Source organism: Streptomyces sp. NPDC030820, from assembly GCF_055572075.1.
Genome location: NZ_JBVIEB010000008.1, coordinates 57672 through 113852 on the forward strand (window position 1 = coordinate 57672; position 56181 = coordinate 113852).

Sequence of the window (56181 nt, forward strand, 5' to 3'; positions counted from 1 at the left end):
ATCAAGGCCATCGACTAGCCCCGCGGGGGACTCGGGAGCGGAGGACCACGAGCCCTCCGCTCCCCGGTGTGTCAGGTGTCGCGGCGGGCCGGCTGCGGCGCCCGATAGGCCGGGTCCAGTTCCTCGACGGCGCGCAGGGCTCCGCCGAGCGTCTTCACCAGCAGCTCGCGCATGGTGTCGCGGGACAGCTCGGGGCGGTCGATCCAGTCCAGGGTGGCGCCCTCGACGCTGCACACCCAGGAGAGCAGGCCCATCCGGGCGAGCGGGGCGATGTCGCTGCGGCCGTAGGCCCCTTCGGCGACGGTGGCGATGATCGCCTCGCGGACGCTGTCCCGGATGGCGTGGACCTCGGCATCGAAGCCGACGCCGCCGCTGACGATGGTGCGGTAGGCGGCCTGGTGGTGCTCGGCGTAGCGCAGATAGCCGTCGATGGTGCGGTGGACCCGGTCCACGGCGGGCATCTCCAGGGCGTCCGCGGCGAAGGTGACCAGGTCGGCGACGGAGTCCTGGATGATCGCGAGGTAATAGCCGCGCTTGGACTGGAAGTAGTAGTAGATCAGCCCCTTGGCGACATGCGCCTGGCGGGCGATGTCGTCCATGGACAGCGCGTCGTAGGACGTGTCGGCGAACAACTTCCGCCCGATGGCGATGAGTTCGGCGCGACGGGCCATCGAGCGCTCGGTACCGCGCATCCGGGGACGGACGGCGGCACGCTGATGCGGCATATTCAATTTCGGCCCTGTTCCAGGCGGTCGGCGGGACCACCGCAGTATGTCAGAACATGCCGCACACGTGAGCGGGTCGAGTCAGAGCAGGCCGAGCTGGGTCACGAACATCGCGACGACCGCCACGAGGACCCAGCCCATAACGTGCTCGAGGAACTTCGGGCCGTCCTCCTGGGGGCCGCCGGTGCGGACGCGGGTGGCAGTGGCCGGGTGTGTGGTCATGTCCATTTGTCCACCTTGCCACCCGCGACGGCGTTCGCGGGCGATGAGCTTGCTCACACGGTCGTGCTCACCTGGTCAGCGCACGCCCACCGCCGCGAGCGCCTTGCGCTGACGCGGGCTCGGGTGGGCCGGGAAGTAGAGGTAGCAGACTCCCCCGGTGCCGGAGACGACCTTGCCGGAGGCGTTGTACCGCTTGGTGCGCAGCCAGATGTTCTCGAACTCCCGGCGCAGATAGACCCGTCGTACCGCGTCGTCGCTCGGCGAGGCCGGATCGCCCGCGATCACGTCGCCGTCCGCGGTGAAGCCGATCACTGTCATCAGATGGCCGGAGGTGCCGTAGCCTGCGCCGGTCAGCTCGGTCTTCAGGAACGACTGGGACGTTATGGCCGGGATGCCGGCCGCGATCAGCGTCTCCAGGTCGGTGAGCGAGGCGAGGCGGGTGACCACGCCCTGGAGACCCTCGAAGGTGGCCGCGTAGGCGGCGTTGAACGGCCAGTTCCCGCAGCCCTCGTACTGGTAGTCGTAGGTGAAGCGGGCGGCGTGGTCCACCTGCGGGTCGGCGTACGCCGGGTCGACCCAGGACAACTGCTCGGGGGTGAGCCGGCCGCCCCAGTACTCGATGATCATCTGCGAGGAGGTGGGGCTGCACCAGGCCTCGCCACCGTTGTCGTACTGCGGGTACTGGCCCTTGTGGATCTCCTGCGAGTAGCGCGGGACGGCCAGTTCCTGGGCGAGGCCGGGGGTGGAGGCGGGGACCGTGAAGCGGTCGGGGATGTCGGACCCCATGGCGCCCAGCCGCCACACGGTCGGCGTGAGCCGCGTCCCCGGCCTGCGGTACAGGGTGAGGCGCAGCCGGTACGAGGTCAGGCGCAGGCCGGTGCTCGCGTCGTCGATGGCGAAGGTGTCGGTCCAGATGGTGCTCTTGCCGTCGCTCTGGCCGTCCACCGAGGTCCGCTTGATGTCCTGGTCACCGGCCGCCCAGCGGGCCATCACGTACCACGGGGTCGCGGTGCCGTCGGAGTACGTGCCCTGTAGTTCCACCTGGAGCCAGGTGCCGTCGGGGGTGTGGGCGTTCCAGGAGGAGACGACCTCGGTGGCGGGGACGGTGAGCTTGTGGACCGGGGAGGTCCAGGTGGCGTACTCCCAGGTGGCGGTCGTACCGGTGTGCGGGTCGGTGTAGTCGGTGCGGCCGGCGGGGGCGCCGAGCACGACGGCGGGGCGGGCGCCGGCGACGGCCCGGACACCCTGGGCGGCGCCGAGGCGCCACTCGCTGTACGTGGTCCAGGCGTGGTAGTCGATCGGGCGGGCCGGCGCCTGGCCGGGGTCGTCGGCCTCGGTGGCGGGTCGCTGCGTGGCGGCGGCAGCGGGGGCCGTTCCGCCGGCCACCGCGACGGCGACGGCTGCGGTGAGGACGGTTCTGCGGGACGGCTGTTGGGCTCTGCTCATGGGCGCGATTACCCCCAGGTGTCCGATGATCCGGTGCGGTGTGTGCGCCAACTATGGAGCAGGAGGCAGGGCGCTGCCAGCACTTCTGCGTGAGCGGCGCCATCAATATTGGTCTCGGCCACTGGAACGGCAGAGTGGGACGGCGACCAGTGCCCCGAACGGGCGCGGGGAACTGCGCGACCGGCCCACAGCCGCACAGTTCCCCGCAACCACCCGAGCCGGACGCCTCCTGCTGGGGTGCTCGGCGTCAGACGAGATCCATCGCGGCGACCTCGTCGGGCCGGCCGTAGCTGATCGGCCCCTGGAAGCGGCGGCGGGCCGTGGCGAACCACCACACCGTCGCCACGACCAGTACGGCGGCGAGCGCGATCGGCGCGTAGTTGAAGGAGTCGGACGTGATCGGCGAGGCCTGCGGCAGCATGAACAGAACGCTGCTGAGCACGATCCAGATCACGGCCAGCCAGCCGACCGGACGCCCCCAGCGGCCCAGGTGCCAGGGCCCCGGCTGGAACTCGTCACCGAGCCGGAGGCGAAGGAAGATCGGCACGGCGTAGGCGAGGAAGAGACCGACCACGTTGACGCTGACGATCGCGGTGAACGCGGTGTGCGACCACCAGCCGGGCACGACCAGGGCCACCGAGCAGGCGACCGCGAGCCACACCGCCTTCACGGGCGTACGGGTGCGCGGCGAGACCGAGTGCCACCAGCGGGAGCCGGGCATGGCGCCGTCGCGGGAGAAGGCGAAGATCTGCCGCGTGTTGCTGGTGAGGTTGGCGAGACCGCAGAAGAGCATCGCTCCGATGACGACGAGGAGCATGACCTTGGCGGTGCCGAGGCCGAGGCCGTCGATGAGAATCTGGACGGGCGGCGCGTCCGAACCGGCCACCTTGGCGTAGTCGCCGATGCTGTAGACCAGGGCCAGCATCAGGATCAGGCCGGTGATCGCCGAATAGCCGATGGAGCGGGTGATCCCCTTGGGCGCGTTGATCGTCGCGTGGACCGTTTCCTCGGACATGTGGAAGCTGCCGTCGAACCCGGTGAACGTCCAGCTGGTGACCAGCAGGCCGAGCATGCCGCCGTAAAGTCCGCTCGTGAAGCCGGTGTTGTTCTCGAAATGCGTCACGAAGGACACCGGCTGATGGTGATCGGGCATCACTATGAGTGCGCCCACGATCACGACGAGTCCGATCAGCAGCCACCACACGGAAATACGGTTCAGTACGGCGACGAGCTGCACGGTGTAGGTGTTGGCCAGGCCCTGCACGACGATGATCAGGGCCGTGATCAGCACCGTCTGGTGCGCCGTGGGCTGGTAGGAGGGCCACTGCAGGTGGATGAAGGCCTGGATGAAGGTGGCGGCCGCATAGCCCGTGGCGGCGGTGCCGCCGATCTGGCCCACGAAGTTCAGCCAGCCGGTGAACCAGGACCAGGCGCCCTTGTGCCGCTTTGCAAGTTTACCGGCGGAGAAATACAGGGCACCGCTCGTCGGATAGGCCGAGGCGACTTCCGCCATGGCCGCGCCGATGAGCAGCACCATGACGCAGACCCCGATCCAGCCGAAGACGAGAATGCGCGGCCCGCCCGCGTTCATACCGAATCCGAAGGACGAGAAAATGCCCGAGAGGATATTGATGATGGTGAAGGAGATCGCGAAATTGTCGAACGCCTGGAAGCGCCGGGTGAGTTTCCGCGGATAACCCATCGCATGCAGGGTCGCGTCGTCGTCGAGCACGACCGCGTCCGCGTCCGCGCGGGCCTTCGCGCGGGACGTCGATGTCCGTTCCGACACAGTTCGGCCTTTCTCTGAGTGAATCCGAGTGAATGGGCAGAGCATGTGCAGATCAGTCGGGCCGCGGGACGGGCAGGCCGCAGGCGCGGCGGGCCCGGGAGAGCTGTTCGGCGGGGTCGCCGAAGGCGCTCCAGGGCATGCGCGAGGCGTACGGACCCATCGCCGTGAACACCGCCCGGGCCTCGAACTCGCACCGGGCCATGACCAGGGCGTGCGCGAGGTAGGCCAGGTCGAGCACCGGCGTGAAGCGGTAACCGGACACCGCCGGCAGCCAGTTCTGGTAGATCGCCAGCGCGGTGGAGCGCCACTGCGGCTCTTCCCAGACGCGGTCGGCGAGCAGCTGGGTCGGGTTGTAGCTCTCCACCAGGGCCACCAGCGGCAGCAGCCGGAGGGCGGAGTCGGCGGGCGCCCGCTGGCTGAGGAAGGCGGCCACGTCCCAGGCCGCGTTCACCGAGCCGCCGTACCGCGTGAAGAAGGACGACAGGAAGCGGTGGTGGCCCTCGCGGTGCCAGGGGTCCAGCGACAGGACGTGCGCGAACAGCCGCCAGGGGCCGGGCGGGGCGGTGAGCAGACCCCGCGGGGCCGGGTCGCGCAGCCGATGCAGCCGGGCCATGGCGAGCTTGGCGACCCACGGCGTGGGGTCCTCGGGAGCCATGGCGGCGGCGCGGTCACAGGCGGTCAGCGCGATCCGCTCCAGCGCCTCGGCACGCTCGTCGCGGGCGTCGGCGGCCCGCAGCGCGCGCTGCACGGCGACCCGGGCCCACATCAGCGCCGCCTCGGGCGTCGGCTCCTCGGCGAGCCAGCGCTCGACCAGGTCGGTGCCGGCCGCCTCGGAGGCGAGGACCAGCGAGCGATGGGCGCGCAGGGCGAAGTCGGTGCGCGTCTCGGCGAGGGCCTCGTACGCGTATCGGTAACGCCCGGCGCGCACATCGACGCATACGCTCGCCAGGACACGGTCGTCGGCCGCCGGGTGCCACACATAGTGCCCTTCGAATAACTCCGTGGCCATGTCCCCCTGCCAGTCCCCGTACGGCGCACAGCGGTTGCGCTGGAGGCACCCTACTCAGCGGCGGGCACCCCCGGAACGCCTAATTCGACATATCGGTCAGGGGATTCGCGAATGTTTATCTGCGCCATTGACTGGCCGCCAGCCGATGGTTCAAAACGCGACCACTACTACACTGTTTCCGGAAAACCGCCCACACCGACCCACCCCGGGGGAACCACCATTCGCGACCTCGCCGCCCGGCTGCGCGGGCTTCCCCCCTCCCTCGGGCCGGTCCGGCTGATCGGCGTCGACGGACACGCCGGCTCGGGAAAGTCCACCTTCGCCGGGCACTTGGCCGCCGCGCTCGGCGGGGCCCCGGTGCTGCACCTCGACGACATCGCCAGCCACGAGCAGCTCTTCGAGTGGACCGACCGGCTCATGGCCCAGGTGATCCACCCGTTCGCCCGCGGCGAGAGCGCGTCCTACACCCCCTACGACTGGCGTGCCCGCACCTTCGGCGCGCCGCGCCCGCTTCCGGCGGCGCCCGTGGTGCTCGTCGAAGGGGTCGGTGCCGGCCGCCGGGCGCTGCGGCCGCATCTGGCGCTGCTGCTGTGGATGGAGCTGCCCCGGGAGGAGTCCTGGACGCGCGGCCGGCGGCGGGACGGGGATGAGCAGCGGGAGTTCTGGAGCGGCTGGGTCGAGGCGGAGCGCGCGCACTTCGCCGAGGACCCCTCGCGCCCCCATGCCGATCTTCTGGTACTGCAGACGCATGAGGGGTATGAGGTGCTGCCGGGGCCTGGGTCAACCCGTGAACCGAACCAAGGCGTCACCCAGAGTAACGGACCGTCCGCGTTGTGGTGAAGCCGTGAAGACCCTTGCGGAGGAACTTCTCGAACTGTCTCAACTCCGCTTGACCCGGGGGCCGTACAGGTCTTACGTTCTCAATGAGCGGTCATACGGACCGCCCCCTGACGCGAAGCCCCCGGTTGTTCCCCCGTGACCGGGGGCTTCGTTCTGCCCACGCACCCCTCTCCGGGCGCCCGGCGCACCGATCCGCTCACCCTCGGTCACCGAGCCGTCTCCGCCCGTCTGCTCCCACCTCGTCAAACGGCCTGTGCGGCACCCTTCGGCACGCGGTCGTCGCGCGGGTACGATGCCCACGGTGCGACCTTCGAGGCTGCCTGGCGCACCGGTAACTCCGGTCCGCGGCACGGCGGTTCGACCGCGGCGGCCGTCGGGCGACTGCCCGGTGGTGATCCACGGGGACACGGTCTGTGGGGGGACGGGATGGACTTCGGCACGCAGGGCCCCGAGGCCCCGGCCGACCTGGCCTGGCTGCGGGGTGTGGACGCCTACACGATGGGCGCCTATCCGCAGGCTGAGGAGGAGTTCCGCACCGCGGTGCGGATGGACCCGGGGATGGCCGACGGCTGGCTCGGGCTGCACGCTCTCCGGGTCGACACGACGACCGCACTGCTCAGGATGTTCCGGCACCGCGACCGCTTCGGCGAACAGCGCGCCCGGCACCGCAGAACGCTCAACTCCTGGTACTGGCTGGGCTGGTGGGTGCAGCCGGTACTGGAGAGCCCGCGCGATCTGCTGCTCGCGCACGCCTCGCACTGGCTGGACGGCCGGCACGTGCCCGAGCTGGACCGGGCCCTCGCCGGGCTGCCCCCGGTCGACACCGACCCGCAGGTCCGCTTCCTGCACGCCTGCCGCGCCTATCTGGTCAAGGACTGGGAACAGCTGGTACGGCACACCGACCCGCTGCTGGACGATCCCATGCTCGGCATCGAGGCGGGCCTGTTCGGCGGCATGGCCAGAGTCCGGCTGGAGACGTACGGGCAGGCCGAGCCCCTCCTTTCGGCGGCGCTGATGCGCTGCCGCAGCGAGCAGCCGCAGCGCAAGGAGCTGCGCTACTGGCTGGCGCGGGCGCACGAGGGCACGGGCCGCTCGGCGGCGGCGCTGCCCCTGTACCGGGCCGTGCACCGCGTCGACCCGGCCTTCATGGACACCTCGGCACGGCTGGCAGCGATCGCCGAGGGCGACGGGTACGACGACACCGCCGACCTGGCCGCGATCACCCTGACCGGTGCCGGGCAGGACAGCGTGGACGGGCCGGACGGATTCGATCCGCTCTTCGGCACCGAGGGCCGCGATCTGCGGCTGCCGGAACCGGATCTGCCGACGGGCCCCCTGCCGTCGGTGAGCGATCCGGCGGTGCGGGTGAAGTCCGGGGTCTCCTCCTCCCCCATTCCGGCCGGGCCGACCGATCCCGCGCTGCTGGAGGAGGCGCTCGCCGAGCTTGAGCGCATGGTGGGGCTGGAGCCGGTGAAACGTCAGGTCAAGGCGTTGTCCGCACAGCTGAACATGGCCCGGTTGCGGGCCGGGCAGGGGCTGCCGGTGCAGCCTCCGAAGCGGCACTTCGTCTTCTCGGGGCCGTCGGGGACCGGGAAGACCACGGTGGCCCGGATCCTGGGGCGGGTCTTCTACGCGCTGGGCCTGCTCGGCGGGGATCACCTGGTGGAGGCCCAGCGGGCGGATCTCGTCGGCGAATACCTCGGGCAGACGGCCGTGAAGGCCAACGAGTTGATCGACTCCGCGATCGGCGGGGTGCTGTTCGTGGACGAGGCGTACTCGCTGTCCAACTCCGGATACGGCAAGGGGGACGCGTACGGCGACGAGGCCTTGCAGGTGCTGCTGAAGCGGGCCGAGGACAACCGGGACCATCTGGTGGTGATCCTCGCCGGCTATCCGGAGGGCATGGACCGGCTGCTGGCCGCGAACCCCGGACTGTCCTCCCGGTTCACGACCCGCGTCGACTTCCCCTCCTACCGGCCGCAGGAACTCACCGAGATCGGGAAGGTGCTGGCCGCGGAGAACGGGGACGTGTGGGACGAGGAGGCGCTGGAGGAACTGCGCTCGATCGCCGGGCACGTGGTCCAGCAGGGGTGGATCGACGAGTTGGGCAACGGCCGCTTCCTGCGGACGCTGTACGAGAAGAGCTGCGCGTACCGGGATCTCCGGCTGTCGACGTACGCGGGGTCGCTGTCGCGGGAGGACCTGGCGACGCTGCGGTTGCCGGATCTGATGCAGGCGTACGGGGAGGTGCTGTCGGGGCGGGGGCCACAGGATCCGCCGGGTATCTGAAGCGCGCCCGAAGGCTTGCGGGACCGTGTTTGGTCCGCGGCTCCGCCGCGCGGGCGCGACCGGCCACGACGCACCCGCGCCCGCGCTGCTCCCCGCCCCCAGCTAGGAGGCGAGCACCTGTTCCGGCTCCCCGCTCACCCGCGGCTCCGGCATCTCCCGGTGCGCCGGATCCCGTACCTCGCCCACCAGCAGTTCCAGGACGTCCTCCAGAGCGACCAGACCCAGCACCTTGCCGGAGGCATCGGCGACCTGGGCCAGGTGCGTGGCCGCCCGCCGCATGACCGTCAGCGCGTCGTCGAGCGGCAGCTCGGCCCGCAGGGTGGTCATGGGGCGCCAGACGTGCTGCGGGACGGCGCGGTCGGAGTTCTCCAGGTCGAGAACATCCTTGACGTGGACATAACCCATGAAGGGCCCCTTGTCGGTCGCCGAGACCGGGAAGCGGGAGTAACCCGTGCGGGCCGTCAGCTCGACGATCTCGCCCGGGGTGACCGACGGGGCCACCGTGACCAGGGACTCCCGGGGCAGCAGGACGTCGGTCACCGGGCGGGAGCCCAGTTCCAGCGCGTCCTCCAGGCGTTCCCGCTCCTCGGGGTCGAGCAGGCCCGCCTGGCCGGAGTCCTCCAGCAGGCGGTTGAGCTGCTCGCTGGTGACGACGGCCTCGACCTCGTCCTTGGGCTCGACGCGGAAGAGCCGCAGGATGCCCTGGGCGCAGGCGCCGAGGGCCACGGTGATGGGCCTGCACAGGCGGGCGAACCAGACCAGGCCGGGGCTCAGCCACAGCGCCGCCTTCTCGGGGGCCGCCATCGCGAGGTTCTTCGGCACCATCTCGCCGATGACCAGGTGGCAGAAGACCACGGCGGCCAACGCGATGACATAGCCAAGCGGGTGGACCATGCCGTCGGGGAGGTGGACCGCCGCGAACACCGGCTCCAGCAGATGCGCCACCGTCGGCTCGGCCACCGCGCCCAGCGTCAGCGAGCAGACCGTGATGCCGAACTGGGCCGCCGCCATCATCTGGGGCAGGCGTTCGAGGCCGTGGAGCACCTGGCGGGCCCGGGCGGTGCCGAGCGGTTCGATCTGGCTGCGGCGCACGGAGACGAGCGCGAACTCGGCACCGACGAAGAAGCCGTTGGCGAGCACCAGCAGCGTGGCGAAGAACAGTTGGAGAACGCTCATCGGGCGGCCTCCATCACGTTCACCGACGGCGTCGTCCTGACCAGGCGGACCCGTTCGGCGCGGTAGTGGCCGACCTGGCGGACCGAGAGCCGCCAGCCGGGCAGTTCGGCCCGGTCACCGGGGGCCGGGATACGGCCGAGCAGGTCGGCGACGAGTCCGGCGACCGTCTCGTACGGCCCCTCGGGCACGTCGAGGCCTATGCGCTGGAGGATGTCGACGCGGCAGCTGCCGTCGGCGTCCCACGCGGGCCGGCCGTCCTCCGGCGGGGCGGGGGCCAGCTCGGGCATGTCCTTGGCGTCGTGCTCGTCACGCACCTCGCCGACGAGTTCCTCGACGATGTCCTCCAGGGTGACCACGCCCGCCGTGCCGCCGTACTCGTCGATGACGACCGCGATGGGCTGCTCGGAGCGCAGCCGGGCGAGCAGGGGCCGGACCGGCAGGGTCTCCGGGACCAGCAGCGCCTTGCGGGCGATGCGGCTCACCGGGGTGCGCAGCCGGTCGTGCACGGGGACCGCGAGGGCGTCCTTCAGATGGGCCATGCCCACGATCTCGTCGATCTTCTCCCGGTAGACGGGGAAGCGGGACAGGCCGGTGGCCCGGGTGAGGTTGACGACGTCCTCGGCGGTGGCCGAGTCCTGGAGGGCACTGACCTTCACGCGCGGGGTCATGACGTGCTGCGCGGTCAGCTCCCCGAGGGACAGGGTGCGGACGAACAGGTCGGCCGTGTCCTGTTCCAGGGCGCCGGCCTGGGCGGAGTGCCGGGCCAGGGAGACGAGTTCGCCCGGGGTACGGGCGGAGGCCAGTTCCTCGGCGGGTTCGACGCCGAGGGCCCGCACCAGCCGGTTGGCGACGGTGTTGAGCGCGGCGATCACCGGGCGGAACAGGCGGGCGAAGCGGTGCTGCGGGCCGGCCACGAACCGGGCGACCTGCAGTGGCTTGGACACCGCCCAGTTCTTGGGCACGAGCTCGCCGATCACCATCTGGATCGCGGAGGCCAGCAGCATGCCGACGACCACGGCGACACCGGAGACGGCGCCGTCCGGGAGGCCGGTCGCGGCGAACGGGCCGCGCAGCAGCTCGGCCAGGGCCGGTTCGGCGAGCATGCCGACGACCAGGGAGGTGATGGTGATGCCGAGCTGGGTGCCGGAGAGCTGGAAGGACAGCTCCTTGAGCGACTCGGCCACCCTACGGGCCCGTCGGTCGCCCTCGGCGGCCGCCTTCTCGGCCTCGGTCGCCTCGACGGTCACCAGGCCGAACTCGGCGGCCACGAAGAAGCCGTTGGCGAGGATCAGCAGGAAAGCCGCTCCGAGGAGCAGCAGGGAGATGGTCACGCTGCCACCGCCTTCCCGGTATGTCGGGTCGGGGCGGCGCAGGTACTACAGGACGATCCGTCCATCGCTGGAGGGAGTCACTCCTCGGGTAGCAGGAACCCCTGTGCACCGGGTGGTGCTCCAGGGGCGGGGCCGCAGCGAAACGGCCTCCGTCACCAGATTAATCAAGACACGGGCCGCTCGGGCAGGGTGGACGCCCCCGAGTCAGCCCCGATCTGCCGCCAGTCAGCCCTGATCTTCCGCCAGGTGGGCCGTGGAGCGGGCTTCGGCGAGGGCCCTGAGGGCCTGCGCGTCGGCGATGGCGCGCTGCTTGGCGAGGCCCGGCTGGATGCCGAGCGCGGGCAGGCTGGTGCCGTCGCTGAGGTTGAGGAACACCCAGGGATCCCCCGGACGGAGGTTCACCTGGACGATCTCCGCCCAGTCCAGGCGCCGTCTGCCGGCGATGTTGACCACGGTGACCCCGGACTCGTCGGCGACGACCTTGACCCGGGACAGCCGGGCCAGCACCCAGAAGATCAGCGCCCCGGTGACGACGAAGCTCGCCCGCTCCCCCGGGCCGAGCTTCAGCAGCATCGCGATCCCGGAGATGGTCAGGAAGATCACCACTCCGGCGGTGAGCAGGATCGCCCGGGTGTGGCCCGGCCGGAAGGTGACGGGAAGGGTGGGGGTGTCGGACATCTCGGTGCGCACCTCTTACAGGCGGCAGGCGTGGATGGCCGTGGTGAGGATGGCGCGGGCGCCGATGGCGTAGAGGTCGTCCATGATCCGCTGCGCCTCCTTGGCGGGGACCATGGCGCGGACCGCGACCCAGCCCTCGTTGTGCAGCGGGGAGACGGTCGGGGACTCCAGGCCGGGGGTGAGCGCGACGGCCTTCTCCAGCTGCTCGACGCGGCAGTCGTAGTCCATCATCACGTACGTCCGTGCGACCAGGACGCCCTGGAGGCGGCGCAGGAACTGCTGGACCTTCGGCTCCTCGCCGTCGGTGCCGGTGCGGCGGATGACGATCGCCTCGGACTTCATGATCGGCTCGCCGAAGACCTCCAGGCCGGCGTTGCGCAGGCTGGTGCCGGTCTCCACGACGTCGGCGATGACCTCGGCGACGCCCAGCTCGATCGCGGTCTCCACGGCGCCGTCGAGGTGGACGACGGAGGCGTCGACGCCGCTGTCCTCGAGGTGCCCCGCGACGATGCCCTCGTAGGAGGTGGCGACCGTCTTGCCCTTGAGGTCCTCGACGCCGTTCGCGGTGCCGGGCTTGGCGGCGAAGCGGAAGGTGGAGCGGGCGAAGCCGAGCGGCAGGATCTCCTCGGCGTCGGCGCCGGAGTCGATCAGCAGGTCGCGGCCGGTGATGCCCACGTCGAGGCGGCCGGAGGCGACGTAGATCGCGATGTCGCGCGGACGGAGGTAGAAGAACTCGACCTCGTTCACCGGGTCGACGATCCGCAGCTCCTTGGACTCGCGGCGCTGCTGGTAGCCGGCCTCATGCAGCATCTCCGCCGCAGGGCCGGACAGTGAACCCTTGTTGGGGACGGCGATGCGCAGCATGAGGTCGGCTTCCTTTGCGTGAAGGGGTTTCTACGGCGGTTACTGCGGGGCGGCTTACAGGTGGGCGTAGACGTCGTCCAGGGAGATCCCGCGGGCGACCATCATCACCTGGATGTGGTACAGCAGCTGGGAGATCTCCTCGGCGGCCGCCTCCCTGCCCTCGTACTCGGCGGCCATCCAGACCTCGGCGGCCTCTTCGACGACCTTCTTGCCGATGGCATGGACGCCCTTGCCGACCAGCTCTGCGGTGCGGGAGGTGGCGGGGTCGCCGTGGGCGGCCTTCTGCTGGAGCTCGGTGAAGAGCTCCTCGAACGTCTTCTTGGACATGGTGGTCCTTACCCTACGCGCTCCGGCCGGTGCCTCAGTGCCAGGGCTCGGATACTGAGCGGAGCGTGGCGGCGGTCGAGACCGCGGCGGTCACCGCCTCGTGGCCCTTGTCCTCGTTCGAGCCCTCCAGGCCGGCCCGGTCCAGGGCCTGCTCCTCGGTGTCGCAGGTGAGCACGCCGAAGCCGACGGGCACACCGGTCTCGACGCTGACCTGGGTGAGGCCCTGGGTGACGCCCTGGCACACGTAGTCGAAGTGCGGGGTGCCGCCGCGGATGACGACGCCGAGGGCGACCACGGCGTCGTAGCCGCGCCCGGCCAGCACCTTGGCGGCGACCGGGAGTTCGAAGCTGCCGGGGACCCGGATCAGGGTCGGCTCGTCGATCCCCAGGTCGTGCAGGGCGCGCAGGGCGCCGTTCACCAGACCGTCCATCACCTTCTCGTGCCACTGCGCCGCGATGACGGCGACCCTGAGGTCGCTCGCGTTGCGTACGGACAGTTCCGGTGCACCCTTGCCGCTCACGTGTCTCCTAAGTGCCTTGCTGTCGTGCTTACTGGTTGGCCGCCACGGCCGGGGTGTCCAGCCAGGGCAGGTCGTGTCCCATACGGTCGCGCTTGGTGCGCAGGTAGTGGAGGTTGTGCTCACCGGCCTGGATCGGCATCGGCTCCCGGCCGGTGACCTTCAGGCCGTGGCGCAACAGCGCGTCGGTCTTGTCGGGGTTGTTGGTCAGCAGCCGGACGCTGCGCACCCCCAGGTCGGCGAGGATCCGGGCACCGGCGCCGTAGTCGCGGGCGTCGGCGGGCAGGCCGAGTTCGAGGTTGGCGTCCAGGGTGTCGCGACCGCGCTCCTGCAGCTCGTACGCCCGGAGCTTGGACAGCAGGCCGATGCCGCGCCCCTCGTGGCCGCGCAGGTAGACGACCACGCCCCGGCCCTCCTCCTGGATGCGCCGCAGGGCGGTGTCCAGCTGGGGGCCGCAGTCGCAGCGCAGGGAGCCGAAGACGTCACCGGTGAGGCATTCGGAGTGGACGCGGACCAGGACGTCCTCGCCGGCGCCGAGGTCGCCGTGGACGAGGGCGACGTGTTCGACGCCGTCGACGGTGGAGCGGTAGCCGTAGGCGGTGAAGGTGCCGTGCTTGGTGGGCAGGCGGGTCTCGGCCTCGCGGCGGACGGTGGGCTCGCTGCTGCGCCGGTAGGCGATCAGGTCCTCGATGGAGATGATCGTCAGGCCGTGCTTGCGGGCGAACGGGATCAGCTCGGGCAGGCGCAGCATCCGGCCGTCCTCGCCGGCGATCTCCACGATGGCGCCGGCCGGACGCAGACCCGCGAGCCGGGCGAGGTCCACGGCGGCCTCGGTGTGGCCGTTGCGGACGAGGACGCCACCGGGCTTGGCGCGCAGCGGGAAGATGTGGCCGGGGCGGACGAAGTCGGTCGGCTCCGCCGTGCCGCTCGCGAGGAGCTGGAGCGTCGTCGCGCGGTCGGAGGCCGAGATGCCGGTGCTCACACCGTGCGCGGCGGAGGCGTCCACGGAGATGGTGAACGCGGTCTTCATCGACTCGGTGTTGTCCTCGACCATCTGCGGCAGCCGCAGCCGGTCCAGTTCCTCGCCCTCCATGGGGGCGCAGATGAGTCCCCGGCACTCGCTCATCATGAAGGCGACGATCTCGGGGGTGGCCTTCTCGGCGGCGATGACGAGGTCGCCCTCGTTCTCCCGGTCCTCGTCGTCGACGACCACGACCGGGCGGCCGGCCGCTATGTCGGCGATGGCCTGCTCGACGGGGTCGAGCCCGAAGTTCTCGATGGTGTCCATGTCGTACAGGGGCGGTGCCGAGGTCATGCCGGGGCTCCTTCCAGGACGGGCTGCGGATTCCTGCGGGAGCGCAGCCACCAGTCGCGCATGCCCCACAGGACGAGTGCGCCGTAGATGACGTAGACGAAACCGGAGAAGGCGTAGCCGTTGGCGAAGTTGAGGGGGACGCCGACGAGGTCGACCAGCAGCCAGGCGATCCAGAACTCGACCATGCCCTTGGCCTGGGCGTACATGGCGACGACGGTGCCGACGAAGATGTAGGCGTCGGGCCAGGGGTCCCAGGACAGCGACGGGTAGGCCGTGAAGAGCAGGGCCACCGCGACCGTGCCGGCGGCGGCCGCGCCGAGCATCGCCGCACGCTCGCGCCAACTGGCGAACCGGGGGGTGATGTGGCCGTCCTCGGCCCGGCCCTGGCTGCGCCGCCACTGCCACCAGCCGTACAGCGCGACGGCCATGACGACGGCCTGCTTGCCGGCGCTGCCGGTCAGATGGCCGTAGAAGGCGGCGAAGAGGACGAGACCGGAGAGGAACTGCACGGGCCAGGTCCACAGGGAGCGGCGCCAGCCGAGGGCGAGGGTGATCAGGCCGAGGATGTTGCCGGTCATGTCCGACCAGATGATGCGCTGGCCGAAGAGGGTGAAGGCCTCGGAGTTCAGCCAGTTCACTTGGTGGCTCCCTGGGCACGGTCGCCGAGGAGCCGCTCGACGTACTTGGCGACGACGTCGACCTCGAGGTTGACCGGGTCACCCGGCTGCTTCAGGCCGAGCGTGGTCAGGGCCAGGGTGGTCGGGATGAGGCTGACGGTGAAGTGGTCGGGGCCTGCGTCCACGACCGTGAGGCTGATGCCGTCGACGGTGATGGAGCCCTTCTCGACGACGTAGCGGGAGAGGTCCGCCGGGAGGGAGATCTTCACGATCTCCCAGTTCTCGGAGGGCTTGCGCTCCAGCACCTCGCCGGTGCCGTCGACGTGTCCCTGCACGATGTGCCCGCCGAGACGCGCGCCCACCGCCATGGGGCGTTCCAGGTTGACGCGGGAGCCGACGCCGAGCGCGCCGAGGCTGGAACGGTTCAGGGTCTCCGCCATCACATCGGCGGTGAACTCGTCGCCCTCGTGCTCCACGACGGTGAGACAGACCCCGTTCACGGCGATGGAGTCGCCGTGCTGCGCGCCCTCGGTCACGATGGGGCCGCGGAGCCGGAAGCGGGAGGCGTCGCCGAGGTTCTCGACGGCGGTGATCTCACCCAGCTCTTCGACGATTCCGGTGAACACTTCCCGGGTCCTCCTGCCTCTTCGGGCACGGACTCCGGGGCCTGTCGATGACGACAGAATGTACGGGTGAACACACCTGCGGCGACACCGAAAGAGGCCCGTCCGCATGCGGACAAGCCCCAGATACGGCGACGCGCACACTTACGCGTGCCCGCCCGCCGCGCACTGCCTCCCATCCGGACTTTAACCGTCGGTCCAGGAATTTCACCTGGTCAACCGGCCGCTGGAAGCGACCGGGTCGCGGACTGTAACCGCCGGTTCGGACTTTCACCGACCCCGGAGTGCGCTGCTTCTGGTACAGGGCCAGTGTGCCACGCCGGACGGCGCTTCAGACAGACGGAGGGTGTGGGCTCCCTCACAGCATGTGTCGCCGACCTTGCGTGATGCGGCCGGGCCGGCACAACTGCCGTACTCTCAGGGCACCTTGACCATTGGTCCGGACCTATTGACCTTACTGGTCTAGTCCTCTTATCGTGCGGGCGGGTCCGGTGGCGGTGACGACGGCCCTTGCCCGCCGCCGGGCCGCCAGAACGCCGGACTCCACCGTCGGGACGTCGGACTCCACCGTCGGGACGCCGATGGGCGTCTGGCACTCTGAGGCGCATGACCCCTTCGCCGGCCTCCGAAGAGTTCGAGTCCCACCGGTCCCGCCTGTTCGGCCTGGCCTACCGCCTGCTGGGCTCCGCCCATGAGGCGGAGGACGCGGTGCAGGACGCGTATCTGCGGTTCAGCGGCGCCGACCGGGCGGCGATCGAGCACCCCGGGGCATGGCTCGCCAAGGCCGTCACCAACCTCTGTCTGACCCGGCTGACCTCGGCCCGGGCGCGGCGCGAGGAGTATCCCGGGACCTGGCTGCCCGAGCCGGTGGCCACCTCCGACGGCACGCTCGGGCCGCTGGAGTCGGCGGAGCGGCGCGATCAGGTCTCCATGGCCCTGCTGGTCCTGCTGGAGCGGCTGACGCCGACCGAGCGGGCCGTGTACGTGCTGCGTGAGGCGTTCGGTTACGCCCACCGGGAGATCGCGGACGTCCTGGACCTGAGCGAGTCCAACTGCCGTCAGCTGTACCGGCGGGCGGTGGCCCGGGTCGCCGTGCCGGAGAGCCGCTTCGAGCCGGCGCCGGAGCGGCAGGAGGAGCTGCTCGTGTCCTTCCTCACGGCGGCCCGGGAGGGCGACCTGGCCGGCCTGGAGAAGCTGCTCGCGGCGGACGTCACCTACTGGGGCGACGGGGGCGGCAAGGTGTCCGCGGCCAGGCGGCCGGTCGAGGGACGCGAGAAGGTCGTGCGCTTCCTGGTGGGCGGGGCCGAGCGGTTCGCGGGCGGCCTGGACATCGTGGTGCTGGAGGTCAACGGCGCGAGCGCGCTGGTCGCGTGGGCGGGCGACGTGCTCGCCGGGGTGGCGTCCTTCGAGCTGCGGGACGGGCTGATCGCCCATGTGCGAACGGTGACGAACCCCGACAAGCTGGCCTTCATGCAACGGCAGCTGACGCGGTCGTAGCGGAGCCGCCCCGGGGCCTGTCACATTTCCGGAGGCTGTGTGGTCTCAGTGGAAGAGGGTGCTCCGACCGGGGGCGACCCCGAGTCCGGAGGGACGGGAACACCATGACCACCATCCTGGTGACCGGCGGGACCGGCACGCTCGGCACGCGGGTGACGCAGCGGCTGCGGGCGGACGGGCACGAGGTGCGGGTGCTCAGCCGGCACACGCCGCCGTACGCCGTCGATCTGCGCGTCGGCGGGAGCGGGCTCGACGCCGCGCTCGCCGGCGTGGAGACCGTGGTGCACTGCGCGACCACCCAGCGGGGCGGGGACGAGACCGCCGCCGATCATCTGATCGCGGCGGCCCGGCGGGCCGGGGTGGGCCATCTGGTCTACATCTCCATCGTCGGCATCGACCAGGTGCCGCTCGGCTACTACAAGACCAAGCTGGCCGTGGAGCGCAAGATCGAGGCGTCGGGCCTCGGCTGGACCGTCCTGCGCACGACCCAGTTCCACGACCTGCTCGTCACGACCCTGGGCGGACTGGCCAAGCTGCCCGTCATGCTGGTCCCGGCCGGGATCCCGGACCAGCCGGTGGAGGTGACCGAAGTCGCGGACCGCCTGGTCGAGTTGGCCCTGGCGGCGCCGGCCGGGCGGGTGGCGGACATGGGCGGCCCCGAAGTGCGGTCCCTGGACTCGCTGGCGCGCGCCTACCTCCGTGCGACCGGGCGGCGCCGGGCGGTGGCACAGGTGCCGCTGTTCGGCCGGACGTATCGCGCCTGCCGCGAGGGCGGGCTGCTGGCGCCGGAACAGGCGGTGGGGAAGACGACGTTCGAGGAGTACCTGGGGCACCGCTTCGGCGGCTGACCCGGCGGCCGGGCGGGAGAGGGGGAGACGGGCCTGCCGTCAGTTCCGGTCCTGTGGTGCGAACAGCTCGTCCTGGGCGCGGTCGCGGGCGGTCAGCAGGGCGCCGCGCAGGACCGCCGTGCCGCCGAGGGTGCTCGGCCGGACCTCCGTGAGCAAGGGTGACATACGGCGCAGCCGCTCCTCCACCAGCCCGGCGAGCACCGTGCCGCCGGCCTGCCCGGCCTCTCCGCCGAGCACCACACAGCCGGGGTCGAGTACGGCCACCACGGACGCGGCGCCGATGGCGATCCGGTCGGCGAGAGCGTGCAGAAACCGGCCGGCGGGGCGTTCGGCGTCCGAACCGACCGAACCGGCAGGGCGTCCGGCGTCCGTATGAGACGCCTCCCCCGCCACCTCCGCCACGGCCTCCCGGATCACCACCGCCGCGCCCGGTCCGTCCATCGTGGCCGGTATGGGCAGGCCGTGCTGCGCCGCCAGGGCGCCGATCGCCGCCGCGCCCGCCAGCGAGTGGAAACCTCCGTCGCAGTCCCGCGCCGAGGGCAGCGAGTCGGTGCCCGGCACCGGCAGGAAGCCGATCTCGCCCGTGCCGCCCGAGGCACCGCGGCGCAGCGTGCCGTCGAGGACGACCGCGGCGCCGACGCCGTGGCCCAGCCAGAGCAGGACGAAGGTGTCCCGGTCCCGGGCGGCGCCCTCGCCCTGCTCGGCCAGGGCTGCGAGGTTGGTCTCGTTCTCCACGGTGACGCGGGCCCCGGGCAGCCGCTCCTGCAGGGCGGCGGCCAGGCAGCGGTGCCAGGCGGGCAGCCTGCCGGAGTCACGCAGGTCGCCGGTGGCCGGGTCGATGAGGCCGGGCGCGCCGATGCCGACGGTGTGCAGTTTCCCCCACGCTCGAACGCCCTCGCGCGGGGGCGCCCCCATCGCCCCGGCCTCCTTGGCGGTCCGCTCCACCGCGGCCACCGCCTGCTCCACGGCGGGACCGGTCCCGGTGTCGCCGCCGATCGGCACGGACGCCTCGGCCAGCACCCGTCCGACCAGGTCGGAGACCAGGACGAAGACGCCGCCGGTGCGGACGTCGAGCGCGGCCAGGTGGGCCCGGTCGGCGACGATGCCGTACAGCCGGGCGTTGGGACCCCGGCGCTGCTCGCCGGACTCGCCGACGACCGTGATCAGCCCGGCGTCGGTGAGCCGTTCCACGAGGTCGGCGACCGTCGGCCGGGACAGACCCGTCAGCTGCTTCAACTGCCCGGCCGTGAGTGGGCCTTCCTGCTGCAGCAGGCGCAGGGCCAGACGGTCGTTGATGGCCCGGGCGGTGCTGGGTGATGCGGGCATGACGGGTGATGCGGGCATGACGGGAATCCTTCCAGATCCACGCACCTGGGGACGCCGACGGCGGCCGTGATGAGGCCGGGGCGATGGGCGCCCCTCGTCTATCTATCAGGCAGGGTCCCTGATAGTTTACGGCGGGTGCCGCGAGACCGACCTATGGGGAGGGATCGGAACATGAGTGACATGGGCTTCACGCGCGACGAAGTGAGGCGCGCCCGGTACGCCGTGGCGGCCGTGTTCGCCGTGCACGGCGCCGTGACCGGCACGTTCGCCACCCGGGTGCCGTGGATCCAGGACCATGCCTCGCTCGGCGCGGGTCAGTTGGGGTTCGCGCTGGCCTTCACGGCGTTCGGCGCCTCCTGTGCGATGCCGCTGGCGGGCCGGATCAGCCACCGCTTCGGCAGTCGTACGGCCTTGCGCGGGCTGCTCGCGCTGTGGACGCTCTCCCTGGTCCTGCCGTCCCTCGCGCCGAACCTGTACACCCTGTGCCTGGCGATGTTCACCTACGGCGCGAGCGCGGGCATGGCCGACGTGGCGATGAACGCGCTCGGCGTCGAGATCGAGCGGCTGCTGAGCAAGTCGGTCATGTCCGGGCTGCACGGCATGTGGAGTGCGGGCGCCCTGATCGGCTCGGCGGCCGGCGCGCTCGCGGCGCACCTCGGCGCGGACGCCCGGCTGCACTTCTCGCTCGCCTCGGCCGTGCTGACCGTGCTCGGACTGGTGGCCTGCACCTGGGTGCTGGATCTGCAGCCCGCCGAGCACGAGGAGCCGCCGCCGCGGTTCGCGCTGCCGCCGCGCTCGGCCCTGCTGATCGGCACGGTCGGCTTCTGCGCGGTGTTCGCGGAGGGCGCGAGCCTGGACTGGTCGGCGGTGTTCCTGCGGGACCGGCTGGACAGCTCGGCCGGTGTGGCGGCGGCCTGTACGACCGGCTTCATGCTGACGATGGCGGTGGCCCGGATCGCCGGGGACGCGGTGGTGAACCGGTTCGGCGCGGTCCGCACCGTCCGGGTCGGGGGCGTCCTGGCCGTGCTGGGCGGACTGCTGATCGTGTTCGCCGGGTATCCGGCGGTGGCGATGGGCGGGTTCGCGCTGATGGGACTGGGTATCGCGGTGGTCGTACCGCTGTGCTTCGCGGCGGCCGGGCACGCCGGGCCCCATCCCAGCCAGGCCATCGCGGGCGTGGCGACGATCACCTACACCTCGGGGCTGATCGCGCCGAGCCTGATCGGCGGGGTGGCCCAGGCGACCAGTCTGGTGGTGTCGTTCTGCGTGGTGACGGCGCTGGCGTGCGGGCTCGCGGTGTTCGCGGGCGTACTGCGCAGCGCCGAGTGCGGCGGCCGGGCCGAGGTCAGCCGGCCGGCCGCAGCAGTTCCCAACCCACGGCCCTGAAGGCGTCGGTCCAGGGCGCCGGTCGCAGGGTCGTGGCGTCGAGCCGGACCAGCACCCGGGTGCCCTGGGCGTAGGTCCGGGCCCCGTCGGCCGAGCAGAAGCGGAAGCCGTAGGTCAGACCGGTGGTGCCGAGCCGGTCCAGCCAGAGGTGAACGGCGTAGGTGCCGGGGCTGGTCACGGGTGCCTCGTAGCTGATGCGCAGTTCTCGGACCGCGTTGCAGGCGTCGCCGGCCGCGTGCCAGTCGCCGTCGAAGCGGACGCCGTGCGCGTTCCACAGCTCGGTCCAGGCGCGCTCGACCAGCAACGGATAGCGGGCGTTGTGCAGGAGCCCGAGCGCGTCGAGGTCGTCGAAGTGCACGGTGACGGGGATCAGCCGGCCGTAGGAGACGACGGGTGCGATCGGGGCTTCGGCGGTCACGGGAGGGGCTCCTGAACTTGGCTGGCGAGACGGCCACATACTAAGCGACCGCTCAGAAGCCCTGGCCGAGTGCCGGTCAGCCCGCGATGGAGTCCAGCTGCTCGGCGGCGGGCCGCAGCGCCCACAGGTCCCCGCCGGGCGGCGCCTCCAGCTGGGCCACGGCCGCCTCGGCCGCCGGATCGCCCGCGTCGGCCGCCGCGTGCACGACGTCCGTGGCCGCGTACCGGTGGAACTCCAGCTCCGGATGCGACCACGCGGCGGCGCCGGTCGCGGCCGGCAGCAGATAGTCGACCGCCTTGAACAGGCTCTGACCGTCCGGGCCCCGGTACGACCACAGGTTCACGCCCACGTGCCGGCCGATGGCCGCGAGCCGGGTGTGGGCGACCAGGTCGAAGGTGGAGTAGTGCCAGCTGCGGGTGCGGGCGAGCTCCTGGGGCTGGCTGCCGTCGGCCGCGATCTGCGGGTCGATGCGCCTGCCGCGCGCGTCGAGCACGGTCCGCCGGGCCAGGGCGGTGTCGCCGGTGGCGTAGGCGAGGGCGGCGAGCTGCATGTCGTAGAAGGTGCCGTGGTTGTTGGCCGCCGCTCCCTCCTGCTTGCCGAAGTCGCTGTTCTTCAGCCAGTTCAGGAAGTCGGCGTTCCACCTGGCCATCGCGGTGCGGTCCTCGGTGCTCCAGCCGGGGGCGCCGGCGGCCAGGATCGCCTGGGCGTCGAGGACGCTGGTGTACGACTGGGAGAAGTCGATGATGCCGATGGCCCGGCCGTCGTACTTGCACGGGATGAACTGGGCGTGGTCCAGGTCCGGATTCATCCGGGTGGCCGGGTCCAGGAACCAGGTGCGCAGGATCTGCCCGGCCTTCTCGGCGTAGGCCCGCTCGCCGGTGTAGTACCAGGCGAGCGCGAGGTCGTACGTCGAGTCGAAGACCTTCTCTGCGTCCTGCCGGTCCGTTCCGCTGTCGACCTCGGGGTTGCGCTGCCCGTCGCGCTGGACGTACGGGCAGCCCCAGGGGTTGTCGGCACTAGGTGTGGTCGTGGGCCACCAGTAGGGGGCCTGGCTCAGGTACTCGTGGGCGTCACCGCCGGGTGCGGGCCTCGGCTTGTCGACGACCGTCCAGGGGCCCTGGTCCAGCCAGGCGTCGGCGCGGGTGGTCAAGTCCCGCAGGGCACGCCGGAGTCGGGGGTCGTGGCCGAGGCGGGCGCGGGTCCGCTGGAGCCGGCCGCCGTCGAGGACGCCGGTCCTCGGGGCCTTCGGCGCGGCGTGCGCGGAGGGGGCGTACGCGGCGTGCGCGGTCGGGACGAGCGCGGCGCCGAACGTCACCACCGCGGCCAGCAGCGCCGCCGCTCGGGATCTTCCACTCATCGAGCACTCCGATCTGTCATCGATCAGCCCCGGTCAGATATATGAACAGAGTTCATGAGCAGGACCGTGCGAGCGTAGAACTGCTTGCTACCCGTGACAATGGTTCGGACCGTCTTCACGTACGTAAGAAAGCGAAACTGCACCATGGACCTCGGCGTGCGCTGGAAGCTGCACGGTGACGGGCACACGCCCGCGCCCGGAGCGGTGGTACGCCCCGACGAACGGCTCTCCTGGCCGCGCACGGTGGGCCTGGGCGCCCAGCACGTGGTCGCGATGTTCGGCGCGTCCTTCGTCGCGCCCGTCCTGATGGGCCTCGACCCGAACCTGGCCATCATGATGTCGGGCGTGGCGACGGCCATCTTCCTGCTCGCCACCCGCGGCCGGGTGCCGAGCTATCTGGGCTGCTCCCTGTCGTTCGTGGGCGTGGCCGCCGTCATCCGCGCACAGGGCGGCACGAGCGCCACGGTGACCGGCGCGGTGTTCGTCGTCGGTATCGCGCTGTTCCTGGTGGGACTCGCGGTGCAGCGCTTCGGGGCGCGGATCATCCACGCGGCCATGCCCCCGATCGTCACCGGCGCGGTCGTCATGCTGATCGGCTTCAACCTGGCCCCGGTGACCGCCGCCACCTACTGGCCGCAGGACCAGTGGACGGCCCTGCTGGTCATGCTGTTCACCGGGCTGGCCGTGGTCTGCCTGCGGGGCTTCTGGTCCCGTATCGCGATCTTCCTCGGTCTCGTCTTCGGCTACGGCATCTCCTGGGCCTTCGACCGGATCTTCGGCAGGATCCACTCCATGAGCGCCGGAGGCAAGGTCACCGACCACTGGCGGCTCGACCTCTCCGGCGTCTCCAAGGCCGACTGGATCGGCCTGCCGCACTTCCATGGACCGTCATTCCAGTGGTCGGCGATCCTGGTCGCGCTGCCGGTCGTCATCGCCCTCGTCGCGGAGAACGCGGGCCACGTCAAGGCGGTCGGCGAGATGACCGGCGACCCGCTCGACGACAAGCTCGGTACGGCGATCTCGGCGGACGGCGTCGGATCCATGCTGTCCACCGCGGTGGGCGGCCCGCCGAACACCACCTACTCCGAGAACATCGGCGTGATGGCGGCGACCCGTGTCTACTCCACCGCCGCCTACTGGGCCGCGGCCGGCTTCGCGCTGCTCTTCGGCATCTGCCCGAAGTTCGGCGCGGTCGTGGCCGCGGTTCCGGGCGGGGTCCTCGGCGGCATCACCGTGATCCTCTACGGCATGATCGGCCTGCTCGGCGCCCAGATCTGGCTGCACGCCAAGGTCGATCTGCGCAACCCGCTGAACCTGGTGCCGGCCGCCGCGGGCATCATCATCGGCGTCGGCAACGTCAGCCTGAAGTTCACCGGCAACTTCTCGCTCAGCGGTATCGCCCTCGGCACCCTGGTCGTCATCACCGGCTACCACGCGCTGCGCGCCTTCGCCCCGGCCCATCTGAAGCAGCAGGAGCCGCTGCTGGACGAGGGCACCTCCGCCTACGAGACGGAGGCCGAGGAGGAGGGGGCTCCGCGCGCCAAGTCGTAGGCGTACGACGGCGTGAACGTCCCGGCGGCTTCCCGGCAGCCGTCGGACTCCCCCGGCGGCTTCACCCACAGGTAGGCGTCGATCCGGGCCTCGCCGGTGTCCAGGGTCGGCGCCCGGCCGATCCTCCGGCCCGGCGGGTCGCACCACCGGCCGTCCGCCGGGGCACCGTTGCCGTTGCGGCTGGTGTCGATCACGGCGCCGAGGCGCGCCGGGCCGCCGAGCGCGTCGAGAACCTGACGGTCGTAGGCGATCTCGTCGGCGGTGGTGCGGAAGTTGGAGACGTTGCTGAAGACGCCGTCGGCCCCGGCCGCTCCCGCCTGCCTCAGCAGCGCGGCCTGCTCGGCCGGCGGGTTCCAGCCGGAGTGGCCGGCGTCGTAGTAGACCCGTGCCTTCGGGTTCGCCGCCTTCAGGACCCGGCCGGCGCGGGCAAGGGAGGCGAACCGGGCGGCGCGGTCGGCGTCCGGCAGGCAGTCGGACTGGGCGATCGAGTCCGGCTCCAGGATCACGATCACCTCGCCGGAGCCCAGCCCCTGGGCAAAGGCGTCGATCCAGGCGTCGTAGGCCGCGGGGTCCGGCGCACCGCCACGGGAGGCGCCGCCGCAGTCCCGGTCGGGGATCGCGTACGGCACGAGTACCGGGACCCGGCCCTCCGCTGCCGCGCCCGCGGTGACCGCGCGCACCCGGGCGGCGATGGTCTCCGCGTCCGGGTCGGTGAACCACACGGCGGCCGGCTGGTCGGCGATCCGGGAGGCGATGAGGGCGGTGCGCGGATCGTCGGGGTGAGTGCGGACCCAGTCGAGCACCTGGGAGTCGGCGTGGCGGAAGAGGAGCGGTGGCACGGCGGTGGCCGGCTGCTTTCTCCTGGGCGGGGTGGGGGTCGTGGTCTCCGGGGTCGGCTTCGGCCTCCGGGCGACCGTCGTGCTCGACGAAGGCGAGGGCGAGGGCGAGGGCAAGGGCGAAGGCCACGGTATCCGCGGCATGGGGGCCGCGGTCGGCGCGCGGGTCACCTCGGTCCGGGCCTGGTCAGGGCCGTGGACGCCGGAGCCGAGCGACGCGACCACACCGGTGACCGAGCCGGCCAGAGTCACCACCGAGGCCGCCACCACCATCACCCCGTGCCGTACGGCACGCCTGCGCGCGGCACGGCGCTCGGCCGAGCGCCGGGCACGTAAGCCTGACACGGTGCCACTCCCCCCTCACATTCCGCACTGCGGCGGTCCGTTCCCCCGTTCCGGCGATGTCTCCGGCCCGTCGGCCCGCCCCTCGGCCCAGGGCTGGGACCCTTCCCCCATGGCGCAGTTGGAACACTTCACCACTCCCGTCGACGCGGTCGTCTCCCGGATGCGCGCTCTCGGTGCGGCCCTGCCCGAACGGGACGGTGTCGCCGTGTTCAACCGCGTCTACCTCACCGTCACCGAGGAGATCGACCGGCGCCTGGACGCCGGGGAGTTCCCGGACCCACGGGCGGCGATCGCGCTGGACGTGCGGTTCGCCGAGCGCTATCTGGCGGCGGTCGACGCGGCGGCCGCGGACCGCCGTCCGCCCGCCTGCTGGCGTCCGTTGTTCCAGCTTCGCCGCCACCCCGGGGTACGGCCGCTGCAGTTCGCGCTGGCGGGCATCAACGCGCACATCGGGCACGACCTGGCGCTCGCGGTGGTGGACGCCTGTCGTACGCTCGGCTGCGAACCGACCCAGCTGGAGGACGAGTTCGAGCGCGTGGGTGAGCTCCTCGTGTCGCTGGAGGAGCGCATCCGCGAGGATCTGATGCCGGGCCCCGATCTGCTGCAGATCGCCGACCCGCTCACCCATCTGCTGGGCTCCTGGAGCCTGGAACGGGCCCGCGACGCGGCCTGGGTGGCGGCACGGACCCTGTGGACGCTGCGTCACTGCGCGGACATGGCCGAGGAGTTCACCGAACGGCTGGATGCGGCGGTGGGGTTCGCGGGGCGGATGCTGCTGACGCCGCTCGCCGACTGAACCTGGCCGTGTTCCGCCCCTGTGCGGGCCGCCTTCGGAACACCCCGGTGATCGCCGTACGTTGCCTGCGGGTATCCGATCCGATCACAGAGGAGCAGCGGTATGGCGACCCGCCTGTGGGTCTGTACGGCATGGACGGCCTGCCCTGGCCCGACCAGTACCGGAACGTGGCGGACCCGCTGGTCACCCTCACCCTGGCCGCCGTTCGAGGAGCGGGGACGCGCAGGAGCTGACGGACGTCGCCGCGGAGGTATTTGAAAAGGCGCGGGCGGCCGGAGTCTGAGGCCGGCCGCCCGCGCCTTGGTCCTTGCTCGTTTCCTGGTCAGTCCTCGGGCAGCTCCACAGGGGCGATCTCGTCGTACACGTCACCCGGTCCGGGGTTGGCCGGGTCGGTCTCGCCGCCGAAGTGGTGCATGACGCCCCAGACCGCGTTCAGCGCGGTCTGGATGGCACCCTCGGCCCAGCCGGCCGTCCAGGAGATGTCGTCGCCGGCGAGGAAGATGCCCCGCTTGTCCTCGGGCAGCCGGTCCTGCATGAAGTGGGTGAACAGGCGCCGCTGGTAGCGGTAGTGGCCGGGCAGGTTGGCCTTGAACGCGCCCATGAAGTAGGGCTCGTTCTCCCAGGAGACCGTCACCGGGTTGCCGATGATGTGCTTGCGGATGTCGACCTTCGGGTAGATCTCGCCGAGCGACTTCAGCATGACCTCCATTCGCTCGTTCGCGGACAGCGGCAGCCACTTCAGGCTGTCGTCGCACCAGGTGTACGACAGGCAGATGACGGCGGGCTGGTCCGGGCCGTTGTCGAGGAGGTAGGTGCCGCGGGTCATGCGGTCGGTCAGCGTCATCGACATGACGTCCCGGCCGGTCTCCTCGTCCTTGTCCAGCCAGAACGGCCGGTCGACCGGGACGAAGAGCTTCGAGGACTCCATGTAGTGGGTGCGCTCGATCGCCGTCCAGTGGTCGATCGGGAAGAGCGAGTCGTCGCAGGCGATCTTGGACAGCAGCATCCAGGACTGGGCGGTGAAGATCGCCGCCTTGTAGGTGCGGATGTCGCCGTTCGCGTCCGTCACCGTGATCTGGTTGCCCGCGGTGCGGTGCAGCCGGGTCACGGCCGGGCGCGGCTCGCCGTCCAGGTGCAGGGACTTCAGCGAGGTGCCGTACGGCCAATGGACGATCTTCTCCGGCTCGCGCTCCCACAGGCGCAGCGGCAGCTGCTGGGAGCCGCCGACGATACCGCGGTGGTGGTCGTCGGCCTCGGTGTAGACGACGCGCAGGATCTCCAGGATGGAGTTCGGGAAGTCGGTGTCCCAGCCGCCGGTGCCGAAGCCGACCTGACCGAAGATCTCGCGGTGCCGGAAGGACCTGAACGCCTCGGAGTCGCAGAGGAAACCGTAGAAGGTCTGGTTGTCGAGCTTCTCGACGAGCTTCGCCCAGATCTCGCGGATGCGCGGGACGTCCCGCTCGCGCATGGCGCGGTTCATGTCGGAGAAGTCGGCGCCCTCGTCGAGGCACTTGTTCCAGGCCTCGGCGACGTCCCGGTACACCTGGGGCAGGTCGTCGATGGTCTCGGCGTAGTGCGACTCGCCCTTGAGGTCCACGACGGTCGAGGGGGTGGCCTCGGCCAGCGGGTTCGGGAAGGGCTTGGTCTCCAGGCCCACCATGTCGATGTAGTGCTGGAGGGCGGTGGAGGACGGCGGGAAGCGCATCGCGCCCATCTCGGCGGTCAGCGACTCGTCGCAGCCCTCGAAGCCGACCGTGCGCAGCCGGCCGCCGATCTGGTCGGCCTCGTAGACGACGGGCTTGAGGCCCATCTTCATCAGCTCGTAGGCGGCCACGATGCCGGACAGGCCGCCGCCGATGATCGCGACCTCGGTGCCGTGCTCGGTCGCGGGTATCTGGCCGAGGCCCGCCGGGTGGGCGAGGAAGTCGTCGTAGGCGTAGGGGAAGTCCGGGCCGAACATGGTGATCGGCGGCTGCTGCTCGTCGGCGTGCTCGACGGCGTTGGGCACCGTGGACGTCATGGGGTACGGACTCCTTGCGCGTGGTGAAACAGGGGGAGGCTTTTTTGCGGCGGCTCAGCTGAGCGACCCGTACAGACCGGGACGGCGGTCCTGCAGGTACGGGTTGGCCTCGCGGGAGGCGGCCAGGAAGGCGGGGTCGGCGTCGGCCAGCACCAGCTGCTCGGTGCGGCCGGCCCGGGTGCGGGCCACACCGTCGGGACCGGCGAGGACGGAGAGGCCGACGAACTCGAACTCCCCTTCCTGGCCGACGCGGTTGACGTACGCGACGTACATCTGGTTCTCCCAGGCGCGCACCGGCACCAGGGACTCGGCGACGAACTGGAAGGGGTGCATCTGCGCGGTCGGGACGACGAGGAGGTCGGTGCCGGCCAGGGCGTGGGCGCGGACGTTCTCCGGGAACTCGACGTCGTAGCAGATCATCAGGCCGACGGTGAGGCCGTTCAGCTCGGCCTGGACGACCGGCTGCTCGCCCGGCGTGAAGTGGTCACGCTCGAAGCAGCCGAAGAGGTGGGTCTTGCGGTAGTTCGCGAGCCGGGTGCCGTCGGCCGAGATCAGCTGGGCGGAGTTGTGGACGGTGTCGCCGTCGCGCTCCGGGTAGCCGTAGACGATCGCCAGGCCGTGCCGGTGGGCCAGCTCGGCGATCGCGTCCGCGCTGTCGCCGTCGGCGGGCTCGGCGAGGCGGGCGATGTCGTCACCGATCGCGTACCCGGTCAGGAACATCTCCGGTGCGGCGAGCAGCGCGGCGCCCGCGGCGGCGGCGCGGCCTGCGGCCTCGTCGAGGACCTTGAGGTTCTCGGCGATCGAGCCGGGGCGGCCGGAGCTCTGGAGCAGGGCGGTGCGCATGCGGATCCTCACCGGAAAGTGGCTTTGGGGACGGCCCGCGACGTTTTTGGGGCCACGAAAAAGGTACGGTCGGCGCGCTCGGCCGGACAAGAAGGAGCCGTTGCGCGCTCGTGCGCGGTTCATTGCGTGGAGAGCGGGTCGCGCGGCGATTCGTTGCGCGCCCCCGGGTGCGGTTCCCGTGCTGTACCGGTCGGCCGGGGACGACGTCACCTTCACCTGCGCGGCTCGGAGGAACGGCTAGATCTCCCGCAGCAGCCGCACGATCTCCCGCAGCAGCCCCGGGTCGGTGGCCGGGCCGCCGGCCGGGTGGCGGCGGGGCTCGTCGATGCGGATCAGGCCCGCCTCGGCCAGGTCACCGAGCAGCACCCGCAGGACGGTCAGAGGCAGGTCGGCGTCCGCGGCCAGCTCCACCACGGGCCGCGGGCCGCGCCGGATCAGGTCGAGCAGGGCGGCACGGGCATGGTCGACGCCCGGTCCCGGCGCGTCGACGTCCAGCGCGGTGACCCGGGACATCAGGTCGATGGCATGCGCACCCGCGGGCCGGGTGCGGCCCCGGGTCACCGTGTAGGGGCGCACCATCGACCCGGTCTCGTCCTCGTACCAGTGCTCGTCGCTCACCGCGGGATCATCTGGGGGTACGGGCGGCCGCGTCCAGGTGGCGGCCGAGGCGGCGGACGAGCAGGGCCATCTCGTGGGCGAGCTGGCCGACGTCGGTGCCGGCCTCGCTGAGGACGGCGAGCCGGCTGCCGTGGCCGGCCGGGGTGATGAAGAGGTAGGCGTCGTCGAGCATCACCATGGTCTGCCGCACCTCGCCCACGGCGAACCGCTCCCCCGCCGAACGGGCCAGGCCGTGGAAGCCGGAGCAGACGGCGGCCAGGTGCTCGATGTCGCGCCGGCGCATCCCGTCCGAGCTGCTGAGCGGGAGGCCGTCGGCGGTCAGCAGCACGGCCTGACGGACGTGCTCGGTGCGCGCCACGAGATCGTCCAGCAGCCAGCCCAGGTCCGTGCCGGGCGCTCCGGCGGGCGGGTCGTGCGGCTCCGGGGTCTGGTCGTCACCGTTCATGATCGGTGTCGGTCCCTTCGTCGGCGTGGCTGGTCAAGGGGTCGGGGTCGGCGTCGGCGGGCGCGCTGTGGGCGTGGGCGGGTGTGGGCGCATGTGCCTGGTCAGGTGCGGGGGTGTGTTCGGGTGCGGGTGCTTGTGCGTGGTCAGGTGCCGGTGCGTGGGGGCTGGTCGCGCCGCTCCCCGCGCCCCTTGGGAGCTGCGGTTCCGTCGGCTTCGTGGTACCGGAGCTTCGGGCAGTCGCGTCGGTCGCCGGAAGGCCCTTGCGGCCGCGGTCGAGGCCGCGCTGGAAGGCGCCGAAGATCGCGCGCATCTCGTCGGCGTCGACCTCCCGCCCGGGTGCCGTCTCCGGCGCGGGCGGGTCTTCCCGCAGCTCCCGGGCGAGGGAGGCCTGGCGGATCCGGGTGGGAAGGGCGGGGGTCTCCGGCTCGGGAGCCGACGTGTGTGCCGGTTGCTGGCCGGCGGGCGGCTCCGGGGCGATGGCACTGTCCGGGTCGCCGGAGGGCCGGGCCTTGGGCCGCCTCCGTGTGGGCAGCACATCCGCACCGGGAGCGGAACCGGCTCGCTTTCCCGACGGCGACTCGGCCCCATCCGCGGGCCGGCCCCTCGACGGCAGCTCCCGTACGGTTGCGAGGCCGTCGGCGCGCCCGTGCCCGGGCAGCGTCCGGCCTTCCGGGGCACCCGCCCCGGGCCGCGCGTCCTCCACCCCTCCGGTCTGCCGTACGCCGCTGCGCTCCGCCCGCTCCCCCGGCCCCGCCGACACGGGCTCGGCGGGCTCCGGCTGCGCCAACACCCCCTGCGGCAGCAGGACCACCGCCGTCGTGCCGCCGTACGGCGAGTCTGCGAGGCTCACCTCGATGCCGTGGCGGGCGGCGAGGCGGCCGACGACATAGAGGCCGAGGCGGTCGTGGCGGGTGGGGTCGAAGGCGTCGGGGTCGGTGAGCGTGGCGTGGGCGTGGGTGCGCGCCTCGGCGTCGAGGCCGAGGCCACGGTCGTCGATCTCCAGCACGAACCCGCTGCCCACCCGCCCGGTGCGCAGGGTGACCTGGGTGTGCGGGGGCGAGAAGACCGTGGCGTTCTCCAGGAGTTCGGCGACGAGATGGACGACGTCGGCGACCGCGTCCGCCGCCACGCCCACCTCCGGCATCGGCGGCACCACCACGCGCGCGTAGTCCTCGATCTCACTGACGGCCGAGGCGACGACGTCCGCGACCGGCACGGGCCGGCGCCAGCGGCGGCCGGGCACGGCGCCGGAGAGGATGATCAGGCTCTCCGCGTGCCGGCGCATGCGCGTGGTCAGATGGTCGATGCGGAACAGCTCGCGCAGGACGTCGGGGTCGTCGGTGCGCCGTTCCAGGGTGTCGACGAGCTTCAGCTGGCGGTGCACCAGCGCCTGGTTGCGGCGGGCGATGTTGAGCAGCACCGCGAACAGGCCGCGGCGCAGGGTCGCCTGCTTGACGGCGGCCTCGACGGCGGCGAGCCGCGCGGTGTTGAAGGACCGGCCGACCTGCCCGATCTCGTCGTCACGCACCTCGTCGGCGGCCAGCGGCGGCGCCTCCGCCACCGCATCGACCTCCTCGCCGGCGCTCAACCGGCGCATGACGTCCGGCAGCTGACGCTGAGTCAGGACGTCGGCCGCGTCCCGTAGTGTCTCCAGTCGCCGCGAGATGCGCCGTGCACCGCGCACCGCGAACCACAGCGACAGCCCCACGGCCGCGAGCCCCACGACGCCGACGACGGCCGACTTGGTCAGTTCCCGGTAGGCGAAGGCCCGCCCGCGTGCCGCGGAGTTCTCGGCGGACCGCGTGCACAGCTGCATGTACCGCTTCACGGCCCGGTCGGTGGTGGACCGCCAGGCGTCCGCCGCGACGGCCCGCCCGGCGCCCGCGGCCCCGGCCCGCAGCAGCGCGTCCTCGCCGCGGGCCAGCGAGCCGTACAGGTTCCCGCGCTGGAAGTCCTCGAACAGCGCACGCGAGTCGGCGGGCAGGTCCGGCACATACGTGCGCTGGAACACCCGCCGGTCCTCGATGGTCGCGGTCAGCGTGTCGTACTGCCGGTCGGTCAGCGTGCCGGCCGCGCGCGCCCCGGCGACCAGCGCGTCCTCCCGCGAGACGAACTCCCGTACCCGCACCAGCTCGATGACGACCTGTGCCTCGCGGGCGAGCTGTCCGGCCTGGAGGGCGGTGAGCGTGGACTGCACGTCGAAGCCGGGCTCGACCAGCGCGCTGTACCGGTCCACGGCGCGGTCCCAGGTGATGTGCCGGGACAGCACCTGCGAGCGCAGCCCGTCCAGTTTCCCGGTGGCCGCGACCATGGCGTCCAGCGCCTGCCGCTGCCGCACCGTGAGCCGGTCGCGGTCGCCGCCCCGGATCGCCTGCCGCATGGCGTCCACGGCCCGGTCGGTACGGCGCTGCTGTTCGAGCAGCTGACCGCCCGTGGCCGTGTCGAGGCGGGCGCCCAGGTAGGCGGCGGACATCCGGCGCTCGATCTGGATCTGCCCGACGGCGGTGTCCACGGGGGTGCCGAAGTCCTCGTACACCCCCTGGAGCCGGATCAGCGCGCGCAGTTCGGCGGTGACGGACACCATCGCGAAGCTCCACAGCGCCATCAGCGCGACGGCCGGGGCGAGCGCGAGCGCCACGATCCGCGTGCGGACGGTGGTGGGACGGCCGAGGGGCCAGCGCATGGAGTACCTGCCGGGGTTACCAGTCAGTAGAAAGTGCGGCACAAACTACGGGACGATCACCCCGGACCGCAATGGTGACCTGCGGTAACCCTCGGTCACATCCTGGTCAAGGCGAAGGTGGTGACGACCGCCGCGTGGTCGGAGGGCCAGTCGTTGTCCGCGACGTCCGGCCAGGGGCACGGCCTGCCGGTGACGAGGGTCCGCGCGTCCCGTACGGTCAGGCCGCGGTGCAGGACGTAGTCGATCCGGTCCTGCGGCTCGGGCCGTCCGCTGCCGTCCTCGTGCACCGGATGGATCGGCGACCAGGTGTGGCCGGGCTCGGCCACGGGGTCCGGGTGGGCCTCGCGGTAGGAGTCGGCGAAGCCCGCGTCCTCGGCGGCCCTCGTCACCGGCCACGCCACGTCCGGCCAGTCCAGGTGCGAGGGACAGTTGAAGTCGCCGACCAGGACGACCGGGACGCCATCGCGGGAGGAGTCGGCGATGCGGGCCAGTGCGTCCCGCATCTGGACCAGCCGCAGCTCCTCATGGGCGATCAGCTCCGGCGCCGGCAGCCCGTCGAAGACGGACTCGTAGGGGCCGTACGGCGTGTAGTGCAGATGCGCGGTCCACACGTCGACCTCGCGGCCCGGTGCCACGGCGATCCGGACGCCCGCGGCGCCGTAGAAGCCGACCTCCGGGTCGCCGAAGCGGGCGGTGATGGGGTGGCGGCTGATGATGCCGAGGTTCTCGCCGGCCCGGTGGTGGTGCCAGCCGAGCGCCTCGGCCAGCTCCTGGGCCGCGGTTCCACCCGTCTCCTGGAGTCCGACGACGTCGGCGCCGCTGTCCAGGACGACCTTGAGCTGCTTGGCGCGGTGATCGTCGACCTCGCTGCCGCCGAGCCACAGGTTCCAGCTCATGACCCGGAGTTCGGGCGCGACCATGCGCCGCAGCTCGTGGACCGTGACCCCGGCGAGGCTCTCCCGGACGGTGCGGCCGGGCGCGGTGCCGATCGGCGCGAGGGACGGTACGGCGAGGACGGCACAGCCGGCGGCCTCGGCGGAGGCGACGCCGGTCTCGGTGTCCTCCACGGCCACACAGGCGGCGGGGTCGACGCCGAGGGCCCGACAGGCGGCCAGGTAGGGGTCGGGGGCCGGCTTGGTGCGGGCCGTGTCGTCGGCGGTGACGGAGGCCGCGAACCGGTCGGCGCCGAGGGCGTCGAGAACGACGTCGGCCACCGCCCGCGGGGACGCGGTGACCAGGGCGGCCGGGACGCCGGCGGCGGCCAGCGCGTCCAGCAGGGCCGGCGCGCCGGGCCGGGGCACGATCCCGGTGCGGACCCGGTCGGCGAACTCGCGGTGCAGCTCGGCCGCGAGGTCCGCCTCCGGCCGGCCCGTCGCCGTAGCGAGCCAGGCGGCGGTGTGCTCGATCGGACGGCCGAGCACGTCGGGCTGGTCGGCCTCGGTCAGCGGGCGCCCGGCGACCTGCTCGACCGCCTCCCACCACAGCCGCTCGGTGTCGACGAGCGTGCCGTCCATGTCGAACAGAACGGCCTGCAGCGGGAGTTGATGGGTGTGGGGGGTCACGTTCGGGGAATTCCTCACTTCTGGATACGTTCGGCCACGAGCACCGGCCGGTCGGGCAGCGACACGCCGACGGCGGTTCCGGCGCCGAGCCCGGTGGCCTCGTGGGCGGGCAGGTCGGCCTTGACCTCGGTGCCGTCGGCGAGCCGTACGGTGACCCGGACGACCGCGCCGAGGAAGGCGGTGGCGATGATCCGGGCGGTGCCCTGCTCGTCGGCGCCCACCCGGACGGCCTCCGGCCGCACGAGCACGTCCACCGGCCCGTCGGACACCTCGCCGTCGGCCGGCAACCGCCGGCCGAGCACCTGGACCGTGCCGTCCGTCAGCTCGCCCGGGATCCGGCTCATGGTGCCGACGAACTCGGCGACGAAGGCGGTGGCGGGGCGGCCGTACAGCTCGGCGGGTTCGGCGCACTGTTCGAGGCGGCCGGCGCGCATGACGGCGACCCGGTCGGCGACCGAGAGCGCCTCCTCCTGGTCGTGCGTCACGAACAGGGTGGTGATGCCGAGCTCCTGCTGGAGGCGGCGGATCTCCTCGCGCAGGGTGAGCCGCACCTTGGCGTCCAGCGCGGACAGCGGCTCGTCGAGCAGCAGCACGCGCGGGCGCAGGGCCAGGGCGCGGGCCAGGGCGATGCGCTGCTGCTGGCCGCCGGAGAGCTGGTGCGGATAGCGCTCGCCCTTGTCGGCGAGTCCGACCAGCTCCAGCAGCTCGGCTGCGCGGGACCGGCGTTCGGCCGTACGGACGCCCCGCATACGCAGCCCGAAGGCCACGTTGTCGACGGCGTTCAGATGCGGGAAGAGGCTGTACGACTGGAAGACCATGCCGGCGTCGCGGCGGTGGGCCGGGACGTGCGTGACGTCCTCGCCGTCCACCAGGACGGCGCCGGAGTCGGGGTGTTCGAACCCGGCGAGCATGCGCAGTGCGGTGGTCTTGCCGCAGCCGGACGGACCGAGCAGCGCCAGGAACTCCCCCGGGCGGACGGTCAGGTCGAGTCCGTCGAGGGCGACGGTGGCCCCGAACTCCCGTCGCAGCGAGCGGAATTCGACGGTGGCGGCCTTTTCTGCGACGGCCTTCTCAAGCGTGGTGGCGGTCATGGTGTGTGTTCATCCCCGGGAGTTGGCGGTTCGGTTGCGTCCGCCGCCGGCACCGGCGAGCGCGAGGAGCAGGGCCCAGGTGACGAGCAGGCTGAGCACGGACACGGCGACGGACATCTGGGCCTGCTCGCCGCCGACGTTGTAGATCCACACGGCGAACGGGGTGTAGCCGAGCAGATGGGAGACCGTGAACTCGCCGAGGACCAGGGCCAGGGTGAGGAAGGAGGCGTTCAGCAGGGCCCCGCGCAGATTGGGCAGGACGGCCCGGACGAGGGCCTTGGGCCAGGAGGCGCCGCAGCTGCGGGCCGCCTCGACGAGGGTCCGTACGTCGATGGCGCGCAGGCCGGTGTCCAGGGCCCGGTAGACGAACGGCAGGGCCATCACGACGTAGGCGAGGACCAGCACGACGGGGAACCGGTCGTTCTGGATCACCACGAACGTCTCGAACAGCGGGGTGCGGGACAAATGCTCCGGGCCCCACTTGAGCACGGTGGCGATGCCGGCGACGAACGCGATGGGCGGCACCACCAGCGGCAGCGAGCACACCACCTCGACCACCGGCCGCAGCCGGGGCGAGCCGAGCCGGAGCGCGACCACGGCGGGCACCATCAGCAGCAGCACGACCGCGATGGTGGCGACGGCCAGCTCCAGCGAGAGCAGCAGGCTGGAGAGGAAGCCGTCGGCGGAGAGGATCTTGGTGTAGGCGTCGAAGGTGAGGCCCTGGCCGGGCACGTCCACCGTGAAGATCGCGGAGGCGGCGAGCGGCACCAGGAAGTACAGCGCGGCGAGGCCGAGGACGACCCACCGCCACAGGGTCAGGCGTCGAGCCATCGGGCACTCCGTCGCTGAAGGGGCAGGTACACGGCCATCACCAGGCCCGCCACCAGGACCATGTCGAGGCTGAGGGCGAGGGCGACGTTCTCCTGGCCGACCAGCACGTTGCCGGACAGGGCGTCGGCGATCTGCAGGGTGACCAGCGGGACCGCGCTGCCGACCATGGCGGCGGCGGTGGCGTAGGCGGCGAAGGCGCTGCCGAACAGCAGCACCAGGCCGCCGAGCAGCGAGGGCGCGAGCACCGGCAGGGCCACGTGCCGCCAGTACTGCACCCCGGTGGCGCCGTTGTTCAGCGCGGCCTCACGCCACTGGGAGCGCAGGCCGTCCAGCGCCGGGGTGATGGTGAGGACCATGAGCGGGATGAGGAAGTACAGGTAGACCAGGATCAGGCCCCAGAAGCTGTAGAGGTCCCAGCCGGTGTCCTTCAGGCCCAGGTGCACCGTGAGGACGCCCGCGTTGCCGAGGGTGGCGACGAAGGCGAAGGCCAGCGGGACGCCGCCGAAGTTGGCGAGCACGCCGGAGGCGGTCAGCACGGCCTCGCGCAGCCAGCGGGAGCGGGAGCTGACCACGGCCTGGGCGAGCGGCAGCCCGAGCAGGGCGCCGAGCGCGGCGGAGATCGCCGACAGCTTGACGCTGCCCAGCAGGGCGGTGAGGTACGGGCCCTGCAGCGAGGCCGTCATGTTGGCGCCGGTGTAGGTGGTGGCGCCCGTGGTGGCGTCGTCGACCGAGAAGGCGCCGTTGACGATGGCCAGCGCGGGCAGGCCGAAGGCGACGGCCGTGAACACCAGCAGCGGCACCACGGCGAGCCAGCCGGGGGCGCGGCGCCGCCGCTTCGCCGAAGCGACGGGCGCCACGTCCGCGCGCGGAAGAGCGGCGGTCATCCGGAGACGGCCTTCCCCCAGCCCTGGGCGATGACCGTCTTGGCCTTGCTCTGCTGGGTCTCGGTCGGGAAGGACGGCGTGCCGGTGACCTTCGGGAGCTTGGCGGCGGCCGTCTTGTCGAGGGTGCCGGCCTTCTCCATGGCGGTCATCAGGGCCGGGCGGGCGTAGCCCTTGAGCCACAGGTTCTGGCCCTCGGTGCTGTACAGGTACTCCTGCCACAGGCGGGCGGCCGCCGGGTGCGCGGCGTCCTTGTTGATGGCCTGGGAGTAGTACTGGGCGTACTGGCCGTCGCTCGGGATGACGACCTTCCAGTCGAGGCCCTTGGACCTGAACTCGTCGGCGTAACCGGCGTTCAGGTAGTCCCAGTCGATCGAGATCGGCGTCTCGCCCTTCTCGACGGTGGCCGGGGTGGACTCGACGGGCGTGTAGTTGCCGTTCTTCTTCAGCTTGGCGAAGAAGTCGAGGCCGGGCTGGATGTTGTCGAAGGAGCCGCCGTTGGCCAGAGCCGCCGCGTAGACGCCGCCGAAGGCGGAGCCGGACTTGGTGGGGTTGCCGTTGAGGGCGACCTGGCCCTTGTACTCGGGCTTGAGCAGGTCCTTGAAGCTGGTCGGGCAGGTCTTCACGCGCTTGGCGTCGCAGCCGATGGAGACATAGCCGCCGTAGTCGTTGAACCAGCGGGCCTGCGGGTCCTTCTGGGCCTCGGGGATGTCGGCGTAGGAGGCGACCTTGTAGGGCGCGAGCAGGCCCTGCTGGCCGGCGCTGAGCGCGAAGGAGGAGCCCAGGTCGAGGACGTCGGGGGCGCGGTCCTGGCCCTTGCGGGTGGTGACGGCGTTGATCTCGTCCTGGCTGGTGCCGTCGGGGCTCTCGTCCTCGATCTTGATGCCGTACTTCTTCTGGAAGCCGTCGATGATCGCGCCGTAGTTGGCCCAGTCGCGCGGCACCGCGATGATGTGCAGCGTGCCTTCCTTCTTGGCCGCCTTCACGAGGGCGTCCATGCCGCCGAAGTCGGCCGCGGAGGTGGCGGTGGCGGCGTTCTTGCCGTCCTTGGTCGTGGTGGACGCGTTGTCGGGGGCGGCGCCGCAGGCGCTGAGCGCGAGCGCGGCGACGACGGCGAGGGAGCCGCCGAGGACGGCGTTTCTCGGCAGGGACACGGTCACGGTCTCTCCAGGGGGACGCATGAGGGTTGCGGAGAACTTGTCTGAACAAGTTGCGTCACAGTACGCCCGCTCGCAGTGTCCTGTCTGTAAACGGGAGCGAAACTTTGGACCCTGGTTGACTGCACAATCCAGACCGTTTCAGATCACGCTCAGGTCTCGATTAGGCTGGTCACGCTGTGCACAGTGATCTGAGCAGAGGGGAAGCATGACGGCGCGACACGAGGAGATCGCCCACGAGCTGCGGCGGGCGATCGACCGCGAGGAGTACACGGTCGGCAGCCGCCTGCCCTCGGAGTCGGAACTCGCGACGCACTACGGCGTCTCACGAGGCACGGTCCGTCAGGCCGTCGCGGCCCTTACCTCCGAAGGCCTGATCGGCTCCCGTCAGGGTGCCCGGCGCGTCGTCCTCGCCAGCCGCCGCAGCCAGAGCTTCGAGGAACTGCGCAGCTTCGCCCAGTGGGCCCGGGCGATGGGCCGCGAGGCCACCGGCCAGGTGGTGTCCCAGGAGTACCGCCCGGCGACCCACGAAGACGCCGTACGCCTCCAACTGCCCGTCGGAACCCAGGTGTTGCACGTGCTCCGGGTGCGCGGCCTGGACGGCGAGCCGGTGCTGCTGGAGCGCACGGTGTACGCCGACTGGATCTCCCCCGCCGTCGAGTCGATCGAGCCGGACTGCCCGTCGGTGACCCAACGCCTCTACGACGACAGGGGGTTGGTCTTCGCCTACGGCGAGCACATCATCGACGCCGTGGCGGCGGGTGCACAGGACGCCGAGCTGCTGGGTGTCCGCCGTACGAGTCCGCTGCTGCGCGTCCGCCGGGTGACGACGACCCGCGAGGGGCGCCCGGTGGAGTGGTCGGACGACCGGTACCGCTCGGACGCGGTGAGCTTCAGCGTGCACAATTCCATCGGGAACAACGCCCTCGCACGCAAGACCGCGGAGTAGGGCTCGGGGCTGGAAGCCGCCCTACCCCGGCGCCCCGGAAGAAAAGCGCCGCAGCAACGGCGACAGCACCAGCACCGACTTGGTCCGCTCCACGAACGGCTCCCCGGCGATCCGCTCCAGCACCCGCTCGAAGTGCCGCATGTCGGAGGCGAAGACCTGGGCGATCGCGTCCGCGTCCCCGGTGACGGTGGACGCGGCCACGACCTCCTGATACCGCTCCAGCCCCCGCTGAATGGTGTCCGGCGAGGTGTTCCGCCGGCAGTAGATCTCGATGTAGCCCTCGGTCTCCCAGCCGAGCGCCGCCGGATCCACCCGCACGGTGAATCCGGTGATCGCTCCGGTCGCGCGCAGCCGGTCCACGCGCCGCTTCACCGCGGGCGCGGACAGGCCGACCATCTGCCCGATGTCCGCGTAGGAGCGGCGGGCGTCCTCGGCGAGGGCGTGCACGATGCGTTCGTCGAGATCGTTCAGCACAGGGGGTGGTTCACTTCTTCGGTCCGGTCACTTCTCTGCCGTCACCGCGAGGCCGTCACCGGTCGCGAGACGGGAACGGCGATAGCCGTATACGAAGTAGAACACGAGCCCGACGGCCATCCAGACACCGAACACGATCCAGGTGACGGTCGACAGGCTGCCCATCATCCACACGCAGAAGGCGAAGCCCAGCGCGGGCAGCACCGGCGACAGCGGGACCCGGAAGGAGCGGTGCATGGTCGGGCGGGTCCGGCGCAGCACCACGACGGCCACGTTGACCAGCGCGAAGGCGAACAGCGTGCCGATGCTGGTGGCGTCCGCCAGCTGACCCAGCGGAATCGCGGCGGCGAGGACACCACAGAACAGCGACACGATGACCGTGTTGGCGCGCGGGGCGCCGGTCTTCGGGTGGACCTTGGCGAAGATCTTGGGCACCAGGCCGTCGCGGGACATGGCGAACAGGATGCGGGTCTGGCCGTAGAGCACGGTCAGGACGACGCTCGCGATGGCGATGACGGCGCAGAAGGCCAGCAGGGTGCCCCAGAAGCTCTGCCCGGTGACGTCCTTCATGATCTGGGCGAGCGTGGCCTCGGAGTCGTTGAAGCTGCGCCACGGCTTGGCACCGACGGCGACGGCGGCGACCAGCACGTACAGGGCGGTCACGATGACCAGCGACAGCATGATCGCGCGGGGCAGGTCGCGCTGGGCGTCCCTGGCCTCCTCACCGGCGGTGGAGGCGGCATCGAAGCCGATGTACGAGAAGAACAGCGTGGCACCGGCGCCGCTGACGCCCGCCATGCCGAGCGGCATGAAGTGGGAGTAGTTGCCGGACTTGAAGCCCATGAAGCCGATCGCGCAGAACAGGATCAGCGCGGCGATCTTCACGGACACCATGATGGTGTTGGCCCGCGCGGACTCCTTGGCGCCGCCCATCAGGAACACCATCGCGAGGATCACGACGATCAGGGCGGGCAGGTTGAAGACGCCGCCGTCGACGCCGGGCGGATTGGCGAAGGCGTTCGGGATGGTGACGCCGATGGTGCCGGACAGCAGCTCGTTCAGGTACTCGCCCCAGCCGACGGCCACGGCGGCGACCGAGACGCCGTACTCCAGGAGCAGGCACCAGCCGCAGACCCAGGCGATCAGTTCGCCCATCGTTGCGTATGCGTACGAGTACGAGGAGCCGGAGACCGGGATGGTGCCCGCCAGCTCGGCGTAGGACAGGGCCGAGAACAGCGCGGTGAGACCGGCGATCACGAAGGAGAGCACGACGGCCGGGCCCGCCTTCGGGACGGCCTCGCCCAGGACGACGAAGATACCGGTGCCGAGGGTGGCACCGATGCTGATCATGGTCAGCTGCCACAGGCCGAGGGACCGCCGAAGCGAGCCTCCCTCGCCCTGGCCGCCCTCCGCGACCAGGCGTTCCACGGGCTTGCGCCGCATGAGGCGCGCGGCGACGCCCTGGGGTGCGGGGGTGGTCGCTGTGCGGTCGTGCGGGGGTGCGCCTTGGTCGAGCACGCGCTGGCTCCTTCATCCTGCCGGTCATTGCGTTCGGGGACCGGGGGCAGCCCTGCGCGGGCAGGGGCCCACCGAGCGGGGTCCCCGCCACGCCACGTACAGCGCAGCACCTTACGGGGGTGGCCTTCACGGGCGTAATGCAGCAACCTTGCGCGTCCCCGCATGATCATTGCGTTCCTCGGGCCGGAATGACAAATCGTTGTGCGCAAGCTGTCGACCGTTGCAAGGCAGCGGCCCCCGTTCTCCCGGCGAACGGGGACAACGGGGGCCGTGTGGAAGGGAGTTGGATCAGTTCCAGCTCGCGTGCAGCGGCTTGCCCTCCGCGTAGCCGGCGGCGCTCTGGATGCCCACGATGGCCTTCTCGGCGAACTCCTCCAGAGAGGCGGCACCGGCATAGGTGCAGGAGGAGCGGACACCCGCGATGATCGAGTCGATCAGGTCCTCGACGCCCGGGCGGGCCGGGTCGAGGAACATGCGCGAGGTGGAGATGCCCTCCTCGAACAGCGCCTTGCGGGCGCGGTCGTACGCCGACTCCTCCGAGGTGCGGTTGCGCACCGCGCGCGCGGAGGCCATGCCGAAGGACTCCTTGTAGGCGCGCCCGTTTGCGTCGTGCTGGAGGTCGCCCGGCGACTCGTACGTACCCGCGAACCACGAGCCGACCATCACGTTGGACGCGCCGGCCGCGAGGGCCATGGCCACGTCGCGCGGGTGCCGGACACCGCCGTCGGCCCACACGTGCTTGCCGTACTTCTTCGCCTCGGCGGCGCACTCCAGCACCGCGGAGAACTGCGGCCGGCCCACGCCGGTCATCATGCGGGTGGTGCACATGGCGCCGGGGCCCACACCGACCTTGATGATGTCCGCGCCGGCGTCGATCAGGTCCTTCACGCCCTCGGCGGAGACGATGTTGCCCGCGACGATCGGTACCTGCGGGTCGAGGGCGCGCACCACCTTGATGGCGCTGATCATCGACTCCTGGTGGCCGTGCGCGGTGTCGATGACGAGCGTGTCCACGCCCGCGTCGAGCAGCTGCTTGGCCTTGCCCGCGATGTCGCCGTTGATGCCGACGGCGGCGGCGATCCGCAGCTTGCCGTTCGCGTCGACGGCCGGGGTGTACAGCGTGGCGCGCAGGGCGCCCTTGCGGGTCAGGATGCCGGCCAGCTTGCCGTCCTTGTCGACGGCCGGGGCGTAGCGGCGGTTGTGGGCGTCCAGGGTGTTGAACGCCTCGCGCGGGTCGATGTCCGCGTCGAGCAGCAGCAGGTCCTTGGACATGACCACTTCGAGCTGGGTGAAGCGGTCGACTCCGGTCAGGTCCGCGTCGGTGACGACACCGACGGGCCGGTCGTCCTCGTCCACGACCACACCGGCGTTGTGCGCGCGCTTGGGCAGCAGCGCCAGGGCGTCGGCGACGGTCTGGTGCGGGGCCAGCACGATCGGCGTGTCGAGCACCAGGTGGCGGCTCTTCACCCAGGAGATGACGTCGGTGACGACGTCGATCGGGATGTCCTGCGGGATGACCACCAGGCCGCCGCGGCGGGCCATCGTCTCGGCCATACGGCGGCCGGCGATGGCGGTCATGTTGGCCACGACGAGCGGGATGGTGGTGCCCGTGCCGTCCGGCGAGCTGAGGTCCACGCCCTGACGCGAACCGACCGCGGAGCGGCTCGGCACCATGAACACGTCGTCGTACGTCAGGTCGTACGCGGGCTGGATGTCATTGAGGAAACGCACGTGCTGCACATCCCAGTCGATCAGAGGTGACCCCCTGACGGGTGCGCCAGGGGGAAAGAGCACGTACTTCATTGTCCCATGTCGGCGTCGTTGTCCTGCCCCCACGGAACATCCAGGGTGGGCCCCGATCACCTAGGAGGATCCTCCAAGGGCCAGGGCCACGGAGAGGGCGGGGGTGTGGTCCGCGGCCTCGGCGAACACCTCCTGCGCGATCTGCCACTCGTCCGGCCGTGCCTTGGCGTACGGCTGCCAGTTCCGTACGACGACCAGCAGTCCCCGCTCGACGGCGTCCTCGGGCCACACGGAGTGGTCGCCGAGCGAGTCGGCCAGGGCGTCCCAGTTGCGGCCGAACCAGTCGGGCAGCGCGAGAGCACGGGCGGCACGGTCCATGAGGCCGGCCTTGTCCGTGACACCGTCGAGGTCCAGCGTGATCACGAGGTCCGTCATCTCAGCACCGCCCGGAACGAGTTGTAGTGATCACCGGTGTAGTAGATCTCCCCGCCCTGTCCCGTGACGATGCGCCGGGGCCCGCGATCGTGCGAGCCCGGGGTCCTGACCGTGTACTCGTGGTAGTAGCCGCGCTGGTGCCCCGGCAGACGCCCCTCGAAGTTCCCGAAGACGACGCCGTCCTTGGCGTACGGGAAGGGCCCGCCGTGATCGATGAGCGCGAGCGTCCTGCGCGCCTCGGCCGGCAGCTGGGACTCCTTGACCGTGCCCATACCGTGGGCCCACGCCGGGCTGCTCCCTGCCGGCCGCACACCCGCACTCGCCCCGCCACCGAAGCCCTGCCCCGAGCCGGACGAACATCCAGCGACGAGAACGGCGAGGACGACGGCCAGCAGACCCACGAGCAGGCGGGCCAGGGGCAGGGAACGCCTCGGCATGCGGGGGACCCATCTCGGCATGTGGGGGACGAACCGCGGCGACATGCCGACGATGCTGCCACGGCCGTCCCGCTCCGAGGACGGCACGACCCGCCGCGCCGGGCCTCGTCCCGGCCCCGCCACGCGGGGGCCGAAGGCCGACGATGGGCTGACGGCCTGGCCCTCCCCCGCCCCGCCTTGAGTCCGCAGAACCGCCTCACCCAAAGCGGCTGCCGCGGCCGCCACGACCACCGGGCCCCGGCACGACCACCACGACCTGCCGGTGCTCCGCGCCACCACCACGCCCCCGGCGTGGGTCACGAACCTGCCCCGGCCGGTGCGGCCGCTCGTGTGTCGGAGGGCGCGTCGGGGTCCGTCAGTGACCGTCCGGGTCCGCTCGGCTGAGCGTGGGCTTGGGCGTCGGGCCGGCCGTCATCAGGAAGTCCGCGGCAGAGGTGTCCGTGACCAGGCTCGTGACCAGCCCGGACCGCAGCACCGCGTCGATCGCGGACGCCTTGCGCTGACCACCGGCGATCGCCACGACCTCCGGGATACGGCGCAGCTGGTCCGCCTTGACGGTGATGCACCGCTCCCCCAGGTCCCGCCCGATCCGGCGCCCCTCGGCGTCGAACAGGTGCGCGGCCATCTCGGCGGCGACGCCGAGCGAGGCGTAGTGCGCCCGCTCCTCGTCGCTGAGCATGTCGTGCACGGTCGAGATGCCCGGCTCCCAGGAGCCGATGGAGACACAGGCGACCGTGACCTTGTCGAAGTACTCGAAGGCCCGCGCGATCCCGGTCTGGTTGCGCAGCGCCGCCGCGGTGGCCGCGTCCGGCAGCAGCATCGGCGCGTAGATGGGGTGGGCGTCGCCGCCCGACACCTGGGCGGCGCGCCGCACCGCCTCGACCGAGCCGCGCTCCGAGGTCCCGGCGTCGTACACACCGGTCAGCTGCACCACCGTGCACGGCGGCAGCCGGTCGAGCGCCGCCGCCATGTGGATCGTGGACCGGCCCCAGGCCAGCCCGAGCACGTCCCCCTCGTTGACGAGCTCGCCGAGCAGGTCGGCGGCCACTTCCCCCAGGTTCTCGGGGTCGGGGGTCTCCTCGGCCTCGGCCGGGGACTCGACCACGACGGCGTGCCTCAGGCCGTAGCGGGCGCGGAGCGCGTCGGAGCGCTCGGCGTCCAGTTCGGCCGGGACACGGATCTCGATACGTACGAGATCCCGTTCGAGAGCCGTCTCCAGGACCCGGGCCACCTTGAAGCGGCTGACGCCGAACTCCTCCGCGATCTGGATCTTGGACTTGCCCTCGAGGTAGAAGCGGCGGGCCATGGCCGCCGCCTGCACCAGCTCAGCGGGTCCCATCCGCATGGCTGACCGGCCCGCCGACATACCCGACACGGCGATCTCCTCACTGCTGTTCACACTCTGGATTCGCCGTTCATCCTTGCAGATTCGGCGCTACGGATCGGCCCTGATAGGGGCCGTTCACTTAACCGTTCATGTACCTGTGGCTCAGTGGTCGCATGCCCAGGACGCCTTGGCGGTAGCCGTGTCGGCCTGCGCGCGCAGGGCACGGACCGCCTCCGCCGGGTCCTTCGCCCCGTACACCGCCGAGCCTGCCACGAACACGTCCGCTCCCGCGTCCGCGCACTGCTCGATCGTCGAGGCCGAGACGCCGCCGTCCACCTGGAGCCACACCTGCAGGCCGTGCTTGCTGATCAGCTCACGGGTGCGGCGGATCTTCGGCAGCATGATGTCGAGGAACGCCTGGCCGCCGAAGCCGGGCTCGACCGTCATGATCAGCAGCATGTCGAGTTCCGGGAGCAGGTCCTCGTACGGCTCGATCGGCGTCGCGGGCTTCAGGGCCATGGAGGCGCGGGCGCCCTTGGCGCGGATCTCCCGGGCGAGCCGCACAGGGGCGGCCGCCGCCTCGACGTGGAAGGTGACGGAGGAGGCGCCCGCCTCGACGTACTGGGGCGCCCAGCGGTCGGGGTCCTCGATCATCAGATGGCAGTCCAGCGGGGTGTCCGTCGCACGAGCCAGGGACTCCACGACCGGCACGCCGAGCGTGAGGTTCGGGACGAAGTGGTTGTCCATGACGTCGACGTGGAGCCAGTCGGCGCCTTGGACCGCCTTGGCCTCCTCCGCGAGGCGGGCGAAGTCGGCGGACAGGATGCTGGGGTTGATCTGCACGGCCATGCCCCAAGCCTGCCATGCCGCTGCGCTTGGCTGTAACGGCGGTCTGTTGCGGTTGTGGTTTGTCTGGCGGCCGGTGGGGGCTGATCGCGCAGTTCCCCGCGCCCCTGAAAGGGGCGCCGGCCCCTGCGGCGTTCAGCCGGTTCTGCGGATCAGGGCCAGGTACATCGCGTCCGTGCCGTGCAGGTGGGGCCAGAGTTGTACGTCCGGGCCCTCGCCCAGCGCCGGCATGTCCGGGAGCAGGGGGCGGGCGTCGATCAGTTCCGTCTCCGGGCGCTGCTTGAGCACGTCGGCGACGACCGCGCGGGTCTCGGCGAGATGCGGTGAGCAGGTGGCGTAGCCGACGACACCGCCGACGCGCACCGAGTCCAGGGCGGTGCGCAGCAGGGCGCGCTGGAGGGGGGCGAAGTTCTCCAGGTCCTCGGGGCGCCGGCGCCAGCGGGCCTCGGGGCGCCGGCGCAGCGCGCCGAGCCCGGTGCACGGCACGTCCATGAGCACGCGGTCGAAGGTGCCGGGCCGCCATGGCGGCCGGGTGCCGTCGGCGGCGATCACCTGGTACGGCCCCGGGTTGCCGGCCAGCGCCTTGGCGACGAGTCCCGCCCGGTGCGGCTGCTTCTCGGAGGCGAGCAGTGCGGCCCCGCGCTCGGCGGCGAGGGCGGCCAGCAGCGCGGCCTTGCCGCCGGGCCCGGCACAGCCGTCGAGCCACTTGCTGTCGGAGCCCTCCAGGGGCGCGCCCGCGAGCGCCAGGGCGACCAGCTGGCTGCCCTCGTCCTGCACTCCGGCCCGCCCCTCGCGCACGGCCCGCACCGCGCCCGGCTCACCGCCCTCGGCGAGCCGCACGGCGTACGGCGACCAGCGCCCGGGTACGGCGGCCTCCTCGCCGAGCAGCTCCTCGGCGGTGGCCCGCCCCGGCCGCGCGACCAGGGTCACCTCGGGCCGTTCGTTGTCGGCCTCCAGCAGGTCCTCGATACCGGCGCGCCCGCCGCCGAGGGAGTCCCAGAGCGCGGAGACGACCCAGCGGGGATGCGAGTGCGCGACGGCGAGGTGGTCCTCCGGATCCTCGTCGTAGGGCGGCGCGACCTTCTCCAGCCACCCGTCGAGGTCGTCCTGGGCCACCTTCCGCAGCACGGCGTTGACGAACTTGGCGCGCCCGTCGCCGAGCACCACCCGCGCCAGCTCCACGGCGGAGGACACGGCGGCGTGTGTCGGGATCCGCGTCCCGAGCAACTGGTGCACACCGAGGCTGAGCACGTCGAGCACCGGCGGGTCGACCTCGCGGAGCGGCCGGTCGACACAGGCGCTGATCACCGCGTCGTACGTCCCCTGCCGGCGCAGTGTGCCGTAGACCAGCTCGGTGGCGAGGGCGGCGTCCCGCGCGTCGAAGTCGCCCTTTTCGCGCGCCTTGCGCAGCAGCGGGGGCAGCACGAGATTGGCGTACGCGTCCCGCTCGTCGACCGCGCGCAGCGCCTCGAAGGCCAGGATGCGGACGGGGTCCTTCTGCGGACGACGGTAGGGCTTGGCAGGCTTACGAGGCCGCCGGGACTGCTCGCTCACGAAAAAGGTGCTCCGGATGTGAAGAAGGGGTGCGGTGTCCAGCCTACGTCGGCGCACCGCCGCCCCCGCCGCCCGGGGCTCAGCCGCCGAGCGTCTCGCCCTCGGCGATGCGCACGCCGCGCGCCCAGTCGGCCGCCCGCATGGGCTTCTTGCCCTGCGCCTGCACCCAGAGCAGCTCGACGGCGTACGAACCGGTGCCCACATGCACGCTGTTCTTGCCGACGGCCATCCGCCCCGGCGCGAGGTCGGTGCGCTCGGGCACGGCGGCGACCTGGATCAGTTTGAGCCGCTCGCCGCGGAAGGTGGTCCAGGCGCCGGGCGCCGGGGTGCAGCCGCGCACGACCCGGTCGACGCGCAGCGCGGGCGTGGCCCAGTCGACCCTGGCGTCCTCGACGGTGATCTTCGGCGCGAGGGTGATGCCCTCGGCCGGCTGCGGTACGGCCTTCAGGGTGCCGTCCTCGATCCCGTCCATGGTGGCCGCGAGCAGCCCGGCACCGGCGAAGGCGAGCCGCGTGAGCAGATCGCCGCTGGTGTCGGTGGGCCGGATCTCCTCGGTCACGGTGCCGTAGACAGGCCCGGAGTCCAGCCCCTCCTCGATGAGGAACGTCGACGCCCCGGTGATCTCGTCGCCGGCCATGATGGCGTGCTGCACGGGTGCGGCCCCCCGCCAGGCGGGCAGCAGCGAGAAGTGCAGGTTGACCCAGCCGTGGGCGGGGATGTCCAGGGCCACGCGGGGCAGCAGGGCGCCGTAGGCGACGACGGGGCAGCAGTCCGGCGCGATCTCGCTCAGCCGCTCCAGGAACTCCGGGTCCCGCGGCCTGACCGGCTTCAGCACCTCGATCCCGGCCTCCTCCGCCCGCTCGGCCACGGGCGACGCGACCAGCCTGCGCCCACGCCCGGCCGGCGCGTCGGGCCGCGTGACGACGGCGGCCACCTCGTGCCGCCCGGAGGCGATCAGAGCGTCCAGAGCGGGAACGGCGACCTCGGGGGTACCGGCGAAGACAAGCTTCATGGGCGGGATCGGGCCTCTCGGGCGGGGGTTGGACGGGCAGCGCACCAGTCTATGACCAAGCAAGTCCAGACACCCGGAGAAGGCCGGGCGGACGACGGACGCCGGGCCGACAGGGGAACAGACGCGCGGACGCCGACGGCGAGCAGCCCCCACAAGGTGTCCGGCCTCTGGGCCGACTGGAAAGGGTGGTGCGCGGGCGGGAGAACAAGCAACCCGAACCACACACCGCGCGCCCTCGGACGACCGGCGTACGCATATGCCCGTACGCCCCCACCCCGTGACCAGCAGAGCGCACACGCGTTGGTCAAGAAAGAGTTGACCACATAGGGCCGTTTTCGCGGCCCAATTCCTTTCAACGCCGGTTCGAGAGGCTTGTTCATGGCCGACCACGCAACCCACGACGCCCAGGCCCGGGCCAGCCTGCACTTGCTGGTGCGGGACATCGAGCGAGTGCGCCGGCAGGTGGACGCACTGCGCACGCTCACCGCCCAGCTGGGCAACGTCTACCGCCCGCGCCGCTCCGGCCCGTCCACGGGCTTCGTCGTCTACGGACGCGCCCCCGCCCCGACGGTGCGCCTTGCCCAGGAACTGCGGGACAGTGTCGAAACCCTGGTGACGGCCGCGGTGGACTTCGACCGCTCACTCGGCTTCTCGTGGGACGCGGTGGGCTCGGCGCTCGGAGTCACGAAGCAGGCGGTGCACCGCCGTTACGGTGCCCGCCGCGCCGCGGCACAGGCGGCCGCCGAGGCCGAGCGGAGCGGGGAGCCGTCCGGCACCCGCACGCTCGATGTGAACACCGGCCTGCCCACGGTCCCGACGGTCCCCGCGGCCCGCTCGATGCCCACGCAGCCGACCGCGGGCAGCCCGGCCCTGCGCGACCGCGACGACGCCCGCCCGACGGCCTTCCCCGGCCCACGCAACGGCTGAGCAACGGCCGCGCAGCGGCCGAGCGACGGCCGCCACTTCCGCCCTGCCCTCCCGGACGGACCACCGGGAGGGCAGACACGCGCTTGAACAGACGGACCGGCGCGGCGGAACCCACCCGTCACCCGATGTCCGGCGGATCGATCCGCACCCGCACGGCCTCCCCGCTCCCCCGCGCCATACGAGCGGCCTGCGCGGTCTTCAGCGCGGCGGCCAGCGCCGCCCCGCTCCCCGGCGGCACCCGGATCAGCGCCCGGTCCCAGTGCTCGCCCGGCGGTGGCGCTCCGGGCCTGCGGGGCCGGCCGGGCGGCGTCGCAGGCATCGGCACCGGTCCCAGCACCTCAGCGTCCGGCGGCAGTTCGACCGAGGCCAGGAACTCGGCGACGGCCGCGGGCGTCCCGGACACCGCTGCCATCCGCGACACTGGCGGAAAGCCCAGTTCGGCCCGCTCGGCCAGTTCCCGCACCGCGTGCCCGACGGGGTCCCAGCGCACCAGCGCCTGCACCGGCCGCAGGGTCGGCTCGGCCACCACGACCACCGTGCCCCCCTCGCTCTGCGGCCGTACCAGCGCGCCCGCCGCGATCCACCGGCCGAGGGCGTCCTCGCCGGCCCGCAGGTCGGGTCGGACGAGCATCGCCCAGCCGTCCAGCAGGAGGGCCGCCGCGTAGCCGCCCTCGGCGACCGGTTCGGCCCCCGGGGTGCTCACGACCAGCGCGGGCGTGCCCGGCACCGTGTCCAGCACTTGCTCCCGCCCCGAGGTGCGCACCGGGACGGCGGGAAAGGCGCGCCCCAACTCCTCGGCCGTCCGCCGCGCCCCCACGACCTGGGCCCGGAGCCGGAAACCGCCGCACTCAGGGCAGTGCCAGGCGCTCTCCTCGCGCCCGCACCAGCCGCACCGCAGAACCCCGGCGTCCTGCCCCTGGAGCGGCCCGGAGCAGTGCCGGCACCGGGCAGGCGCCCGGCACCGGTCGCAGGCCATACGAGGCGCGTAGCCGCGCCGCGGCACCTGTACGAGCACCGGCCCGTGCCGCAGCCCCTCGCGGGCCGCCTGCCAGGCGAGCGTCGGCAGCCGGGCGGCGCGGGCGGCCTCGTCGCGGGCGAGGTCGTCGTCCCCGACCGTGCGGACCAGGGGGGCGACCTGCCGCACCTGTTCCCGCCCGGCGACCAGCGGCCGGGCCCAGCCGCTCTCGACGAGCTGGGCGGCCTCCACGGTGCAGCTCCAGCTCCCCAGCAAGAAGGCGCACTTGTCCAGCGCGGCCCGCAGCAACAGCACGTCCCGGGCGTGCGGCTGCGGGGCGTGCTGCTCGCTGTGGCTGTCGTCGCCGTCGTCCCAGATGGCGACGAGCCCCAGGTCCTGCACAGGCGCGAACATGGCGGCCCGGGTCCCCACCACGGCTCGTACGGCTCCCCGGCGCACCGCGAGCCACTGCGCGTACCGCTTCTCGGGCCCGGCGTCGGCCGTGAGCAGCGCGTGCCGGCCGGTGCCGAGCAGCGCGGTGAGCGCGGCGTCCACGCGCGCGGCGGCCCGCCCGTCCGGTACGACGACGAGGGCGCCGCGGCCGGAGGCGAGCGTGGCGGCGACGGCGCGGGCCAGTTCCTCGCTCCACAGCGGGCCCGGCAGCGCGTTCCAGACGGCCCTGGGCGAGCCGCCGGAGGCCAGGGCCTGGAGGAATGCCTCCCCGTGCTCGTAACGCCCCCAGGAGGCCGTCTCGGGCGCTTTCGGCGGGAGTGGGGGCGGAGGCGACGGCCGCTGCTCCGCCCGGGCGCTGCGCGGCGGCACGGCCAGCTGGAGCACGTCGGCGAGGCTTCCGGCATACCGGTCGGCCACGGCCCGAGCGAGTCCCAGCAGCTCCTCGCTCAGCACCGGCTCCGGCGACACGACCTGGGCCAGCGCGGCCAGCGGCCCGGAGTAGTCGGACTCGGCCCGCCGCTCGACGAGGAACCCGTCGATGAGCCCGCCGCCCTCCCGGCGCCCTTCCCGCACCCGGCCCCGACCGGCCCCGAACCGCACCCGCACCCGCACGCCCGGCTGTGCGTCGGCGTCCAGCTCGGCGGGCACGGCGTAGTCGAAGTACCGGTCGAGATGCAGCACGCCCTTGTCGACCAGCACCCGGGCGACGGGCAGCTGCGGGGCGAGCGCGGCGCCCCGCCAGGTCCGCGGCTTGGCCCGCGGCACCTTCGCCTTGCGCACGCTCTCCCGGATGAGCGCGAGCTGCTCCGGCGGCGGCCCTTCGGCCCCGCCGTCCCCGTCTGCCCGGGGCGCCCCGTTCTCGCTGCTCACGCTTGCATTCTTACCAAACCGCACTGACAACCGACGTCCGCCCGAGATCCGGATCGGCAGCGGTACGGATTCGGCTTCACCGCACGCCCCGAGGGGCGCACTCCACGAAGTAACCGCGGCCTTCGCACCGGGCGGTGCCGACGGCGTCAGGGTAGAGACCGCCCGGCCGGGCCCGCCAGTCGATTCTGTGCACGCCGAGGCCCGGCCCCCGCGGGCAGGGAGCCGGGCCTCGGCGAGAAGGGCGGTCGGGGCTTACAGGCCCACGGCGGCGCGCAGGGCGTCCACGCGGTCCGTACGCTCCCAGGTGAAGTCGGACAGCTCGCGGCCGAAGTGGCCGTAGGCCGCCGTCTGGGCGTAGATCGGGCGGAGCAGGTCGAGGTCGCGGATGATCGCGGCGGGGCGGAGGTCGAAGACCTCGTCGATCGCCTTCTCGATCTTCTCGGCGTCGATCTTGGCGGTGCCGAAGGTCTCCACGAACAGACCGACCGGCTCGGCCTTGCCGATCGCGTAGGCGACCTGGACCTCGCAGCGGGAGGCCAGGCCCGCGGCCACGACGTTCTTGGCGACCCAGCGCATCGCGTACGCGGCCGAGCGGTCCACCTTGGACGGGTCCTTGCCGGAGAAGGCGCCGCCGCCGTGGCGGGCCATGCCGCCGTAGGTGTCGATGATGATCTTGCGGCCGGTCAGGCCGGCGTCGCCCATCGGGCCGCCGATCTCGAAGCGGCCGGTCGGGTTGACCAGCAGGCGGTAGCCGTCGGTGTCCAGCTTGATGCCCTCGTCCAGGAGCGCCTTCAGCTCCGGCTCCACGACGAACTCGCGGATGTCGGGCGCCAGCAGCGACTCCAGGTCGATGTCGGAAGCGTGCTGCGAGGAGACGACCACCGTGTCGAGACGGACGGCCTTGTCGCCGTCGTACTCGATGGTGACCTGCGTCTTGCCGTCGGGGCGCAGGTAGGGGATCGTGCCGTTCTTGCGCACCTCGGACAGGCGCTTGGACAGGCGGTGCGCCAGGAAGATCGGCAGCGGCATCAGGGTGGGCGTCTCGTCGGACGCGTAGCCGAACATCAGGCCCTGGTCACCGGCGCCCTGCCGGTCCAGTTCGTCGTCGTCGCCCTCGACCCGGCTCTCGTACGCCGTGTCCACACCCTGCGCGATGTCCGGGGACTGCGCGCCGATGGACACCGACACACCGCAGGAGGCGCCGTCGAAGCCCTTCTTGGAGGAGTCGTAGCCGATCTCGAGGATCTTGTTGCGGACCAGGGTCGCGATGTCCGCGTAGGCCTTGGTCGTCACCTCGCCGGCCACGTGCACCAGGCCGGTGGTGATCAGCGTCTCGACGGCGACCCGGGAGGTCGGGTCCTCGCGCAGAAGCGCGTCGAGAATGGTGTCGCTGATCTGGTCAGCGATCTTGTCGGGGTGACCCTCGGTCACGGACTCCGAGGTGAACAGGCGACGGGACACAACGCTCCCTGTGGTTGCAGCGGCTGCTGGCTGATCATTGGCGGCGACGCTCGGGGCTGCGCCCGGCGTCGACCGTGAACAGTTTATCGGTCGCACTCGGCCGATGGGTCACCCGTCTCGCCTCTCGGGAGCGCCGTGACCTGCGGCACGGGCATTCTGCCCAATGCCGGGCGGCCTTGGCCAGGGTCGCCACACCCGATTTCGGTGTGGCGTGAACCTGCCGTCGAGCTCGCGCGGACGTCAGCTCAAGCGCTGCGCGACGAGGTCCCAGACGATGTCGGCCAGGGCTTCCTTGGGGCCGTGCGGCACCGGGGTCTCGCTGCCGTCGGCGCCCAGCACCAGGGCCTCGTTCTCCTCGGAGCCGAACGTCTTGCGCTCCCCCACCTCGTTGACGACGAGCAGGTCGCAGCCCTTGCGGGCGAGCTTGGTGCGGCCGTTGGCGAGGACGTCGTCGGTCTCGGCGGCGAAGCCGACGATCACCTGGCCGGGGCGGGCGCGCTCGGCCGAGATCTCCGCGAGGATGTCCGGATTACGCACCAGGACGATCGGGTCGGGGTCCTGGCCGTCCTTCTTCTTGATCTTGCCGGTGGCGTAGGCCGCGGGGCGGAAGTCGGCGACGGCGGCGGCCATGACGACCGCGTCGGCGTCCGCCGCCGCCTTCAGGACGGCCTCGCGCAGCTGGACGGCCGTGCCGACCGGTACGACGTCCACGCCCGCCGGGTCGGGCAGGCCGGTGTTGGCCGCGATCAGCGTGACCCGGGCGCCGCGGGCGGCGGCGGTGCGGGCGAGGGCGTAGCCCTGCTTGCCGGAGGAGCGGTTGCCGAGGAAGCGGACCGGGTCGAGGGGCTCGCGGGTGCCGCCTGCCGAGACGACGACGTGCCGCCCTTCGAGGTCGGGCTCCGCAACGCCGCGGGCCAGCACCCGGCGGCAGACCTCGAAGATCTCCACCGGGTCGGGCAGCCGGCCCTTGCCGGTGTCGACGCCGGTGAGCCGGCCGACCGCGGGCTCGATGACGACGGCGCCGCGTCGGCGCAGCGTGGCCACGTTCTCCTGGGTGGCCGGGTGCTCCCACATCTCGGTGTGCATGGCGGGCGCGAAGACGACCGGACAGCGGGCGGTGAGGAGGGTGTTGGTCAGCAGGTCGTCGGCGAGGCCGTGGGCGGCCTTGGCGAGCGTGTCGGCCGTGGCGGGGGCGACGACCACCAGGTCGGCCTGCTGGCCGATGCGGACGTGCGGGACCTCGTGGACGGCGTCCCAGACCTCCGTCGAGACGGGGTTGCCGGACAGGGCGGACCAGGTGGCGGCGCCGACGAAGTGCAGCGCGGAGGCGGTGGGCACCACGCGGACGTCGTGGCCCGACTCCGTGAACCTTCTCAGCAGCTCACAGGCCTTGTAGGCGGCGATGCCGCCGCTGACGCCGAGAACGACCTTCGGCTTGTCCACCGGGACTCCCATTCGTTGAACCTACGCCTCCATGACACACCACAGGCCCGGCAGTCGCGCCGCCGGGCCTGTCATGCGAGAACGAACGGTTACTGCGCGGGGCCCTCGACGGCCTCCGAGGTCAGCAGACCCGCGTTGATCTCACGCAGGGCGATCGAGAGCGGCTTCTCGTGGACGTGGGTGTCGACGAGCGGACCGACGTACTCAAGCAGGCCCTCGCCGAGCTGCGAGTAGTACGCGTTGATCTGGCGGGCACGCTTGGCCGCGTAGATCACGAGGCTGTACTTCGAGTCGGTGGCCTCGAGAAGCTCGTCGATCGGCGGGTTGATGATGCCCTCGGGCGCGGTGATGGAAGAGGACACGCTCTACCTTCCGATGGGTGGGAAAAGATCAGTCGTGATCACACAGTCGCGATCACACAACATCCATCAAGGCTAGCAGCTCGCGCGCCACGTCCTCGACGGAGGTGTTGACCAAGGTCGTGTCGAACTCCGGCTCGGCCGCCAGCTCGGTCCTGGCCGCCTCAAGGCGGCGCTCGATGACATCGGGCGGCTCGGTGCCCCGGCCGGTCAGCCTGCGCACCAGCTCCTCCCAGGAGGGCGGAGCCAGGAACACCAGACGGGCGTCGGACATCGACTCCCGGACCTGCCTGGCACCCTGGAGATCGATCTCCAGCAGAACCGGCTCGCCCTTCTCCAGCCGCTCCAGCACGGCCGCGCGGGGCGTGCCGTAGCGGTTGCCGGCGAACTCGGCCCACTCCAGCAGCTCGCCGTTGGCGATCAGCTTGTCCATCTCGTCGTCGGTGACGAAGAAGTAGTGGACTCCGTGCTTCTCGCCGGGGCGGGGCTTGCGGGTGGTGGCCGACACCGAGAGCCAGACCTCGGGGTGTTCCTTGCGCATATGGGCGACGACCGTGCTCTTGCCGACCCCCGAGGGGCCGGAGAGCACGGTCAGCCGCGGACGTTCACTCATGCAGCGATTATTCCAGCAATCCCGGAGTGCCCGGGACTCCCGGTCCGGCTGCGCCCGGACTCAGGAGCCGGTGCTGCCGAACTCACGCTCCAGGGAAGCGATCTGGTTGGAACCGAGACCGCGCACCCGGCGGCTCTCGGAGATACCCAGACGCTCCATGATCTGCTTGGCGCGGACCTTGCCCACGCCCGGCAGCGACTCGAGCAGTGCGGAGACCTTCATCTTGCCGATGACGTCGTTCTCCTGGCCCTGCTTGATGACCTCGTGCAGGGAGGCGCCGGAGTGCTTGAGTCGATTCTTGACCTCGGCCCGCTCCCGGCGAGCCGCGGCGGCCTTTTCGAGCGCGGCTGCGCGCTGTTCGGGGGTAAGGGGCGGAAGAGCCACGCCTACGTCACCTCGGATGTCGAACTGTCGGATACGGACCGGTGAGGAACCTAGTCGCCCCACACCTGGGGAGCCACGAGCAACACGCTTCGCCCGTTCTCCCCCACTACCTGATGGGTGTGGGGGTGTCCCCACAGCTCGGAGACTAGCGGTCAAGGCCGC

Annotated in this window: 53 protein-coding genes, 1 pseudogene and 1 riboswitch (1 of these 55 cut by a window edge); of the genes and pseudogenes, 11 read left to right on the top strand and 43 right to left on the bottom strand. The window is 71.9% G+C overall.

What is annotated here, in order from left to right:
- Positions 1-18 carry the final stretch of a glycoside hydrolase family 18 protein gene (locus ACZ418_RS22585; RefSeq protein ID WP_468365637.1) on the top strand. Its footprint begins 1215 nt before the window's first position, so 18 of the gene's 1233 nt are visible here — the last part of the coding sequence; its start codon lies beyond the left edge, outside the window; it ends in the stop codon at positions 16-18.
- A 53-nt stretch (positions 19-71) separates the two neighbouring features.
- Here ACZ418_RS22585 and ACZ418_RS22590 read toward each other — a convergent pair whose 3' ends face one another.
- The 5 genes from ACZ418_RS22590 to ACZ418_RS22610 all read right to left on the bottom strand — a co-directional run bounded on the left by ACZ418_RS22590 (position 72) and on the right by ACZ418_RS22610 (position 5191).
- A complete protein-coding gene (locus ACZ418_RS22590) occupies positions 72-725 on the bottom strand; it encodes a TetR/AcrR family transcriptional regulator (RefSeq protein ID WP_468365639.1) in 654 nt (217 codons plus the stop codon).
- A gap of 81 nt (positions 726-806) precedes the next feature.
- Positions 807-953 (bottom strand): SCO1431 family membrane protein, encoded by a 147-nt coding sequence (locus tag ACZ418_RS22595; protein WP_468365642.1) that lies wholly within the window; start codon positions 951-953, stop codon positions 807-809.
- Between the two features lie 69 nt (positions 954-1022).
- Complete coding sequence (locus ACZ418_RS22600; RefSeq protein ID WP_468365644.1) at positions 1023-2393, bottom strand: peptidase C39 family protein; 1371 nt, start codon at positions 2391-2393, stop codon at positions 1023-1025.
- A 247-nt stretch (positions 2394-2640) separates the two neighbouring features.
- Positions 2641-4182: an amino acid permease gene (locus ACZ418_RS22605; RefSeq protein WP_468365646.1), complete on the bottom strand. Its 1542-nt coding sequence runs from the start codon at positions 4180-4182 to the stop codon at positions 2641-2643.
- A 52-nt stretch (positions 4183-4234) separates the two neighbouring features.
- Entirely contained in the window at positions 4235-5191 is a 957-nt protein-coding gene (locus ACZ418_RS22610; protein ID WP_468365649.1) for a hypothetical protein, read from the bottom strand.
- A gap of 219 nt (positions 5192-5410) precedes the next feature.
- On the opposite strand from ACZ418_RS22610, the gene ACZ418_RS22615 reads away from it, so the two are divergent.
- Both ACZ418_RS22615 and ACZ418_RS22620 read left to right on the top strand, forming a co-directional pair.
- The gene (locus tag ACZ418_RS22615; protein WP_468366533.1) at positions 5411-6031 is read left to right on the top strand and encodes a uridine kinase family protein; all 621 of its coding nucleotides are present in this window, start codon (positions 5411-5413) and stop codon (positions 6029-6031) included.
- 426 nt (positions 6032-6457) lie between these two features.
- Entirely contained in the window at positions 6458-8320 is a 1863-nt protein-coding gene (locus ACZ418_RS22620) for an AAA family ATPase (protein WP_468365652.1), read from the top strand.
- Positions 8321-8422: 102 nt separating this feature from the next.
- Here ACZ418_RS22620 and ACZ418_RS22625 read toward each other — a convergent pair whose 3' ends face one another.
- The 9 genes from ACZ418_RS22625 to ACZ418_RS22665 form a co-directional block, all read right to left on the bottom strand.
- Positions 8423-9496, bottom strand: coding sequence for a hemolysin family protein (locus ACZ418_RS22625; protein WP_468365654.1), 1074 nt, complete (start codon positions 9494-9496; stop codon positions 8423-8425).
- Positions 9493-10827: a hemolysin family protein gene (locus tag ACZ418_RS22630; RefSeq protein WP_468365657.1), complete on the bottom strand. Its 1335-nt coding sequence runs from the start codon at positions 10825-10827 to the stop codon at positions 9493-9495. The genes ACZ418_RS22625 and ACZ418_RS22630 overlap by 4 nt, the downstream gene beginning before the upstream one ends.
- A 225-nt stretch (positions 10828-11052) precedes the next feature.
- Positions 11053-11505 (bottom strand): PH domain-containing protein, encoded by a 453-nt coding sequence (locus ACZ418_RS22635; protein ID WP_468365659.1) that lies wholly within the window; start codon positions 11503-11505, stop codon positions 11053-11055.
- A gap of 15 nt (positions 11506-11520) precedes the next feature.
- Positions 11521-12369, bottom strand: coding sequence for an ATP phosphoribosyltransferase (gene hisG, locus ACZ418_RS22640; protein WP_351809548.1), 849 nt, complete (start codon positions 12367-12369; stop codon positions 11521-11523).
- A gap of 54 nt (positions 12370-12423) precedes the next feature.
- Positions 12424-12696 carry a phosphoribosyl-ATP diphosphatase gene (locus ACZ418_RS22645; protein ID WP_468365663.1) on the bottom strand — a complete coding sequence of 91 codons (273 nt, stop codon included), beginning with the start codon at positions 12694-12696 and terminating at the stop codon, positions 12424-12426.
- A 34-nt stretch (positions 12697-12730) separates the two neighbouring features.
- Entirely contained in the window at positions 12731-13216 is a 486-nt protein-coding gene (gene ribH, locus ACZ418_RS22650; RefSeq protein WP_450983218.1) for a 6,7-dimethyl-8-ribityllumazine synthase, read from the bottom strand.
- A gap of 28 nt (positions 13217-13244) precedes the next feature.
- Positions 13245-14528, bottom strand: a complete 1284-nt coding sequence (locus ACZ418_RS22655; RefSeq protein ID WP_468365666.1) for a bifunctional 3,4-dihydroxy-2-butanone-4-phosphate synthase/GTP cyclohydrolase II — start codon at positions 14526-14528, stop codon at positions 13245-13247.
- Positions 14525-15166, bottom strand: a complete 642-nt coding sequence (locus ACZ418_RS22660) for a nicotinamide mononucleotide transporter family protein (protein WP_468365668.1) — start codon at positions 15164-15166, stop codon at positions 14525-14527. Before ACZ418_RS22660 ends, ACZ418_RS22655 begins: the two co-directional genes overlap by 4 nt.
- Entirely contained in the window at positions 15163-15771 is a 609-nt protein-coding gene (locus tag ACZ418_RS22665; RefSeq protein WP_468365671.1) for a riboflavin synthase, read from the bottom strand. The genes ACZ418_RS22660 and ACZ418_RS22665 overlap by 4 nt, the downstream gene beginning before the upstream one ends.
- 158 nt (positions 15772-15929) lie before the next feature.
- Positions 15930-16060, bottom strand: a riboswitch (FMN riboswitch).
- Between the two features lie 314 nt (positions 16061-16374).
- Here ACZ418_RS22665 and ACZ418_RS22670 point away from each other — a divergent pair.
- Positions 16375-17265, top strand: a complete 891-nt coding sequence (locus ACZ418_RS22670) for an RNA polymerase sigma-70 factor (RefSeq protein WP_468365673.1) — start codon at positions 16375-16377, stop codon at positions 17263-17265.
- Positions 17266-17369: 104 nt separating this feature from the next.
- Complete coding sequence (locus ACZ418_RS22675; RefSeq protein WP_468365675.1) at positions 17370-18113, top strand: SDR family oxidoreductase; 744 nt, start codon at positions 17370-17372, stop codon at positions 18111-18113.
- Positions 18114-18152: 39 nt separating this feature from the next.
- On the opposite strand, the gene ACZ418_RS22680 is transcribed toward ACZ418_RS22675, so the two are convergent.
- Positions 18153-19439 (bottom strand): ROK family transcriptional regulator, encoded by a 1287-nt coding sequence (locus ACZ418_RS22680; RefSeq protein ID WP_468366536.1) that lies wholly within the window; start codon positions 19437-19439, stop codon positions 18153-18155.
- Between the two features lie 171 nt (positions 19440-19610).
- On the opposite strand from ACZ418_RS22680, the gene ACZ418_RS22685 reads away from it, so the two are divergent.
- Positions 19611-20825 (top strand): MFS transporter, encoded by a 1215-nt coding sequence (locus ACZ418_RS22685; protein WP_468365678.1) that lies wholly within the window; start codon positions 19611-19613, stop codon positions 20823-20825.
- Here the strand turns inward: ACZ418_RS22685 and ACZ418_RS22690 are convergent.
- Together ACZ418_RS22690 and ACZ418_RS22695 are read right to left on the bottom strand one after the other, a co-directional pair.
- Positions 20785-21243, bottom strand: coding sequence for an acyl-CoA thioesterase (locus ACZ418_RS22690; protein ID WP_468365681.1), 459 nt, complete (start codon positions 21241-21243; stop codon positions 20785-20787). The genes ACZ418_RS22685 and ACZ418_RS22690 overlap by 41 nt on opposite strands.
- Positions 21244-21319: 76 nt before the next feature.
- Positions 21320-22600, bottom strand: coding sequence for an alginate lyase family protein (locus ACZ418_RS22695; protein WP_468365684.1), 1281 nt, complete (start codon positions 22598-22600; stop codon positions 21320-21322).
- 144 nt (positions 22601-22744) lie between these two features.
- Here ACZ418_RS22695 and ACZ418_RS22700 point away from each other — a divergent pair, with 144 nt between their 5' ends.
- Complete coding sequence (locus tag ACZ418_RS22700; protein WP_468365686.1) at positions 22745-24151, top strand: uracil-xanthine permease family protein; 1407 nt, start codon at positions 22745-22747, stop codon at positions 24149-24151.
- Here the strand turns inward: ACZ418_RS22700 and ACZ418_RS22705 are convergent.
- Positions 24103-25260: a glycoside hydrolase family 6 protein gene (locus ACZ418_RS22705; protein ID WP_468366539.1), complete on the bottom strand. Its 1158-nt coding sequence runs from the start codon at positions 25258-25260 to the stop codon at positions 24103-24105. The two genes, ACZ418_RS22700 and ACZ418_RS22705, sit on opposite strands and share 49 nt — an antisense overlap.
- Before the next feature lie 181 nt (positions 25261-25441).
- On the opposite strand from ACZ418_RS22705, the gene ACZ418_RS22710 reads away from it, so the two are divergent.
- A complete protein-coding gene (locus ACZ418_RS22710) occupies positions 25442-26128 on the top strand; it encodes a DUF5995 family protein (RefSeq protein ID WP_468365688.1) in 687 nt (228 codons plus the stop codon).
- A gap of 47 nt (positions 26129-26175) precedes the next feature.
- Positions 26176-26361, top strand: a complete 186-nt coding sequence (locus ACZ418_RS22715) for a hypothetical protein (RefSeq protein WP_468366579.1) — start codon at positions 26176-26178, stop codon at positions 26359-26361.
- A gap of 89 nt (positions 26362-26450) precedes the next feature.
- Here the strand turns inward: ACZ418_RS22715 and ACZ418_RS22720 are convergent, their stop codons facing one another.
- The 10 genes from ACZ418_RS22720 to ACZ418_RS22765 all read right to left on the bottom strand — a co-directional run bounded on the left by ACZ418_RS22720 (position 26451) and on the right by ACZ418_RS22765 (position 38262).
- On the bottom strand, positions 26451-28148 hold the full coding sequence (locus tag ACZ418_RS22720) for a flavin monoamine oxidase family protein (RefSeq protein ID WP_468365690.1): 1698 nt from the start codon (positions 28146-28148) through the stop codon (positions 26451-26453).
- A 54-nt stretch (positions 28149-28202) separates the two neighbouring features.
- Entirely contained in the window at positions 28203-28991 is a 789-nt protein-coding gene (locus ACZ418_RS22725; protein ID WP_468365693.1) for a carbon-nitrogen hydrolase family protein, read from the bottom strand.
- A 237-nt stretch (positions 28992-29228) separates the two neighbouring features.
- Positions 29229-29609, bottom strand: coding sequence for a DUF742 domain-containing protein (locus tag ACZ418_RS22730; RefSeq protein ID WP_468365695.1), 381 nt, complete (start codon positions 29607-29609; stop codon positions 29229-29231).
- Between the two features lie 7 nt (positions 29610-29616).
- Entirely contained in the window at positions 29617-30054 is a 438-nt protein-coding gene (locus ACZ418_RS22735) for a roadblock/LC7 domain-containing protein (RefSeq protein WP_468365698.1), read from the bottom strand.
- Positions 30044-32737: a sensor histidine kinase gene (locus tag ACZ418_RS22740; protein WP_468365701.1), complete on the bottom strand. Its 2694-nt coding sequence runs from the start codon at positions 32735-32737 to the stop codon at positions 30044-30046. Before ACZ418_RS22740 ends, ACZ418_RS22735 begins: the two co-directional genes overlap by 11 nt.
- Before the next feature lie 95 nt (positions 32738-32832).
- Entirely contained in the window at positions 32833-34299 is a 1467-nt protein-coding gene (locus tag ACZ418_RS22745) for an HAD-IA family hydrolase (protein WP_468365704.1), read from the bottom strand.
- A gap of 14 nt (positions 34300-34313) precedes the next feature.
- Positions 34314-35390, bottom strand: coding sequence for an ABC transporter ATP-binding protein (locus tag ACZ418_RS22750; RefSeq protein WP_468365707.1), 1077 nt, complete (start codon positions 35388-35390; stop codon positions 34314-34316).
- 9 nt (positions 35391-35399) lie between these two features.
- On the bottom strand, positions 35400-36221 hold the full coding sequence (locus tag ACZ418_RS22755) for an ABC transporter permease (RefSeq protein WP_468365710.1): 822 nt from the start codon (positions 36219-36221) through the stop codon (positions 35400-35402).
- On the bottom strand, positions 36206-37105 hold the full coding sequence (locus ACZ418_RS22760; RefSeq protein WP_468365712.1) for an ABC transporter permease: 900 nt from the start codon (positions 37103-37105) through the stop codon (positions 36206-36208). Before ACZ418_RS22760 ends, ACZ418_RS22755 begins: the two co-directional genes overlap by 16 nt.
- A complete protein-coding gene (locus ACZ418_RS22765) occupies positions 37102-38262 on the bottom strand; it encodes an ABC transporter substrate-binding protein (protein ID WP_468365715.1) in 1161 nt (386 codons plus the stop codon). Before ACZ418_RS22765 ends, ACZ418_RS22760 begins: the two co-directional genes overlap by 4 nt.
- Before the next feature lie 205 nt (positions 38263-38467).
- On the opposite strand from ACZ418_RS22765, the gene ACZ418_RS22770 reads away from it, so the two are divergent.
- On the top strand, positions 38468-39208 hold the full coding sequence (locus ACZ418_RS22770; RefSeq protein ID WP_468365718.1) for a GntR family transcriptional regulator: 741 nt from the start codon (positions 38468-38470) through the stop codon (positions 39206-39208).
- Positions 39209-39229: 21 nt separating this feature from the next.
- Here ACZ418_RS22770 and ACZ418_RS22775 read toward each other — a convergent pair whose 3' ends face one another.
- From ACZ418_RS22775 to fmt, 9 genes are all read right to left on the bottom strand, one after another.
- Positions 39230-39682: an Lrp/AsnC family transcriptional regulator gene (locus ACZ418_RS22775; RefSeq protein WP_031174468.1), complete on the bottom strand. Its 453-nt coding sequence runs from the start codon at positions 39680-39682 to the stop codon at positions 39230-39232.
- Between the two features lie 27 nt (positions 39683-39709).
- Positions 39710-41200 carry an amino acid permease gene (locus ACZ418_RS22780; protein ID WP_468365721.1) on the bottom strand — a complete coding sequence of 497 codons (1491 nt, stop codon included), beginning with the start codon at positions 41198-41200 and terminating at the stop codon, positions 39710-39712.
- 288 nt (positions 41201-41488) lie between these two features.
- Complete coding sequence (locus ACZ418_RS22785) at positions 41489-42931, bottom strand: GuaB1 family IMP dehydrogenase-related protein (protein ID WP_468365723.1); 1443 nt, start codon at positions 42929-42931, stop codon at positions 41489-41491.
- Between the two features lie 132 nt (positions 42932-43063).
- Positions 43064-43378, bottom strand: a complete 315-nt coding sequence (locus ACZ418_RS22790) for a barstar family protein (protein WP_468365726.1) — start codon at positions 43376-43378, stop codon at positions 43064-43066.
- Complete coding sequence (locus ACZ418_RS22795) at positions 43375-43815, bottom strand: guanyl-specific ribonuclease (protein ID WP_468365728.1); 441 nt, start codon at positions 43813-43815, stop codon at positions 43375-43377. The genes ACZ418_RS22790 and ACZ418_RS22795 overlap by 4 nt, the downstream gene beginning before the upstream one ends.
- Positions 43816-44170: 355 nt before the next feature.
- Positions 44171-45214 (bottom strand): sugar-binding transcriptional regulator, encoded by a 1044-nt coding sequence (locus tag ACZ418_RS22800; RefSeq protein ID WP_468365730.1) that lies wholly within the window; start codon positions 45212-45214, stop codon positions 44171-44173.
- Between the two features lie 90 nt (positions 45215-45304).
- A complete protein-coding gene (gene rpe / locus ACZ418_RS22805) occupies positions 45305-45991 on the bottom strand; it encodes a ribulose-phosphate 3-epimerase (protein ID WP_468365733.1) in 687 nt (228 codons plus the stop codon).
- Between the two features lie 132 nt (positions 45992-46123).
- Positions 46124-47542 carry an RsmB/NOP family class I SAM-dependent RNA methyltransferase gene (locus tag ACZ418_RS22810; RefSeq protein ID WP_468365736.1) on the bottom strand — a complete coding sequence of 473 codons (1419 nt, stop codon included), beginning with the start codon at positions 47540-47542 and terminating at the stop codon, positions 46124-46126.
- A gap of 79 nt (positions 47543-47621) precedes the next feature.
- Positions 47622-48554: a methionyl-tRNA formyltransferase gene (gene fmt, locus ACZ418_RS22815; RefSeq protein ID WP_468365739.1), complete on the bottom strand. Its 933-nt coding sequence runs from the start codon at positions 48552-48554 to the stop codon at positions 47622-47624.
- A 378-nt stretch (positions 48555-48932) separates the two neighbouring features.
- Between fmt and ACZ418_RS22820 the strand changes: the two genes are divergently transcribed.
- Positions 48933-49481 carry a hypothetical protein gene (locus ACZ418_RS22820; protein WP_468365741.1) on the top strand — a complete coding sequence of 183 codons (549 nt, stop codon included), beginning with the start codon at positions 48933-48935 and terminating at the stop codon, positions 49479-49481.
- A gap of 118 nt (positions 49482-49599) precedes the next feature.
- Here ACZ418_RS22820 and ACZ418_RS22825 read toward each other — a convergent pair whose 3' ends face one another.
- From ACZ418_RS22825 to ACZ418_RS22850, 6 genes and pseudogenes are all read right to left on the bottom strand, one after another.
- Positions 49600-51759, bottom strand: coding sequence for a primosomal protein N' (locus tag ACZ418_RS22825; protein ID WP_468365743.1), 2160 nt, complete (start codon positions 51757-51759; stop codon positions 49600-49602).
- A gap of 252 nt (positions 51760-52011) precedes the next feature.
- Positions 52012-53220 carry a methionine adenosyltransferase gene (gene metK, locus ACZ418_RS22830; RefSeq protein ID WP_468365745.1) on the bottom strand — a complete coding sequence of 403 codons (1209 nt, stop codon included), beginning with the start codon at positions 53218-53220 and terminating at the stop codon, positions 52012-52014.
- 240 nt (positions 53221-53460) lie between these two features.
- Positions 53461-54663, bottom strand: coding sequence for a bifunctional phosphopantothenoylcysteine decarboxylase/phosphopantothenate--cysteine ligase CoaBC (gene coaBC / locus ACZ418_RS22835; protein ID WP_468365748.1), 1203 nt, complete (start codon positions 54661-54663; stop codon positions 53461-53463).
- 89 nt (positions 54664-54752) lie between these two features.
- Positions 54753-55025: a DNA-directed RNA polymerase subunit omega gene (gene rpoZ / locus ACZ418_RS22840; protein ID WP_003982715.1), complete on the bottom strand. Its 273-nt coding sequence runs from the start codon at positions 55023-55025 to the stop codon at positions 54753-54755.
- A 52-nt stretch (positions 55026-55077) separates the two neighbouring features.
- Positions 55078-55668, bottom strand: a pseudogene (gene gmk, locus ACZ418_RS22845) (guanylate kinase); the annotation flags it as partial.
- Positions 55669-55695: 27 nt separating this feature from the next.
- Entirely contained in the window at positions 55696-56019 is a 324-nt protein-coding gene (locus tag ACZ418_RS22850; RefSeq protein WP_003977346.1) for an integration host factor, read from the bottom strand.
- Between the last annotated feature and the right edge of the window lie 162 nt (positions 56020-56181).

What these genes read in the sequence shown, in the direction of transcription:
- ACZ418_RS22590 (WP_468365639.1), bottom strand. Translation starts at nt 725, where the DNA reads ATGCCGCATCAGCGTGCCGCCGTCCGTCCCCGGATGCGCGGTACCGAG.
- ACZ418_RS22595 (WP_468365642.1), bottom strand. Translation starts at nt 953, where the DNA reads ATGGACATGACCACACACCCGGCCACTGCCACCCGCGTCCGCACCGGC.
- ACZ418_RS22600 (WP_468365644.1), bottom strand. Translation starts at nt 2,393, where the DNA reads ATGAGCAGAGCCCAACAGCCGTCCCGCAGAACCGTCCTCACCGCAGCC.
- ACZ418_RS22610 (WP_468365649.1), bottom strand. Translation starts at nt 5,191, where the DNA reads ATGGCCACGGAGTTATTCGAAGGGCACTATGTGTGGCACCCGGCGGCC.
- ACZ418_RS22620 (WP_468365652.1), top strand. Translation starts at nt 6,458, where the DNA reads ATGGACTTCGGCACGCAGGGCCCCGAGGCCCCGGCCGACCTGGCCTGG.
- ACZ418_RS22625 (WP_468365654.1), bottom strand. Translation starts at nt 9,496, where the DNA reads ATGAGCGTTCTCCAACTGTTCTTCGCCACGCTGCTGGTGCTCGCCAAC.
- ACZ418_RS22635 (WP_468365659.1), bottom strand. Translation starts at nt 11,505, where the DNA reads ATGTCCGACACCCCCACCCTTCCCGTCACCTTCCGGCCGGGCCACACC.
- hisG (WP_351809548.1), bottom strand. Translation starts at nt 12,369, where the DNA reads ATGCTGCGCATCGCCGTCCCCAACAAGGGTTCACTGTCCGGCCCTGCG.
- ACZ418_RS22645 (WP_468365663.1), bottom strand. Translation starts at nt 12,696, where the DNA reads ATGTCCAAGAAGACGTTCGAGGAGCTCTTCACCGAGCTCCAGCAGAAG.
- ACZ418_RS22655 (WP_468365666.1), bottom strand. Translation starts at nt 14,528, where the DNA reads ATGACCTCGGCACCGCCCCTGTACGACATGGACACCATCGAGAACTTC.
- ACZ418_RS22670 (WP_468365673.1), top strand. Translation starts at nt 16,375, where the DNA reads ATGACCCCTTCGCCGGCCTCCGAAGAGTTCGAGTCCCACCGGTCCCGC.
- ACZ418_RS22675 (WP_468365675.1), top strand. Translation starts at nt 17,370, where the DNA reads ATGACCACCATCCTGGTGACCGGCGGGACCGGCACGCTCGGCACGCGG.
- ACZ418_RS22680 (WP_468366536.1), bottom strand. Translation starts at nt 19,439, where the DNA reads ATGCCCGCATCACCCAGCACCGCCCGGGCCATCAACGACCGTCTGGCC.
- ACZ418_RS22685 (WP_468365678.1), top strand. Translation starts at nt 19,611, where the DNA reads ATGAGTGACATGGGCTTCACGCGCGACGAAGTGAGGCGCGCCCGGTAC.
- ACZ418_RS22695 (WP_468365684.1), bottom strand. Translation starts at nt 22,600, where the DNA reads ATGAGTGGAAGATCCCGAGCGGCGGCGCTGCTGGCCGCGGTGGTGACG.
- ACZ418_RS22700 (WP_468365686.1), top strand. Translation starts at nt 22,745, where the DNA reads ATGGACCTCGGCGTGCGCTGGAAGCTGCACGGTGACGGGCACACGCCC.
- ACZ418_RS22705 (WP_468366539.1), bottom strand. Translation starts at nt 25,260, where the DNA reads ATGGTGGTGGCGGCCTCGGTGGTGACTCTGGCCGGCTCGGTCACCGGT.
- ACZ418_RS22710 (WP_468365688.1), top strand. Translation starts at nt 25,442, where the DNA reads ATGGCGCAGTTGGAACACTTCACCACTCCCGTCGACGCGGTCGTCTCC.
- ACZ418_RS22720 (WP_468365690.1), bottom strand. Translation starts at nt 28,148, where the DNA reads ATGACGTCCACGGTGCCCAACGCCGTCGAGCACGCCGACGAGCAGCAG.
- ACZ418_RS22725 (WP_468365693.1), bottom strand. Translation starts at nt 28,991, where the DNA reads ATGCGCACCGCCCTGCTCCAGAGCTCCGGCCGCCCCGGCTCGATCGCC.
- ACZ418_RS22735 (WP_468365698.1), bottom strand. Translation starts at nt 30,054, where the DNA reads ATGAACGGTGACGACCAGACCCCGGAGCCGCACGACCCGCCCGCCGGA.
- ACZ418_RS22740 (WP_468365701.1), bottom strand. Translation starts at nt 32,737, where the DNA reads ATGCGCTGGCCCCTCGGCCGTCCCACCACCGTCCGCACGCGGATCGTG.
- ACZ418_RS22750 (WP_468365707.1), bottom strand. Translation starts at nt 35,390, where the DNA reads ATGACCGCCACCACGCTTGAGAAGGCCGTCGCAGAAAAGGCCGCCACC.
- ACZ418_RS22755 (WP_468365710.1), bottom strand. Translation starts at nt 36,221, where the DNA reads ATGGCTCGACGCCTGACCCTGTGGCGGTGGGTCGTCCTCGGCCTCGCC.
- ACZ418_RS22760 (WP_468365712.1), bottom strand. Translation starts at nt 37,105, where the DNA reads ATGACCGCCGCTCTTCCGCGCGCGGACGTGGCGCCCGTCGCTTCGGCG.
- ACZ418_RS22770 (WP_468365718.1), top strand. Translation starts at nt 38,468, where the DNA reads ATGACGGCGCGACACGAGGAGATCGCCCACGAGCTGCGGCGGGCGATC.
- ACZ418_RS22790 (WP_468365726.1), bottom strand. Translation starts at nt 43,378, where the DNA reads ATGACGGACCTCGTGATCACGCTGGACCTCGACGGTGTCACGGACAAG.
- ACZ418_RS22795 (WP_468365728.1), bottom strand. Translation starts at nt 43,815, where the DNA reads ATGCCGAGGCGTTCCCTGCCCCTGGCCCGCCTGCTCGTGGGTCTGCTG.
- rpe (WP_468365733.1), bottom strand. Translation starts at nt 45,991, where the DNA reads ATGGCCGTGCAGATCAACCCCAGCATCCTGTCCGCCGACTTCGCCCGC.
- fmt (WP_468365739.1), bottom strand. Translation starts at nt 48,554, where the DNA reads ATGAAGCTTGTCTTCGCCGGTACCCCCGAGGTCGCCGTTCCCGCTCTG.
- ACZ418_RS22820 (WP_468365741.1), top strand. Translation starts at nt 48,933, where the DNA reads ATGGCCGACCACGCAACCCACGACGCCCAGGCCCGGGCCAGCCTGCAC.